Source organism: Nisaea sediminum, from assembly GCF_014904705.1.
Taxonomy (GTDB): Bacteria; Pseudomonadota; Alphaproteobacteria; order Thalassobaculales; family Thalassobaculaceae; genus Nisaea; species Nisaea sediminum.
Genome location: NZ_JACZCQ010000011.1, coordinates 57672 through 115342, shown reverse-complemented (window position 1 = coordinate 115342; position 57671 = coordinate 57672). Strand labels below are relative to the sequence as shown.

The window sequence follows — 57671 nt, the reverse complement described above, 5'->3', positions numbered from 1 at the left end:
GTCGATGTCATCACCTACGAGTTCGAGAATATTCCCGTCGACACGGTCGAGCGGCTTTCAAAGCTGGCTCCGGTGCGGCCGCGGCCGAGCGTTCTGGCGGTCTCTCAGCATCGGGTTGCGGAGAAGGACTTCGCGCGCGATGCGGGGGCGGGAACCGCGCCTTACCGTCACGTCACCAGCTTTGAGCAATTGCGCAAGGCGGTCGAGGAAATCGGCCGTCCGGCGGTTTTGAAGACCTGCCGTTTCGGATATGACGGCAAGGGTCAGGTGAAGATCGCGGCGGAGACGGACCTCGCGGAAGCCTGGGAATCGTTGAACACGGACGACGCGGTCCTCGAAGGATTCGTTTCCTTCGAGAAGGAGATTTCCGTCATCGTCGCGCGCGGTCTCGACGGAACCTCCCGCGCCTTTCCGGTGGCCGAGAACCATCATGTCGACCATATCCTCAGCACCAGCACGGTCCCAGCGGCGATCGCTCCGGAAACCGAAGCCGCGGCGCGCGCGGTCTCGGAAGCGCTTGCGGAGCGCCTTGATCTCGTTGGTCTGCTCGCAGTGGAGATGTTCGTGACCTCCGACGGCAAGGTCCTCGTCAACGAGGTTGCGCCCCGGCCGCACAATTCGGGCCACTGGACCCAGGACGGCTGCGCGACCAGCCAGTTCGAGCAATTCGTCCGTGCTGTGACCGGACTGCCTCTCGGTCCGGTCGATGTGCGCTTTCCGACGGTGATGCAGAACCTGATCGGCGATCAGGTCGAGCAGTGGAAGACGATCGTCGCGGAGCCGGACGCCAAACTGCATCTCTACGGCAAGGCTGAAGCGCGTCCGGGCCGCAAGATGGGACATGTGAACCGGATCAGGGTTTCCTGATCGGGAGCGCCCCGGTCTCGAGGAAATGACGGACCGCGGCCCCGACGCGCTGCGGCCGGTCGCTTGTCGCCGTCGAGTCCGACGGCCGCTTCACGGGATAATGGGTGGGGAACATCGGATCCCATCCATCGGCGAAATAGAAATAAGCCTTTCCGAGACCGATCACGGGAACGCCGGCCGAACAGGCCAGCGCCAGCGCAGCCGTGGACGGCGTCACGATCAGGTCCATGCAGGCCATCAGAGCGAAGACGCGATCGAGTTCCCTGGTTTGATTTAGGTCCGGAAAGTCGTGGATCACGACGCCGTATTTCGACCGGATGTCCGCGAGTTCCCCGGAAGCATCGCCATATTGCAGATTGACCAGGGTGAAATCCCCGGTCGGGATCTCCTGAATCAATTCGTCGATGGTATTGTAGTGGATCGCCCTGTGCGAGGTGATCAGCGTTCCGCTGCGCCAGCTGATTCCCAGATACGGGCCCGGTCCCAGCGCATTCAGGCGCTCGCGCCATGCGGCGGTATAGCCCGGGTCGGGCTGCAAATAGCACGGCGTCTCGTTCCAGCTTTCCGGAGTTGAACGGTAAATCGCAGGAAGGTCGCCGCTGAAAATCGAGTGAGTGAAGCCCCTTTCCGCCGCCAGCGTCGTGTAATCGTGCGTAGGCTTTCCCTGCGGACCCGGCCTGAGCTGTGTCGGGATCAGGTCGATGCTCGGATAGGTGCGCTTCAGAAGGGGGTGCAGCCTCGTATCCGTTTCCACCGTTACGGTCTTCACGTCGCGAAGCAGTTCTCTGAGAGGCGACAGAAACCTGAGATCGTCGCCGACCCCCTGTTCCGAGGCGACGAGCAAGTGGTCCGGGACAGTGGAACCCGGCGACCAACGCGGGGGGATCCCGACCCTGAGCGGGGCGACCTTCATCCCGAGACGGTTTGGCCAGTACCTCCAGCCGGTTTCAACGTCCTGCGTGCAGAAAGCGGAAAGCGATAGGTTGTAGCCGAGGTCGTCGAATGTCGGGTCTACACTTAATCCGTGGCGGGAGACGCGGACGGATTCATGGAAGCGGCCAAGCTGGTACGACGTGGTTCCGAGAGAGTTGTAAAACATCACCGTTGCCGGCGAGAGCAGGATGGCACGCCGGGCGGCCTCGGCCGCAGCCTCGTATCTGACGTCGCCGTAATAGGTCGCGGACAACTGGTTCCAGGCATTGGCCGACCCGGGGCTGAGTATTGTCGCGAGCTTCCTTGGAACGAGGCCCGGCCGGCCGGATATTTCGGAAATATCTCCGTCGCGGAAGTTCGCGTAGAACTCGAAACGCTGCGGATCAAGCAGGATGCCGCACTTGGTTGCCCGGTCCGCCAGCGCGGTTTCACCGAGGGAAAGATGTGCGGCACGCAAATGAAAATAGATTTCGGCATTTGCCGGTGCCCGGTCTCGTGCCCTGGAGAGAGCCTCGAGAGCTTTCGCCGGCTCGCCGATTGTCTGGTAGGCGCATCCGAGACGCAGCCACGCCTCGGCATTCTCGGGGATCAGTTCGACCGCCCGTAAAGCGCGGGTTACGGCGATGTCGGGACGCCCGGTTTCAAGCGCTACGATCGCGGCATTGAGAAAAGCCGTGCCGGCTGCCGGGTTTATGATTCCGGCTCTTTCATAAGCCGCGGCTGCCGGGCCCGTGCCGCCGGCTGCCCGTGCTGCGCTTCCGAAATGATCGTAGAACGATGCCGCATCCGGACGTTGCAGGATGGCTTTTGCTATCTGCGCCTGCCCCTTGCGTGCCGCTCCGGTCTGAAAAAGAAGCGTGCCATAGAGATGCTGAAGATCAGCAACGGGCCCCAAATAGCGGAACAATTGCTCATAGAGCGGTCGGGCGGCCGCCAGATTGCCCGCTTCATGGAGCGAGAGGGCCTCGGTGAACTGCCGCTGGAGCTCAGCGGGGGCAGGGCGGTCCGTGCCTGGCGTATTCACCATTTGAGGTATTTCCTCTCGACCCAGCCTGACAGCGGTCCGGACGGCCCGCGTGCCTCGGCGAATTACGACGCCTCATCATAGCAGAACGCCAAAATGCGGCCAAAATCCGTTCCGTGCGCGCGAATTCAGAACGTCAGCTCCGTCCGTAAAGCGCATCGAGCCGCTGCCAGTAAGCCTCGCGTATTTTGTGGCGCCGGATCTTCAGGGTCGGCGTCATCATCGCGTTCTCGGTCGTGAACGGGCCGTCGGCGAGCATGAAGCGGCGGACCTTCTCGATCTGGGATAGCCGGCCGTTCGCCCGCTCCATCGCGGCGGCGATCGCCTTGATGAAGTCCTCGTTGCCGGCAAGCTCCGCCAAGTCGGGTGGCGCGCCGTTGGCCTTCGCCCACTCCTCGATAAAGATCTGGTCGGGAACCAGGACGGCGACGAGATAGGGACGCTTGTCCCCGTAGGTCATCGCCTGGGCGATCTCGGGCTCGACCGTGATCTGGCCCTCGACGCGAGCCGGAGAAATGTTGTCGCCTCCGGAATTGACGATGATGTCTTTCTTCCGGTCGGTGATGACGATGTAACCGTCCTCGTCGATCTTCCCGATATCGCCGGTATGCAGCCAGCCGTCGACGATCGTCTTGGCGGTGGTCTCGGGATCGAGCCAATAGCCTTTCATCAGCAGCTCGCCGCGCACCAGGATCTCCCCGTCGGCGGCGATCTTGACCTCGACATCCTTGAGCGGCGGGCCGACCGTGTGGATCTTCACCAGCTTGCAGCGGTTGCAGCTCACCACCGGAGAGGCTTCGGTCTGGCCGTAGCCCTGCAGGATGCGGACACCGAGCGCGAGGAAGAAGGTACCGATATCCGGATTGAGGGCGCCACCGCCGGACACGAAGGCCTTGAGACGTCCGCCGAAGCGGGCCGAGACCTTCTTGCGCACGAGCGCGTCGAGCAAGAGATTCTCCGCTTTCTCCCCGAGCGAGAGGCTGGAGCGATCGCGGTACGCCTTGGTGCCGAGTTCGACGGCGCGGTGGAACAGCTTCGCGCTCAGCCCGCCCTTGGCATCGACGCCGCGCCGGATCCGGTCGTGCAGGACCTCGTAGAGCCGAGGCACCGCGGTCATGATCGTCGGTTTCGCTTCTCCGAGGTTCTGCGCGACCTTGTCCGGCCCCTCCGCATAGTAGATCTCCGCGCCGATGGAGATCGGGAAATGCAGGCCGCAGGCATGCTCATAGGAATGCGATAAGGGCAGTAGCGAGAGAAAGACCTCGTGCTTCAGGCCGAGCTCGGCGAGCAGGTCGTGCGCGCCCTCGCAGTTCGTCAGCAGCGAGCCGTGGGTCAGCATGACGCCTTTCGGGCGTCCCCCGGTGCCGGAGGTATAGATCAGGCTGCAGACCTCGTCGCGCTTCAGCTCCGCGGCCCAGTTCGCGGGATCGCCATCTATGCTTTCGCCGCGTTTGCAGAGTTCCTCCCACCCGACGACATTGACGCCGGCCTGGGTCGCGCCGCCGGTATTCTCTATCGAAACAACGGTCTCGCAGGCATCGGAGCTGCGGGCGGCCGGCATCAGCTTCTTGGAAAGCCGGTCGGTCGAGACGATCGCCGCCTTCGAACCGCTATGGTCCAGCACGAACAGAATGTCGTCGCTCGTCGCGGTGGTGTAGGCCGGGACCGCGATGGCGCCGACCGCCATGATCGCAAGATCGGCGATGACCCATTCGGGCCGGTTCTCGGAGAGCAGCAGGACCCGGTCGCCCTTCCCGATGCCGATGGCGCGCAGGCCCTTGGCGCAGCGCTGCACCTCGGCGCGGGTCTCGCCATAGGTGAGAGGCTCATATATCCCGTCGCGTTTCGCCCAGAGGAATGGGCGGTCCGACAGACGCGCGGACTGGTCGAAGAACAAAGTTGCGAGATTACGAACTGCCTTGTAGTCCATTAAATCAGGTCTCCTCCCTCCGCCCCGAATTGTCGCACGGGGCTGGAAACGACATGCCGGCGACCGACATGGATGAGCTGTTCGCTCTTCAGTTACTTGAATGGATACCGATATGGCCGAAGCCGCACAATCCGAACTTGGCGCTCTTCCCGAATGGGATCTCTCCGATCTCTATCCCGGCCCTGACTCCGACGCTCTGAAAAAAGATCTCGAGAAACTGGCGGCGGACGCGAAGGCTTTCAAGGCGCGTTATGCCGGAAAGATCTCCGGACTGGACGGCGGCGAACTGGGCGAGGCGGTGCAGGCCTACGAGCGCATGGACGAGGTCATGGGGCGGATCATGTCCTACGCCTATCTCGTCTATGCGGGCGACATGGGCAGCGCCGAGAACGGCCGCTTCTTCCAGTCCATGCAGGAGAAGGTCAACGCGGCCGGCACCGACTTGCTGTTCTTCACGCTGGAGATCAACCGGGTCGAGGAAGAGGACATCGCCGAACGGCTGAAAGCGCCGGAGCTCGCCTTCTACAAGCCGTGGTTGCGCGACGTCCGCGCCTTCCGCGAGTATCAGCTCTCCGACGAGATCGAAGAGAAGCTGCACGAGAAATCCGTGACCGGGAAGTCCGCCTGGGTCCGACTGTTCGACGAGACTTTCGCGCGCCTGCGCTTTCCGTTCGACGGCAAGCAGCTGACCTCGGCCGAAGTGCTCGACAAGCTGAGCCACAAGGACGGTGCGGTGCGCGAGAAGGCGGCGAAAAGCTTCGCCGGCGTGCTGAAGCAGAACATCGGGCTCTTCGCCCTGATCACCAACACGCTCGCCAAGGACAAGGCGATCGAGGACAAGTGGCGCGGCTACGAGAAGCCGATCTCCGCGCGCAACCTCGCCAACCAGGTCGAGGACGAGGTGGTGCAGGCGCTTTCCGACGCGGTGACGGGCAGCTATCACCGGCTGTCGCATCGCTATTACGCGCTGAAGGCGAAATGGTTTGGCGTAGAGGCGCTGAATTACTGGGATCGCAATGCGCCGCTACCTGACGATGATGACGCGACGATCCCGTGGGAGAAGGCGACCCGCACGGTGCTCGACGCCTACCGCTCGTTCTCGCCGGAGCTGGCCGATGTCGGGCAGCGTTTCTTCGACAATGCCTGGATCGACGCGCCGGTGCGTCCCGGCAAGGCGTCGGGCGCCTTCGCCCATCCGACGGTGCCGAGCGCGCATCCCTATCTCTTGCTGAACTACCAGGGCAAGACGCGGGACGTGATGACGCTGGCGCATGAGCTGGGGCACGGCGTGCACCAGGTGCTCGCCGGCAAACAGGGCCAGCTGCTCTCCGACACGCCGCTGACCCTCGCCGAGACCGCCTCCGTGTTCGGCGAGATGCTGACCTTCCGCGCGGTGCTGAAGAGCAAGACCGACCCGAAGCAGCGCCGCACCATGCTCGCGGGCAAGGTCGAGGACATGCTGAACACCGTGGTCCGGCAGATCGCGTTCCACCAGTTCGAGAGCAAGGTGCATGCGGCGCGCCAGGACGGCGAGCTGATGCCGGAGGATCTCGGCAATATCTGGATCGAGACCCAGACGGAGAGCCTCGGCCCGTCCATCCGGTTCGATGAGGATTACCGGACCTTCTGGTCCTACATCCCGCACTTCATCCACTCGCCGTTCTACGTCTATGCCTACGCCTTCGGCGATTGCCTGGTGAACTCGCTCTACGCGGTCTATCAGGACGCGGAGGAAGGCTTCGCGGAGAAGTATCTGGAGATGCTGTCCGCTGGCGGCACGATGCGGCACAAGGAGCTGCTCGCACCCTTCGGGCTCGACGCGAGCGACCCGGCCTTCTGGTCCAAGGGGCTGGACGTGATCGACGGCTTCATCACCGAGCTCGAGGCGATGGAGTGATGCGGACGCCCGAGGCGCTGCGGCACCGGCTGAACGGATTTCCGCGGATCCGTCTCGGGCATTTCCCGACACCGCTGGAGAAGATGAGGCGGCTGACCGCCCATCTTTCCGAGGCGACCGGGAAGGATGTTCCGGCGCTCTGGGTGAAGCGGGACGACTGCACCGGCCTTGCCACGGGCGGCAACAAAGTGCGCCAGCTCGAATATTCCTTTGGCGCGGCACAGGCCGCCGGCGCCGACACGGCGGTGATCACCGGCGCGGTCCAGTCGAACTACATGCGCACGGCGGCAGCCTTCGCGGCGAAGCTCGGGATGGAGTGCCATGTCCAGCTCGAGAACCGGGTCGAGGGGATGGGCGAGGAGTACCACAAGTCGGGCAATGTCCTGCTCGACCGGATCTTCGGCGCCCGGATGCACCATTTCCCCCTCGGCGAGGACGAGAAGGCGGCGGACGCCAATCTCGCGCGCATCGCTGAGCGGCTGAAAGGCGAGGGCAGGAAGCCATATCTCTTCACGCTCTCCCCCGACACCAAACCGACCGGCGCGCTCGGCTACATGCAGTGCGCCGTCGAACTGCTGGAGGAGGCCGAAACAAACGGGATTTCCTTCGACGCCGTGGTGGTGCCTACGGGCAGCGCGGCCACCCATGTCGGGACGCTGCTCGGTTTGCGGCTCGCGGGTTATGAGGGACCGGTACACGGCATCTGCGTGCGCCGCGACGCCGTGAGCCAGACCGAACGCGTGCGCTCCATCCTGCGCCTTGCCGAAGAGATGCTCTCCTGCGGCAAGGTCGTCGAGGACGGTGAGGTGATCTGCCGCGACGACTGGCTCGGTCCCGGCTACGGCAAGATGGTCGATAGCACCCGCGAGGCGATCGATCTTGCCGGCCGCCTCGAAGCCCTGATCGTCGACCCGACCTATACGGCGAAGAGCTTCGCTGGCCTGATCGGCCTCACCCGCGCCGGCACCTTCTCGGGAATGGGCAACGTGCTCTTCATCCATACCGGCGGATTGCCGGGGCTTTTCGCCTATCGCTCCGCGCTTTATTCCGATTGATTTAATTCTCTGCCCTGAAAGGTGGTGGGCGCATTTTTGTATGCGTGCAGTAATTGCATGTATGGAGGATTGGCTACATCATGCCGCGAGTATAAAAATTCTTTTGCGGAGTGATCTTATGGGGGAGCGGCCGGAGTATGTCATCCAAGGAGAACCTGCACGCTTGTTTCCGGTTCTTTCAGAGTCATCCAAAGAAGGGCGCACATTATCGATATTGCTAGCTTGCATCCAAAGTGTCGACGAGTTCGGGCGATCGCTCTTGGCAGATCTCGGCTTGAGGGTCGGTGTTCGCGCTAGACTTGAGACCTATACCGAAGTGGTTCTGAAAAACGGCAATGATAAAAAACTCCGCCCAGATGGGTTAATTGTCGTGCGAACTGGTCAAAAAGATTGGTCTGCATTAGTAGAGGCAAAGGTCGGTAATAATGAAATTTCAAAAGAACAATTGCTAAGCTACATAGAATTGGCAAAGTTGAATGGAATTGACGCTGTTATTACGGTATCAAATCAATTTGCGCCGTTGCCAAGTCATCATCCAGTTGATGTTAACGCATCGAGTTTGAAGAAGGTTCAGCTTTTCCATTGGTCATGGAAGTACATTGAAACAATCGGGACATTGTTGATCAATAGAGACGAGGTTGCTGACTCGGATCACGTCTATATCTTGAGCGAAATGATGCGATTTCTTGAGCACAAGAGTGCTGGAGTGCAGAGTTTCGATCAAATGCCAGCAGAGTGGTCGACCGTTTTAGATTTTGTACACTCAGGAGGTAGACTAAGTGCACGGTCAACCGACGTTCAAAGTGTAGTTGGCGCTTGGTATCAAGAAGTTCGAGATTTGTGTCTCATACTTTGTCGCCGACTCGAGGAAAACGTAGAGATACGCGTGTCCCGGGCTCATGCAAGTGATAGCGGCGAGAGGCTCAAGCATGACTGCGAGAAATTTGCGGAGACGCAGACCTTAACTGCAGAATTTTCCATTCCGAACGCAGCTAGTAATCTCAATTTGGTAGCAGATTTCGCAAAACGATCAATTTCGGCATCAATGCGAGTCGCGGCCCCATCGGATAAAAAAACGACCAAAGCACGGGTGAGCTGGTTGTTGCGCCAACTCAAGTCGTCAACACCAGACAATGTATATGTTCGTTTGATTTGGCCGGGGCGTGGTGCAAACACGCAACATTCATTGAAGGCTCTTTTGGACGATCAGGCTATTGCGGAAATGCCGGGTAAGGTCGCGACTTCGTTCGAAATCTTGTACGTGCGAGATTTGGCGGGGCAATTTAGTCGGCGCAAGGCGTTCATAGTTGAGCTTGAAAAGGCTGTTCCTGAATTCTACGCGCAAGTTGGCGAGAAGCTAAAAGCCTGGCAAGCCCCGGCTCCGAAATTGGTTGCTGAGAAGAACTCATCGCACACCGACGGCGGCGAGGAAGAAGAGATCCGCTTAAGTCCTGCCGGTGATTAGCGCTCGACATCTGCGGAAACAGCACCTCATGGGCGATGAGGTGCTTGATTCCGTTGCGGAATCCGATACTCTTTCCGCATCGCCTCACGGCGTCCTGTCCGCGGAAAGGGCTGCGCCCAAATCCGAGTGATCGTCATCTGATCGATTTCCTCGCCTGTCAGGCGGACACAGGCGGTAGATGACGAGGGAATCGTATGTCTAAATCCAATGCACCGGCATCTGCCGGTCCGCGCGAGTTTTTCGGCGGCCGGCTCAATCTCGAACAGCAGCGCAAGCGCGCGAAAGAGCTGCTCGAGCTCGTGCGCGACGGCGATCCGCAGGCCTGCGGGCGGGCGGAGTCCCATCACCCGAACGCCCTTGCCGATGATTTCAAGCTCTCAGACGCGCAACTCGTGATCGCGCGGGAAAACGGCTTTCTCAGCTGGCCGCGCATGAAGGCGCATATCGAGCGCCTGAGATTCGACCGGCTCCGCATCGAGGCGGGCAAGCCGGACCTGCCGGATACGCCCGAGACGACGCATATCCGTTGCGGCGAGGATATCCGACACAGCCTTGAGGTCGCGGGCTTCAAGGGACGTTTCCTCGAATTCTCCGATCCCTATTGCCAGGGGCCGGTGCCGCGTGTGCCGCTGGCCGAGTTCATTTCCCGGCGGGCGGATTTTATTTCCGGCGCGTATGGCCGCGAACAGGCGGAGAGCGAGGCAAAACTCAAGGCCGAATACGTGGCTGTGGAGAAATTGAACGAAGGCGCGCCGACCGTGCTCTGGTTTGAGCACGACCATTACGACCAGCTGATTCTGGCGCGTCTACTCGCGGCCTTCCACCGGACCGAAAAGCGGCCCGACCTGAGGATGATCTGTGTCGGTCAGGTGCCCGGCGTACAGGACTTCGTCGGCCTCGGCCAGCTTCACCCGGAAGTCCTGCTCTGGCTCTGGGAATACGAGCTGCATCCGGTGACGGAGGAGCAACTCGCCCTCGGCGCGCGAGTCTGGGACGCGGTAACGGATGCCAACCCGTCTGCGCTGGCGGAGATTGCCGCCGCAGGGACGCCGACGCTGCAACTGATGGCGCCGGCGCTCCGGCGTCATCTGGCCGAACTCCCGGCTCCGAAGAGCGGCCTCGGCCTGACGCAACGGATCACGCTGTCGATTCTGGACGACCTCGGAGACATGCCCGCGGGCCAGATCTTCCAGATCCTGATGGCGCGGCGCGAGCCGCTGCCGTTTCTCGGCGACCTGATGTTCTGGCACGTGCTGACCGAGCTCGCGAAGAGTACCGATCCGGTGATTCTGATGGATCCGGACAGTGCGGGACAGCCCTGGCCGAAGCGGGTCTTCTCGCTGCGCGATGCGGGACGGCGCGTGCTTGCGGGCGAGGAGGATTACATCTCGATCCAGCGCGGCGTGCGGTGGGTCGGCGGCGTCGAGATCCGCCCTGGGCGCTCAGCCTGGCGCTGGGACGAGGAAAAGGGCGAGGTACTGCGGGCCTGATACTGGCGGGCACGTGGCTCTTTCCTCCATCACCGCCGCGCGCTTGCGTGGGATATCTCCCATTTGCGGGAATGGCTTTTCGGTTTGATCGAAGTGATTGAAAAGGTAGATATTTTTGCTCGCGTGTCGTATTTTTGTATTCTCTCTGATGTAGCGTGTGGAGGGAGCTAATTGAATTCGATCTCAGGAATCAGGGTGCGCAGCGCGTTGTTACCCATCCTTGCAGCAGCGGTGCTCTGTGGATGTGTTACGACGCCTCCCGGCACCGAGAGCGAGGCAAGTGGAGAGGCCGGCACTGCGCACGTGATCTTCGGCAGAGAAGTCAGGGCGCAAGGCCTCGAGGCCTATCGAAGCCGGATGCAGGAAGAGAGCGTTTGGACTACGGAGATCGGTATTCGCCAGATCCAGAGTGGACCGGAACTGATTTTCCGGAAATACGATCCCGCCGAAGGCACTGTTCCGCGCGCTTGGCGATACGGAGACCGGGAACGGTCTCTTTCCGTCGACCTCAGGTTCGATGTTCTGGACAAACGGGCGGAAATTACTCCGGCGATGATGGTCATGTCTCTCGGGACGCTTGCCGGGGCCGCAGGAACCTTCAACGACTATAATTCTCCCGAAGCGAGGACTGACACGGGATATATAGTCTACGACCTGTACGAAATTCCGGCGGGCGACTGGGTCTTCGAGAGAATGATCTTGAAGACGATCATGTTCCCCGGCGCGCGCGGGAAAATCACGCGAAAACATCATCTCCAGTTCAAGAAGGGCGAGATTCCGGATAAGGCGCTCACTTTCCACGTGGCCCCTGGAGAAACGGTCTATCTTGGAGATGTGGTCGGCAAATTCTCGATCGAAGAGAAGAACGATCGCCGTCTCATCTATGCCGAAGACTACGAAACCAATCCAAAATACTCCGATAATTACTATTACGTAGCCAGCCCGTTCAAATACACCTTCGAATTTCACCCGGACAGAATGAAGGAAAGGCTGGCGGGCAAAGCGGATCTCTCGACGGTCCAGTACCGCTTTATTCGGAGGAAATAATCGTGGCGCAGAAACTGAACAGCGTCCGCTCTGTAGCTGTATTCCTGAAGATATGTGCGATTGCCGTGCTGGCATCGGGATGCGTCGGAACCGTCAACGGGGAGCCGCCGGAAGCGCATATCGTCGTCGGGCTCCGCGTCTATCCGGAACATCGGACGTCCGGCTTTACAGCTTTGGCAAAGAACCTCGAGGCGCGGGTTCAGGTAATGCGCGCCAAAGATACCGGACCGAAGAGATTCCGAAAACAGCTCTGGGTGGAATCCGAGGACGGATGGACCTACCACGTCGTTCCAGTCCAGGCCGGGCATTATTTTCTCGAGAACGTTCTTGTCCGCGGTGGCGGCGCACAGGGAACAGAGACAACGAGGCTCGCCAAATACATCAAACGAGATGGCGGCGGATATGACCTCCGGGCCCCTTATCTCTTTGAGGTCAAAAGCGGCACTGTTTCTTACATCGGGTCTTTCGACATTGATGCCTGGAATATCCCTGTCGAGATTGACGTAAAGCAGGATTTGGATGCGGCGCGCGCGGCTGCCCTTGCCGAAAATCTCGATGCGTCGGGTTTGGTGAGCGTGAAGTCCGTCTGGGTCAGCGCGAACAATTGAGCTGCGGCGGACCCGCGTGCTTGGAGCGCGGCGGCCTCCGCACTAGCATTGGCGTATGCTGCGCGAAGCTTTCACTTATCTCACAACTCCTTGCCCGCAGCCCTATCGGCGCATGGGGTTCCTTCGGGAATGTGTCGGGATCGAGAGCCGGTATCGGCGTAACCGGGACGCGTGGGCGTCGCATCTCGACCGGAGCCGGAACTTGATCCTCGCGGCGGCGGAACGATGCGAGACACGAGATACAGTGCTCATCTTCGGCGCCGGGCTGCTCTACGATATTCCGCTTGCCGATCTACTGGCCGAATTCAAGCGGGTCATCTTGGCGGATCTTCTCTTCATGGGGCCGGCCCGTCAGGTCGCACGCCAGGTTCCCAGGCTGAAACTCGCGACGTTGGACGTGACCAATTCCCTGGAAGCGCTTGCGGGCGGCACGACGGAGGTTTCGCTGCCGACGGCCTATCTCGACGATCCGTCGATTTCCCTCGTTGTTTCCGCGAACGTACTCTCCCAGCTCTCGATCGTGCCGAACGAATATCTGGAAGAGCGCTTCGGGCAAACCGAGGAGGCGAGCGAAGAGCTGGGGCGGAAGCTCGTCCGCGCGCATCTCGACTATCTCGCGTCCTTCGCCTGCCCGGCGGCGCTGATCACCGACGAGGCCCGCATCATCCGCGACCGGGCCGGCGCCGAGACAGCGACCATCTCCGCGCTGCATGACGTTTCGTTGCCGGAGGGTGGCGAGAGCTGGAACTGGGATATATGCCCGCTCGGCGAGATAGACCGGGAGCATTCGGTGACGCACCGGGTCCGGGGGTACGACGCGTTTCCCAAGAACCAGAAGTAAGATCAGCGTTTTCTTCGAGCCAGAACAAACGCGTCCCGCTCCGCATGATCAACGATGCCGGAGAAATCCTGCGTCCGTCCCATGGTTTGCATATAGGCCCGTCGCGTCTCGGCGTAGATCGTGAACAGGCGGCGCAGTTCGGCGATCGGTTCGGCATGGTCGTCGACGCGGATGTCCGCTTCCCGGTAGGGCTCGCTTCCCTGGATGATCAGGGCAGCGGATTGCTTGCCCCGCTTGTCGCCTCCGGCGGCCGCGCCGGCTTCGAGCGCCGTCAGCAGGCGGTCGCCGAACTCGAGGCTGGCGGAAGCCTCGTAACGTGCCAGCGTGTCGGCGACGACCGCCGGGCCGGCCAGCATGTTGCCGGCGACGGTGACGTTCTCGCCCGAGGCATGTCCGCACCAGTCGACGCAGGCGGCCCCGGTGTGGGTGAAGGTGTTGCCGCGCGCATCGACCCCGTGCACCTGCCGGATGTCCCGGCCCTCGTCATGGCCGAGCGTCATCCGGAGCGCTTCCCCGACCGGCAGACCTTTCGCCATCAGATCGATGCCGAGCGCGCCATGCATCGGGTTGGTGTGAGCCTGAGTAGAAATCGCGCCGGTTCCGGCCCGCGCCCAGGGGCAGATGGCGCCGACAGCGAAGGCGCAGGTGGAGATGGCGATGCCGAAGCGGCCTGTCTCCGGTTCCCGTGCGACGATAGACCACGTCATGACCTGTTCCCGTTTTCGCTGTTTCGGGCGAGAGTGCGCCCGGAACTGATATTGGTCAAATCCATACAGGTTTTACGCGATGCGCAACATCATCCTTCTCGCGGTCTCGCTCTTCGCTCTGCTCGGCTTCGCGCTCTGGGGGGTGTGGGAGCTCTGGTTCTCGGTCGACGGCGAGGTTGTGATGAGCATTCACGGCTTCATCGCGCTCGCCGCGGGCTCGGTTTTCACGCTGCTACTCGGCGGCGGGCTGATGTGGCTCGCCTTCTACAGCTCGAAGCATGGCTACGACGAGCGGGAGATCGATCCCGACGACGAGCTTTAGGCCGGGGCCTTGTACGGCATCGTCTCCACGGGCTCATGTTCGTCGGCGCAGCACTTCTCGTGATCTGACAGCACGCTGATCACCCTGCAATCGGCGACGGTCCCGTGCGAGCATGTCTCCACCATCCTCTCCAGCTCGCCTTCCAGAGCCTGAAGCCGGCCGATTCTGCGGCGCACTTCCGTCAGATGCCGCCGGCAGAGCGCGTCCGCCTCGGCGCAGGAGGCGGCAGGCCGGTCGGTCATGTCCAGCAGTTCGCGGATCGCATCGAGCGGGAAGCCGAAATCGCGCGCATGCTTGATGAATGCCAGCCGGTCGAGCTGGTCCTGACCGTAGATCCTCTGGTTGCCGGCGGTGCGCGCGGGCTCCGGGAGCAGGCCGATGCTCTCGTAGTAGCGGATGGTCTGCACCTTGGTGCCGGTGCGCTTCGCCAGATCGCCGATCGGATAAAACGGGATGGTACCGGACATGGCTGTGGATTTCCCTCTTGAACCTACAGTCGCTGTAGCTCCCATATTGGACCCATCGAAGGAAATGTCGAGGAGCGGACCGATGTCCGGCTGTTGCGGTCACGATCATGACGGGGTTGTTTTCGAAGGCATGTCGCCGGCCTACCGGCGCGCGCTCTGGGCGGTGATCCTGATCAACGGCGCCATGTTCTTCATCGAGATGGCGGCCGGGTTCGGTGCCGGCTCGATGGCGCTAAAGGCGGACGCGCTCGATTTCCTCGCCGACACCGCGACTTACGCGCTCAGTTTTTATGTCATCGGCAAGGCGGCGAAAGTGCGGGCCGGCGCGGCCCTCTTCAAGGGGGTGTCGCTTGCCTGCATGGGGCTCTGGGTGTTTGGCTCGACCGCCTACCAGGTGCTGGTGCTTGGTGTTCCGGAAGCGGCCATCATGACCACGATCGGGGTGATTGCCTTCGTCGCGAACATGGCGAGCGTAGGCCTGTTGTTCCGTTTCCGCGACGGGGATGCGAATGTCCGCTCGGTCTGGCTCTGCTCGCGCAACGACGCGATCGGCAATATCGCCGTCGTACTGGCCGCCGCCGGTGTCTGGCAGACCGGCACCGGCTGGCCGGATCTGATCGTCGCCGGGATCATGGCGGGGCTGTTCTGCTGGTCCTCGTTCCAGATCATCCGTCAGGGCGTCGGAGAGATGCGCGCGGTGGAAGCCTGACTGCTGGCCCGTGCTGCTTCTGCGCGATCAGACTATTTCCTCTTTACGAGCGCTTGCGGCCCCCAGGTTTCATTGACTCGGTGATGGTGCGATGCAAAACATATGGTCATAAGACGGTAAAGACGGGGCCAACCCCGCGCTCTCCGAGTAAAAATCAGAACAGGGGATAAAAAGATGATTGGTTGGACTCGACGCAGCCTTCTGGCTCTCGTCGCCATGGCCCTGCCATTGGCAGGCGCGCCGACGTTGGCAAGCGCTGAAAAAGTACTGCGGGTCATCCCGCACGCGGACCTCAAGAACCTCGATCCGATCTGGACGACGGCCTACATCACCCGCAACCATGCCTATCTCATCTATGACACGCTCTTTGCGATGGATGAGAACTTCAAACCGCAGCCGCAGATGGTCGACACCTGGGAGACCTCCTCGGACGGCAAGGTCTGGACCTTCAAGCTCCGCGACGGCCTCAAGTTCCACGATGGCGCAGCGGTGACCTCGACCGACGTGATTGCTTCCCTCAAGCGCTGGGGGGCACGCGACGGCATGGGCCAGAAGCTCATGGAGCAGATGGACGAGATGGTCGCGGTCGACGACAAGACCTTCCAGTTCAAGCTGAAGAGCGCCTACGGCCTTGTTCTGGAGTCGATCGGCAAGATCTCCTCCAACGTGCCGTTCATCATGCCGGCGCGCATCGCGGCGACCGACCCGTTCGAGCAGATCTCCGAGCATATCGGCTCCGGCCCGTTCAAGTTCGAGGCGGATCAGTGGGTCCCGGGCTCGACCGTGGTCTACACCAAGTTCGACGGTTACGTGCCGCGCAAGGAAGCGCCGTCCGCGGCCTCAGGCGGCAAGATCGCCAAGGTCGACAAGGTGATCTGGACCTACTTCCCGGACCAGACCACGGCGATGAACGCGCTGATCGCGGGCGAGATCGATTACTTCGAACAGCCCTCGACCGACCTGATGCCGCTGCTTTCCGCGGCGGAAGGCGTGACCGTCGAGGTCAATGACCCGCTCGGCAATATCGGCTTCGCGCGTTTCAACCACCTGTTGCCGCCGTTCGACAAGGTCGAGATCCGGCAGGCCGCGCTCATGGCCATGAAGCAGGAAGACTATCTGGCGGGCGCGATCGGCGATCCGCAGTTCTGGAAGACCTGCTACTCGGTTTATCCGTGCGGCACGCCGCTCGCCTCCGAGGTCGCTGCCGACAGCATCAAGACGGGCGATACCGAGAAGGCTGCCGCTGCGCTCAAGGCCGCGGGCTATGACGGCACGCCGGTCGTGATCATGCATCCGACCGACATCCCCGTGCTTTCCGCCTTCACCCTGATCACCGGCGAAAAGCTGCGCAAGGCCGGCTTCAACGTCGACATGCAGGCGATGGACTGGTCCACGCTGACCTCCCGCCGGGCCAAGCGCGACCCGGTGTCCGAGGGCGGCTGGAATATCTTCCACACCTGGTGGATCGGAGCCGACGTGATCGACCCCATGGCGATTGCCTTCTCCGGCGATCCGGCCAAGGGCTGGTTCGGCTGGCCGACCGACGAGGAGCTGGAAAAGGCGCGCGCCGCCTTCGCCAATGCCACGAGTCAGGAAGCGAAGATCGCCGCCGGCCACAAGGTGCAGGAGCGCCTCTGGAAGATCGGTGCGTCCGGTCAGCTCGGTCAGTTCTTCGTTCCGGTTGCCTACCGGAACAACGTGAAGGGCCTGATCAAGTCGCCGGTTCAGTTCTTCTGGAACCTGTCGGTCGACTGACATCCCATCTGAAGGAGCCGCCCGGGCCTGGTCCCGGGCGGTGCCTCTGCAATGCCTCCGCGAGGCCGCCTTTCCGGGCGGATCTCGCGTGATGGCTTTGAGGAGTGAGCATTTCCATGCTGACCTATGTGCTGAAGCGCGTGCTCTCGACCATCCCGGTGATGGCGATCGTCGCGGTCCTCGTCTTCATGCTGCTGCGCCTCGCGCCGGGAGACCCGGCGGCGGTGATCGCCGGAGACTACGCGACGGCCGAGGATGTGGAGCGGATCCGCACCCAGCTCGGCCTCAACGATCCGATCCCCGTGCAGCTCTGGCACTGGATGATGCAACTCGCCTCAGGCGACCTCGGCACGGCCATCTTTTCGAAGAAGCCCGTGGTCGAGCTGATCGGACAGCGCATCGAGCCGACGCTGTTGCTGTCGCTTTGCACGATCCTGTTCGCCGTCGCCGTCGCGGTGCCGCTCGGGACCATCGCGGCCTGGAAGTCGGGCTCGCTCGTAGACCGCGTGGTCATGCTGTTTTCCGTCGGGGGCTTTTCCGTTCCCGTCTTCGTCCTCGCCTATTGCCTGATCTATGTACTGGCGATGTGGCTGAAGATATTACCGGTGCAGGGCTATAAATCGCCCTTCGACCACGGGTTGCTGACCTTTCTCCGGCACATGGTGCTTCCGGTGATGGCGCTCTCCGTCATCTTCATCGCCCTCATCGCGCGCATGACCCGCGCCTCCGTCATGGAGGTTCTGGAAGAGGATTATGTCCGGACCGCCCGCGCGAAGGGCCAGTCGGAATGGAAGATCCTGATCCATCACGCGCTGCGCAATGCGGCGGTGCCGATCGTCACCGTGATCGGTGTCGGCATCGCGTTGCTGATCGGCGGCGTGGTGGTCACCGAGTCGGTCTTCAACATCCCGGGCCTCGGGCGCCTCGTGCTCGACGCCGTGCTGGCCCGTGACTATCCGGTGATCCAGGGGCTGATCCTGTTCTTCAGCTTCATCTATATCCTGATCAACCTGCTGATCGACCTGTCCTACACGCTCTTCGACCCGAGGATCCGTTACTGATGGCCGCCGCAGAGACACCCGAGCTCTCCGCCGAAGCGGACCTCACCGAAAAGGCCCAGCCCTCGACCCTGAGGCTGGTGCTGCGCAACAAGGCGGTCTTCTGGGGCGGTTTGCTGCTGCTGGCGATGGTTGCGATCGCGATCATCGGTCCGTTCTTCACTGTCACGCCGACAGAGCAGAACGTGATGAGCCGGCTCAAGGCGCCGTCCTCGGCCTTCTGGTTCGGGACCGACTTTCTCGGCCGTGACGTCTTCTCGCGCGTGGTTCACGGCGGACGGATCTCGCTCGTCGTCGGGATCTCGGTTGCTGTGATCGCCACGGCGATCGGGATGGTGACAGGCATGGTCGCGGGCTATATCCGCTGGCTCGATGCGCCGGTCATGCGGGTGATGGACGGTCTGATGGCGATCCCGGCGATCCTGCTCGCGATCGCGATGATCGCGATCTCGGGGGCGACGCTGACCACGGTCATCATAGCCATCACCATCCCCGAAGTGCCACGGGTCGTGCGCCTCGTCCGCTCGGTGGTGCTCACCGTACGCGAGGAGCCCTATGTGGAGGCCGCCATCGCGGCGGGGACGCGGCTGCCCTTCATCCTGATCCGCCATATCCTGCCGAACACCATCGCGCCGATGATCGTGCAGGCGACCTATATCTGCGGGGCGGCGATGCTGACGGAATCGATCCTCGGTTTCCTCGGCGCCGGCATCCCGCCGGAAATCCCGAGCTGGGGCAACATCATGTCTGAGGGCCGGACCTACTTCCAGCTCACCCCCTGGATCATTTTCTATCCCGGCGTCGCGCTGGCGCTGACCGTGCTCGCCGTCAACATCGTCGGCGACGGGCTGCGCGACACGCTCGACCCCCGTATTGCCAGGAAGATGCGCGCATGACCGGCTCCACTCCCGTTCTGGAAATCCGCAATCTCTCGGTGGCGCTGCCAAAGGGCGCGGACCGTCCCTTCGCGGTGGAGGACATCTCCTTCACCGTCGGGGCGAAGGAGATCGTCTGCGTGGTCGGCGAGTCCGGCTCCGGCAAGTCCGTCACCGCCTTCACCACGATGGGGCTCAATCCGAAGGAGGTGAAGGCCGTCAAGGGCGAGATCATTCTTCAGGGAGAGGATCTGCTGAAGAAGTCCGTCGCCGAGATGCGCCGCCTCCGCGGCGAGAAGATGGCGATGATCTTCCAGGAGCCGATGACGGCGCTGAACCCGGTGATCAAGGTCGGCGAGCAGATCCGCGAGATGCTTGAGATCCATACCGACCTTTCTCCGGCCGAACAGAAGGCTCGCGTGCTCGAGGTGATGGAGGATGTCTCCCTGCCTGATCACGTGAAGATGTATGACAGCTATCCGCACCAGCTTTCGGGCGGGCAGCGCCAGCGCATCATGATCGCCATGGCGCTCGCGCTGGAGCCGGGCCTGCTGATCGCGGACGAGCCGACGACGGCGCTCGACGTCACCACGCAGGCGCAGATCCTCGAGCTGATCAAGGATATCCAGCAGCGCCACGGCACCGGCGTGCTCTTCATCACGCACGATTTCGGCGTGGTGGCGGAGATCGCCGACCGCATCGTGGTGATGCAGAAGGGCAAGGTGGTCGAGCAGGGCACGCGTGACGAGATCCTGCTGCGCCCGCAGCACCCCTATACCAAGATGCTGATCGCCTCGGTCCCCTCGATGGAGCCGAGCCACCGGGCCGAGATCGACAAGACGGCGCCGGCGCTGATCGCACAGAAGGTCAACAAGACTTATGGCGGCGTCGGCCTGTTCCGGAAATCGCGTGAGGTGCATGCGAACAAGGATGTGAATCTGGTCGTTCACCGGCGCGAAACCCTTGGCGTGGTCGGCGAGTCCGGTTCCGGAAAGTCCACGCTGGCGCGCTGCATCGTCCGTCTGCAGGACCCGACGTCCGGCCATATCGAGGTCGAGGGCGCCGATATCGCGACGATCTCCGAAAGCGCGATGCGGCCGCACCGGCGCGACATCCAGATCGTCTTCCAGGACCCCTACCGCTCGCTCAACCCGCGCCGCACGGTCGGTCAGTCGATCGTCGAGGGGCCGATGAATTTCGGTGTCTCCGCGGCGGAAGCGGAAGCGCGGGCGAAGGAGCTGATGGAGATCGTCGGGCTCAGCGCCGAGGCGCTCGACCGCTTTCCGCACCAGTTCTCCGGCGGCCAGCGCCAGCGCATCTGCATCGCGCGCGCGCTCGCCATGCAGCCGAAGGTGTTGATCGCGGACGAGGCGGTCTCGGCGCTCGACGTATCGGTGCAGGCGCAGGTGCTCGATCTGCTTGACGATGTGCGCGAGCGCTACGACCTCGCGATGCTCTTCATCACCCACGATCTCCGGGTCGCGGCGCAGATCTGCGACCGCATCATGGTGATGCAGAACGGCGTCGTGGTGGAGGAGGGCGAGACCGCGAAGGTCTATGCCAACCCGCAGCACGAATATACCCGCACGCTGCTCGCCGCCGCGCCGGGCCGGGACGTGGCCTTCGCGAAGTAGGCGGTTCCGGACGGCTCAACTTTTTACGATCGACAACAGGCCGGCCGACGCGATCAGGACCATGCCCGCGATCGTCGTCGGATCCGGGATCTCGGCGAAAAATATGTAGCCGAGCAGAGCGGCGAAGATCAGGTAGCTGTAGTCGAAACTCGCGACGACGGCGGGCGTGGCGTGCTGGTAGGCCGCAGCGAGGCCGATCCCGATCCCAACCATCAGGACCGTCAGCATACCGATCAGCTGCCAGTCGGCAGCCGCCATAGCCGTCCAGCCGGGCAGAGGGAACGGTGAATTGTCACCCATGCCCGAGATGGTCTCGCCGACGGCGAGCAGCAGAGCGCCGGCAAGCAGCAGGGTCAGGTTGAGGGCGATCGCAAGCGAGACGGGGGCGTGCTTCCGGCAGGCCCCCCGCGCGAGGATTGCTCCAAGCGCGTAGCAGAAACCGGAGAGCACGGGCACAAGTGCGGCCGGACTGAAGGCGGCGTCTCCGGGCCGTAACAGGACGAGGACCCCGAGAAACCCGGTACCAACGGCGATCCAGCCCCGAAGTCGGACAGGCTCCTTCAGCATCAGCGCGGCGAGCAGGGTTATGAAGAGTGGGCCGGTATAGAAGCCAGCGGCCAGGGTCGCGAGCGGCAGGACCAGCAGGACGGAATAGAGCGAGAGATACATGAGCGTCAGGCAGAGCCCGCGCAGCAGCGGTCCGGCACCGAACGCAGTGCGCCAGACCGCGAGCCTCCCGCCCCGCGCGGCGAGGGTGAGGAGCGGCAGGACAAGCGCCGAGCGCAGAAGGAAGATCTGGCCGAGCGGCAGATCTGCGCTCATCAGCCGGATCACGGCGTCTTGCAGCGCCATGAGGGCGACGGCTCCGGTGATCAGGAGCGCGCCGGAGAGGTTCCGGTTCGCGTCGGAGAGGCTCGTCGATACGGGTTTCATGGCGTGGCTCCTTCTACTCACGCCTTGTTATCAATTCTCTCTATTGTTCGAGTAGATTTGTCGGTTTCAGTATTTTCATGAGATAAATTAAAGAATGGCGGATGTCTCAGGTGGAATAGAGGTCTTTCTCGAGATCGTGCGGAGCGGCTCTCTGAACGCTGCGGCCCGCACGCTCGGCGTCGGTGCGCCGGCGGTCAGCCACCGGCTTAAGGCGCTCGAACGGGAAATCGGTGTCGAGCTCATCGCCCGCACCACGCGATCGCTCGATCTGACGGCGGCGGGGCGCGTACTGCTGGACGGCGCGGGGCCAGCCTTTGAGGAAGTCGCCGCTGCGATCGAAAAGGCGCGTGCCGCGGGGCAGGCGACGAGCGGAGTGTTGCGCCTCACCGTACCCTGGAGCGCCTATCGGATCGTCATTGCCCCGGTGCTCGCCGATTTCCAGGCGGCCTATCCGGAGATCAGGCTGGAAATCTCCTTCGAGGAGGGGCTGGTCGATATCGTGCGCGAGGGCTTTCATGCCGGCTTCCGGTTGGGCGACCGGCTGGCAACCGGGATGGTCGCGACTCGCCTGACGCCGCCGCTGCGCGCAGCCTATTCCGCTTCACCCGCCTATCTGGCGGCGTACGGCCGCCCGCAACATCCGGGCGATCTGCTGGCGCATAAATGCATCCGCTACCGGTTCGTCAGCACAAGGCGGGTGGCGGACTGGCTGTTCTCGGTCGGCGGGCGGACCGTGACGGTGGATCCGCCGGCGCATCTGCTGTTCGACGATTTCCGCGCGGTGATCGAGGCGGCGCGGGACGGCCGCGGGATCGGCTGGTCGCTCCGCCGGGTGGTCGAGGAGGAGCTTGCCGACGGGCGGCTCGAGACGGTGCTCGATCCCTGCACGATCGAGCATCCGCCTTTCTATATCTTCTACCCGGAGCAGCACCGCCGCCTGGAACTGCTGCGGCTCTTCATCGAGTTCCTGAGGGAGCGCGGGGCCGGGTTGTGATCCGACCTTATTCTTTCGGTCGTCATTCCCGCGGACGCGGGGTCCCAGGGATCGTAAAGCCGTGTCCGTCTTCCCTGGGTTCCTACTTGCGTTGGGATGACAACATTTCTTGATACCGCTATTTAGCCGATCGGGCCCTTGCTCTGGCGGATCTTGTAGGTGCCTTCACCCATCGCGATGAGCACGCCCTCTGGATTATAGACCTCGCAGGTGGCGAAGAAGACCGACTTGCCGCCGCCGCGGCGCTTGCCGTAGGCGACGATGGTGCCCTCCTTGGCCTGACCGAGATAGCTGGTGGTGAGCGAGAGCGTGAGGGCGCGTTTCTTGTCGCTGCCTTTCGGCACCCAGACGCCACAATAGCCGCCGACCGCGTCGATCATCGTCGCCAGCACGCCGCCATGCAGGATGCCGCTGCGGTTCAGGTGCTTCTCGGTGAGGTCGAGCTCCATCTTGGCATAGCCGTCGGTCCATTCGGTGAGCCGGAAGCCGATATCGGCATTGAAGCCGTACATGGTCTCGAGAGAGGGCGGCGTGTCGGAGGAGGGCGCGTCGGCCGATTGACTCATGAGCGGGGACATCCTAGAACAAATCAGGAACATTCAGGTGATTGGATGGGCGATCCTAAGCACAGGGACGAAACGGGGCAACGGGCCGATTTGGCATCTCTGCGTGCGCGGGTCCGGGCCATTGAGCGCGGCGGCGCGGAGGCGGAGCGGGGCGCGCGCTTTTCGCTCGGCCATGCCGCGCTGGACGGTCATCTGGGCGGCGGGCTTTCCGCGGGGCGTGTGCATGAGCTTGTCGGCGAGGCCCGCAGCGAGTTGCGCGACGGCAGCGTCTTTGGTTTTGCCGCGGCCTTGCTGGTCCGTCTGCTCGCCTCTCCGGTGGCCCGCCGGGGCGGGGAGATCCTCTGGTGCGCGCGGGAGGCGAACATGTTCGGCGGCGCGCCCTACGGCTGGGGGTTGAAAGCCCTCGGCCTCGATCCGGAGCGGGTGCTGTTCGTCCGCGCGCGGGACGAGACCGACCGGCTCTGGGCGATGGAGGAGGGGCTCCGCTGCGGCGGGCTCGCCGCCGTCGTCGCGGAACTGGGGCCCGCGCGTCCGGGAGAGGCCGGAAGGGTGGCGGAGCGGCGCCTGCAGCTCGCCGCCGAGGCCAGCGGGGTCTCCGGCTTCCTGCTTCGTCCGCTTGCGAGCACGGTCACGACCGGGGCGGCGGAGAGCCGCTGGCGCATCGCCGCCGCACCCTCGGGCGGGAGTCTCGATCCTGTCTGGTCGGTCTCGCTCGAACGTCTGCGCGGCGGCCGGTCCGGCGCCTGGCAGCTGCTCTGGGCTATGTCGGACGGCCGATTCCGTGAAGCCGAAGAGTTCGTTTCGGTGCCGGAAGAGGTGCCGGAAGCGAGGCCCGCGGCGGGACGAAGCGCTGCCGCGTAACCCCATATGTACATTTACCTTCATCTGCCGTAACTATTGATTCTGTGTTGAAAAATGCTGTGTGGCTGTTTCTTGTCCGGGATGTGGCAAAGATCATCGCCAGCAGTTTTCTCGGCGGCGATGGTGTAGACTGTCACCGAGGCAAATGGAGGCCGGGGAATGAGTGCTGTCGCCGAGGCAGCGATCGGGCAGGAGAGGCGGCGGCACGGACGCTGGTCCGTGAGCGGCGCCTATGCCGCCGTGCAGGGCCGTAAGATTCCGCTCATCGATATTTCCATCGGCGGCTTTTTCGCCCGTTTGCCGGATGAAGGCGGGCATGTGAGCTCGCCGCTGGAGGGCACGATATACTGGCGCGGCACACGCGAGACGATCGAGTTTTCCTTCGGCGCGGATGTCGTGCGACGGCCGGACGAGGGAGGCCGTTTCGCCGCCCAGTTCCATTCGCTCGAGGGCGAGTCCATCGATACCCTGCTGCGCTTTCTCAGCGCCATCGAGGCCGAGCGGCGCGAGCGGATCGAGCGCCAGCAGCGCGGTGCCCAGCGCCGGGTCCTGCTGCGCAAGCTGGCGCTCTGGGGCGTCGTCGGGGTCAGTCTGGTCGCCGCGCTCTGGCTGGTCTGGCAATTCGGCCTGAGCGGCGCCTGAAACATCCGTCATTTCAGAAGCTTAAACGCACGTTTCATCACCGTGTTGACAATAAGAACAAAACGAGAACAATATGCTCTCGCTCATAGCGGGAGACGATCATGGCACGGCGATTCCTCTATCTCTACATTCCGGATTTTTCCTTCGACTGGCGCCGCCGGGATGCGGCCGGAAATACTGTCGCAGTGGCGGACGACGCCCGGCCCGCGGTCCTGACCCGGCGCCTCGTCGGCACGGAAACCGTCGCGGCGGTCAATCAGGCGGCGGCGCTCCAGGGGATCGCGGTCGGCCGGCCGCTGGCCGATGCCCGCGCCATGATCCCGGATCTGTCGGTAACGGAGGCGGACCCGGCTGCGGACCGCAAACAGCTGGAACGGCTGGCCGCCTGGTGTCAGCGCTATACGCCGATGGTCGCGGTCGACAGCACCGCCGCGCCTTTCGCGGGCGACGGTGGCAGTGCGGGCCTTACGCTCGATATCACTGGATGTGTCCATCTCTTCCGCCGCCAGGGGGCGGCGGATCTCGCAACGGAGGAGCAGGCGCTCGGGCGCGACTGCCTTGCAGCCCTGAACCGGCTCGGCTTCAGTGCCCGGCTCGCGGTGGCGGACGCCCCTCTCGCCGCCCGGGCTGTCGCCCGCTTCTCCGCCCCCCTCCTGACCCTGGTGCCGGAAGGCAGGCTCCGGCTGGCGCTCGGGGCGCTGCCGGTGGCGGCGCTCGGGCTCTCGCCGGCAACGGTCGAGGCGCTCGACCGGGTCGGGCTGCGCCGTATCGCGCAGCTGCTCGACCAGCCGCGGGCCCCGCTCGCCAGCCGGTTCGGCGTGGGGCTGATCGAGGCGCTCGACCGGGCGCTCGGGGAGCGGGCAACGGCGCTCGACATGAAACTGCCGGAGGAGCCGTTCCAGGAGCGCATCGCCTTCGCCGAACCGATTGCCCTGCGCGAGGATCTGGAAGGCGCCGCGCGGCAGACGCTCGGCGCGCTCTGCCGCCGTCTGGAACGCGAACAGGCCGGCGCCCGGCGGGTGCGTCTGCGTTTCTTCCGGGTTGACGGGGAGGTGCTGCAGGTCAGCGCCGGGACCAGCCGGGCCTGCCGTGAGGCGGACACGTTGTTCCGCCTGCTGGTGCAGCATTTCGACAAGCTCGATCCGGGCTTCGGCATCGACATGATGCTGGCGGAGATGCTCGAGGGCGACCGTGCGGAAGGCGTGCAGGCCGCGCTCGGCAGCACCGAGATGCGGGACCGGGACGCGGTCACCGATCTCGGCGACCGATTGGCGAACCGGCTCGGTGTCGACGCGGTGCATCGTCTGCAGCCGGTCGAGAGCCATCTGCCCGAACGGGCGGAGAAGCGGAGCGCGGGGCGGCCGGGCCGCAAGGCGCTGACCTGGACCAATGTGCGTCCCCCGGCGCCGGAACGGGCGGCCCGCCCGGTGCGCCTGATGCGGCGCCCGGAACCGGTCGAGGCGACGGCCCTGCTGCCGGATCATCCCCCGGCCCGTTTCCGCTGGCGCGGTGCGGACTACCGGGTCGCCCATGCCGCGGGTCCGGAACGTCTGGCGCCGGAATGGTGGCGCGACGGCAGCGACGATGCCTCGATGTCGACCCGGGACTATTTCCGCGTCGAGGACGGGGACGGCCGCCGGTTCTGGCTCTATCGGGACGGGCTCGCCGAACGGGGCGAGGCGCCAAGCTGGTTCCTGCACGGGATCTTCTCCTGATCCGGACCGTCCGGAGATCCGCGATGGCGCCATGCAGGGCTATGCCGAGCTTCAGGTCACGAGCAATTTCAGTTTCCTCCGGGGCGCCTCGCATCCGGAGGAGCTGGTTGAGATGGCGGCACGGCTCGGCCATGCCGCCGTCGCCATCGCCGACCGCAACAGCCTCGCCGGGGTCGTCCGGGCGCATATCGCGGCAAAGAGCCATGGCATAAAACTCCTTGTCGGCGCCCGGCTGGTGCTGGAGGAGGGCGGGGAGCTGCTCGCCTTCCCGCACGACCGCCTGGCCTATGCCCGGCTGTCCCGCCTGCTCAGCCTCGGCAAGCGCCGGGCGGAGAAGGGCGACTGCCTGCTCTGCCGCGCCGATGTCACGGACTACGCCGAAGGACATGATCTGGTTCTGATCCCGCCAAGGGATCTGGCCGCTATCCGTCCGGAAGATCTCCACTTCTGGGGAACCCGTTTCCCCGGCCGCGTCTCGCTCGCGGCCACGCTGCTCTATCATGGCGGCGACGCGGCACGGCTCCGTCGTCTTGCGGCGCATGCCGCAGCGGCGGATCTCCCGCTGGTCGCGACCAACGACGCGCATTACCACCTGCCGGAGCGCCGCCCGCTGCAGGACGTGCTGACCTGTATCCGCGAGCATTGCACGGTGGACGAGGCCGGCTGGCGGCTCGATGCCAATGCGGAACGCTATCTGAAGCCAGCGGGGGAGATGGCGCGGCTCTTCCGCGACTGTCCGGAGGCGATCGCCCGCAGCCTGGAGATCGCCAGGCGCTGCAACTTCTCTCTCGACGAGCTTGCCTATGAATATCCGGACGAGATCTCGCCCGACGGCCGCCCTGTGCAGGAGGAGCTGGAGCTGCGCACCTTCGAGGGCGCGGAGGAGCGCTATCCGGACGGTGTCCCGCCGAAAGTCGCGGCCCAACTCCGCCACGAGCTCGGCCTGATCGCGCGACTGAACTACGCGCCCTACTTCCTCACCGTCTACGACATGGTCCGCTTCGCCCGCAGCCAGGACATCCTCTGCCAGGGGCGAGGTTCCGCAGCCAATTCCGCCGTCTGCTACTGCCTCGGCATCACCGCGGTCGATCCCTCGCGCGCCGATCTGCTGTTCGAGCGCTTCGTCAGCGAGGAGCGGGGCGAGCCGCCCGATATCGACGTCGATTTCGAGCATGAGCGGCGCGAGGAGGTGATCCAGTACATCTACCGGAAATACGGCCGCGAGCGGGCCGGGCTGGCGGCGACCGTGATCAGCTACCGTTCGCGCAGCGCGCTCCGCGATGTCGGCAAGGCGATGGGGCTGTCCGAGGACGTGATCGGTCTGCTCTCCTCCCAGGTCTGGGGCCGGCACGGCGACGCGGTGGCGGACGAGCGGATCCGCGAGGTCGGGCTCGATCCGTCGGACCGGCGGCTTGCCATGACCATGAACCTCACCCGCCAGCTCATGGGCTTTCCCCGCCATCTCTCCCAGCATGTTGGCGGTTTCGTCATCACCCGGGGACGGCTCGACGAGCTGGTGCCGATCGAGAACGCGGCGATGCAGGACCGCACTGTCATTGAATGGGACAAGGACGATCTCGACGCGCTCGGCATGCTGAAGGTCGATGTGCTGGCGCTCGGCATGCTGACTTGCATGAAGAAGGCCTTCGAGCTGCTGCAGCGGCATTACGGTCTCGCGCACGACCTCGCCACGGTCCCGCCGGAGGATCCCGGCGTCTATGATATGCTCTGCCGGGGAGACAGTCTCGGCGTCTTCCAGGTCGAGAGCCGGGCGCAGATGGCCATGCTGCCGCGTCTCCGCCCCCGCTGCTTCTACGATCTCGTCGTCGAGGTGGCGATCGTGCGTCCCGGCCCGATCCAGGGTGACATGGTGCATCCCTATCTCCGCCGCCGCGACGGTATCGAGCCGGTCGAGTTCCCCTCGGAGGAACTGCGCGGGGTGCTCGGCAAGACCCTCGGCGTCCCGCTCTTCCAGGAGCAGGCGATGAAGATCGCCATCGTCGCCGCCGGCTTCACTCCGTCGGAGGCTGACCGGCTGCGCCGCGCCATGGCGACCTTCAAGAAGACCGGGCAGATCGGCCAGTTCCGGGACAAGATGATCGAGGGCATGGTCGCGCGCGGCTACGAGCGCGACTTCGCCGAGCGCTGCTTCCGCCAGATCGAGGGTTTCGGCAATTACGGCTTTCCGGAGAGCCATGCCGCGAGCTTCGCGCTCCTCGTCTATGTCTCGAGCTGGTTCAAGCGACGCTATCCGGCGGTCTTCGCCGCCGCCCTCCTGAACTCCCAGCCGATGGGCTTCTATGCCCCGGCGCAGATCGTGCGTGACGCGCGCGAGCACGGTGTCACCGTGCTGCCGCCGGACGTGAACCGGAGTGGCTGGGACTGCGATCTCGAGCCGGACGGCAGGGGCGGGCAGGCGGTCCGCCTCGGGCTCCGGCAGATCAAGGGCATGCGCGCGGAGGAGGCGGAGCTGATCGTCGCCTGCCGGGGGCAGGGCTATAGCGATCCGGGCGCGCTCTGGCGCCGTGCCGGGATCACGCCGGCGGTGCTGGAGGTGCTGGCGCGCGGCGATGCCTTCGCCTCCATGGGGCTTGCTCGCCGCGAGGTGTTCTGGGCGGTCCGCGGACTCGCTCGCGCGGTCACCGGTCCGGTCCGAGCGGAGCGGGACCGTGACGGCCTGCCACTGTTCCTCGCCGCCGAGGCGCGGGAACAGAAGCCTTTCACGCCGCGGGAGGCGGCGGTACTGCTGCCTCCCGCCCCGCTGGGCGAGCAGGTGGTGGAGGATTACGCCGCGCTCCATCTTTCCCTGAAGGCCCATCCTGTCGCCCTGCTGCGGCCGAGCCTCGATGGCGACGGCTGCATTCGCTGCGAGGAACTCGACCGTACCCGCGACGGGCGCCGGGTGCGGCTCGGCGGCCTCGTGCTGGTGCGCCAGCGACCGGGGACGGCGAAGGGCGTGATCTTCATTACATTGGAGGATGAGAGCGGGGTCGCCAACCTGATCGTCTGGCCGGACAAGTTCGAGGCCTTCCGGCGGATCGTGCTCGGCGCCAAGTTCCTCGGTGTTACCGGCCTGGTGCAGCGCGAGGGGCGGGTGATCCATGTCGTGGTCGAGACGCTGGAGGACCTGACCTGGCGTCTCGGCTGGCTGACCGACGGGACGGTCGACGAGGCGGGCTTCAAGGGCGCGATCGCCAATGCCGACGAGGTCGCGCGCGGGCAGGAGGATTATCGCCAGAAGCCGCCGCGCCCGAAACTGCCCCCCGCGCCGAAACCCAATCCGGAGCAGATCAAGCCGTCCCGGCCCCTCCATACCCATCCCCGCAACATGAAACCGGACCTGCGTGTGGTCAGCCGGGATTTCCATTGAGCACGCTTGCCGCTCCCGGCGCAGCGGTGCAACTTTTGCCTGACCGGATGGAGCGTTATCGGGAACGGTTCCCGGAAGATGCCGGTTTCTGTGGCTGGGGGCGATCGACGCCTTTGAAAGGCCATGCCCTGGGCCTTCTCCGACACGTATCGGTTCTGGCAGATCAAGTCCTGGAACGGGAGCCCGCGAGGGCATCGAGCAGCCGGTTCATCGCGGTCTCGTACTCCGGGCGGGAATGGCCATGAGCGATCGCGAGTGCCGCCCGGTCGAACGCAGCGGAGAGCATGTCCGCAAGGGCTTCCGTATTGCCGTCGGCGGCTTCTCCGAAAAGCGCCGCCAACCCGTCCAGCAATGATCGGCCGCCGGTTTCCCTGTCGATGCGGGACATTTCTTCCGGTCCGAGCACGGCGGGGCCGTCGAGCAGCAACAGACGCGCGCGCCCGGGAAGGGCCATGGCATCGAAATAGGCCTTCGAGCCTGCCTTCAAAGCAGCCAGTGGCGACGTTGCCCGGGTTCCGGACCGTTCGATCTCCGCGGAGACCGTCTCCGCCTCCCGCTCGATGACGGCGCGGAACAGGTCCTCCTTGTCCCGGAAGTGATGATAAAGCGCCCCCCTGGTGACGTTCGCCGCCTTCACGATCTCCGGCGTGCCCGTCCCGGCATAGCCATGCGCGATGAAGAGAGCCCGTCCCGCCGAAAGCAGAGCCGCACGGGTTTCCTCCGTCCGCTCGCGATTGGAGCGCCGTCCGGTTTTATCTTGCATACATACAGCCTGTATGTTTATTTAATTTGCATACACAGTGTATGTAGAATTTCGTCGGAGACAAAGCCATGAAATGCTCGCAGTTCTACCCGGTGATCCTTGCCGGCGATGTCGTGGAGACCGCGCGGTTCTACAGGGAGAATTTTCGCTTCAGGGCTGCGTTCGAGAGCGACTGGTATGTTCACCTTCAGTCTTCGGAGGACGAGGGCGTGAACATCGCCGTCCTGCAGGGGGACCACGAAACCATTCCCGAAAGCGGCCGCGGCCGCACGTCCGGTCTGATCCTGAATTTCGAGGTTGACGACGTCGATGCCGAATATGCCCGGGCCAGGGCGGCGGAACTGCCGGTTCTCCTGTCGCTCCGCGACGAGCCGTTCGGGCAGCGCCATTTCATCACGCGCGATCCGAACGGCGTGCTCATCGATGTGATCACCCCGATCCCGCCGTGCCCGGAATTCCTCGCGCAGTACGCGCCGGACGCCGTTCCGTCCTAGAGCGCCGGGACCAGCAGGCCGATTCCGGAAGCGCCCAGCATCCAGAGCAGGATTCTCTTGAACTGGGCGTCGTTGATCCGCCGGTAGAGCGCGAAGCCGATGCCGGTGCCGACGATCATGGCGGGTGCCGACGCGCCGAGCAGGGTCAGGATATTCTCCGGCAGCCGGTCCTGGGCGATGTAGAGCGTCAGGCTGGCGCTGTGCATCGCGCCGTTGAAGAGCTGGAAGGTACCCCGCTGGCGATCCTTCGGCCATTTCATCAGGCTGCACCAGATCGTCGGAAGCACGCCGGAGAGGCCGGAAAACCCGCCCATCACCCCGCCGCCGAAACCGACCAGCGCGTCGACCACCCGGTATCTGCCGGTGATCGCCGGCATTCGCCCGGAAATGATGAAGGCGGCGCAATAGAGGATCAGCGTCGCGCCGACGAAGATCCGGAACGGCCCGGGATCGGCATAGGGCAGGAGCGCGACGCCGCCCGGCACGCCGATCAGGCCGCCGACGAGAAAGATCCAGACCGAGCGGAAATCGATCGCCCGCCAGATCGCGCCGATGGTGCCGAGCACGATCAGCAGCGAGCAGATGATCACCATCGGCGCCGCCTCCGCCGGGCTCAGCACATGGGCCCAGATCCCGAGCGAGGTAATGCCGAAGGCGAATCCCGCGAGACCGGTCGCGAGTGCGCCGGCGAAGGCGCCGAGGGCGACGATGGCGTAGTAGGCGAGTTCGTGTTCCACGGTCAGGGGCGCTCCAAAGGCATGCCGGAACGGGGACGGGACAGTCCTTGTAGGACGCAGTTGGCGGACCTGCCAGCATTGCGTTCATAGGCTGGTGGAAGGGCGGGCCGGATAGGTCGCGGAGCGGCATGAGAACCGTCCGCTAAACGGGTGCTGCCGCTTGCTTTGGTTCTGCTACGCTGTAGAGCGCCGGTCGACAGGAACCGGTGTCGAGTTGGCCCATCATCAAAGAGGCTTGCGATGAACGAACAGGCAGCGACGGCAGGGCATGGCAACCGTCCCTGGGAGGACATGAACAGCGGCGTCATCCTGGCGCCGATCGCCGAGAGCGATCTCGGCCACGCGGCGATCACGCCGAGCGGCAGCTTCGAGGCCGGCTCCTACGCCTCCTTCACGCTGGTTTATACGGCAGGGACCTTCGGGATCGACGATTCCGGCAGCCTCCGCGTCTGCTTCCGCTTCGCCTCCGACCAGGGCAATCCGCAGTTCGACGATCCGAAGGGCGCGAACTACTGCACGGTGGAGGCCTCGAACGGCGCGGTGCTACAGGTCCGCTGGGACCCGAAGGCGAACGTCCGGCCATGGGACCGCACGCTCTGGATCAAGGTGGTGAAGGGCTTCCTCGAGGAAGGTGATACCATCACCATCCGCTTCGGCGTGACCGACCATGGTGGGCCGGGAATGCGGTTGCAGACCTTCTGCGAGACGAGTTTCGAATTCCGTGTCCTGGTCGACCCGATCGCGACCTTCAATTTCCAGACCCTTCCGGTGCAGCCGGAGATCGCGATTGTGCCCGGCAAGCCGGAAAGCTATTCCGCCGCCCTGCCGACCCTGCGCCGCCCCGGCGAACGCTTCGAGTTGAAGCTCAAGGGTAACGACAGGTGGGGAAATCCGTCGGACCGCTGCTCCGGCACCTTCCATCTCGAGGCGGAGGGCGACATCGAGGGGCTGCCGGCGACGGTCGAGATGGCCGAGGGGAGCTTCTCCACGAAGGTTTCCGGTCTCCGCGTGAGGTCGCCGGGCCGGGTGTCGGTCACGGTGAAGAACGCGCTTGGCCAGATCGTAGCAAAGACCAACCCGCTGATCGTCGAGCAGACCGATCTTGTCCACTACTGGGCCGACCTGCACGGTCAGTCGGAGGAGACTATCGGCACCGGCAGCGCGCGGGACTATTTCGCCTTCGCCCGCGACAAGGCCTGGGTCGATGCCTGCGGGCACCAGGGCAACGATTTCCAGATCACCGACGAATTCTGGGCCGAGCTGAACCGGATCACTGCCGAGTTCGACGAGCCGGGACGGTTCGTTGCCATGCCGGGCTACGAATGGTCCGGCAACACCGCGCTCGGCGGCGACCGCAACGTCTTCTTTCCGAACGAGGGGCGGACCATCCGGCGTTCGTCGCATGCGCTGATCGAGGACCGGAGCACCGCCCATACAGACTGCACCACCGCCGGAAAGCTTTTCGAGGCCTTCGCCGAACATGGTGAGCATGACGTGGTCTGCTACGCCCATTGCGGCGGGCGCTATGCGGATATTGCGGTTGCCCATGACGGACGCTTCGAGAAGTCGGTCGAGGTGCATTCCTCCTGGGGCACCTTCGAGTGGCTGCTGGAGGACGCTTTCCGGCTCGGTTACCGGGTCGGCGTGGTGTGCAACTCGGACGGCCACAAGGGACGCCCGGGCGCGAGCTATCCCGGCGCGGGAAAGTTCGGCGCCATCGGCGGATTGACCTGTTTCAGCACCGCGGAGCTCAGCCGGGCGGCGCTGCTCGATTGCATGCGCAAGCGTCGGCATTACGGCACGACCGGCGGCGACGGCGGGCGCATGGTGATCCGCCTCAAGGGCTGGTTCGAGGGAGAGGGTGCTGTCTACCATGACGATCCCAAGATCATGGACAGCGCCCCGAGCCTCGCCCACGAGGCGTTGATGGGCGATATCGTCCATCTGCCGAAAGGCGGGATGGAGCTATCCGTCTCTGTCGACACCAACTCTCCGATCATCCGGGTCGATATCTTCAACGGTCTCGAACTGGTCGAGACCGTGCGGCCATACCTGGAGTCGGATCTCGGATCGCGCATTCGCGTGCATTGGGAAGGCGCGGAGTATCGCGGCCGGTTCCGCGAGGTGATCTGGGACGGGAACGCGAGTGTCTCCGGCAATGCCGTTGAAAGCGTGACGCCGGTGAATTTCTTCAATCGCGACAAGAGCTTCGATCGGGTCAGCGAATCGGAACTCGCCTGGAAAGCGCTCACTACAGGCAATTTCGGTGGAGCGGACATCCGGTTGAGAGAGCGGAAGGCCGGCAGTCTCAGGATCGACACGCCACTCGTGAAGACGGAAATGCTGGTCTCGGGAATCGGGTTTGAGGATAGAATCTTCGACGCTTCGGGCGAGCTGCCGCGCTTCCTGAAGCTGACCCGCCTGCCGGACGTGAACCCGCATACCTCCTTCGCCTTCAGCCGGAAGATCGAGCTGAAGCCCGAGGGCGATAACCCGATCTACATCCGGGTCGAGCAGGAGGACGGCACCCGGGCCTGGACGAGCCCGATCTACGTCTATCGCTAGTACGTGCCTTGCCGGAAGCGGCGGCCTTGACCACACTGATCCGATGAACACGAAAGACCGGATCATAGAGGCCGCTGACGAATTGTTCTATTCGGGCAGCATTCGCGAAACCAGCGTCGACCGGATCGCGGAGCGGGCCGGAGTAACCAAGAAGACGCTCTATTACCATTTCCGCTCCAAGGACGATCTTGTGGCGGCCTATCTGGAGGCACGGGATCGCCCGACACGCGAGCGCTATCTCGCCTGGGCCGGGACATCGGGGCCGATGGCGGACCGGGTCGTCAGGATGTTCACCGCCCTGTCTGAACACGCACGCCGCGAAGACTGGCGGGGCTGCGGCTTTCTCCGGGCTGCGGTGGAGCTGGCGGACAGTCAGGGGCATCCGGCGCTCGAAGTGGCCCGGCGGCACAAGGCCGGGTTCGAAGCATGGCTGGCGGAGGAGCTCGAGCAAGACGGCTATGGCTCGGCGCACGAACTGGCGCGATTGCTCATGATATTGCTCGACGGCGCCATCGCCCGGATGCTGGTGAATCGGGATCCGGCCTATGCGATGGAGGCGGGGCAGGCGGCGCGGAGCCTTCTGCTCTCACGGAACGACAGCATGTCGGCTATGTATACTGACTAGTGAGTGTACGTACCTTTTGTAGGGTGATCCTCTTCTTCCGATTTCAAATTTCGTGAGAAGTTCATCATGCATCGGTCCGTTACGACTGCTTCCTCCCCGTGGACTCCGGTCCTTGTCGGAACGCTCATCGCCGCCAGCGCGATCCTTTCCACATCGATGGGCATCCGTCAGAGCCTCGGGCTTTTTCTCGACCCGGTCGCGCGGGCGACGGGGATCTCCGTCGCCTCCTTCGGACTGGCAATGGCAGTGCAAAATCTCGTCTGGGGCATTTTCCAGCCGACGATGGGAGCGCTCTCGGATCGCTACGGCGGACATATGGTGGTGACCATCGGCGCGGCGAGCTTCGCCGGCGGGCTGTGGCTGATGACGCTCGGTGGGGCGCTCGGCCTATATGTCGGCGGCGGTCTGCTGATCGGCATCGCGATCGCAGCGACGTCCCACGGGGTTCTGGTCGGCGTGATCTCGCGCCTCGCCGCTCCTGGTGTACGCGCAATCTCGATCTCGGTCCTCGCCGCCGCCGGGTCGCTGGGCACTCTGGTACTCGCTCCGGCATCTCAGGCCATGCTGGATCGGATGCCATGGAATACCGTGCTTCTGGTTCTGGCCGCGCTGTCCGCCGGCATGGTTGTGCTGGCGCTCGTTCTGAGAGGACGGCGGCGCGGCCAGCCGGCGGCGCATTCGGAACGGCCGAATGCCCTGAAAGCGATTCGCGAGGCGTTGCGTCATCGCGGCTATGTCGCGATGACGGTCGCGTTCTTCGCCTGCGGTTTCCAGCTGATCTTCGTTGCGACGCATCTGCCGAAATTTGTCGCCATCTGCGGCCTTTCGCCCTCCGTCAGCGCGAACACGATCGCTCTCATCGGTGTCTGCAACGCGGTCGGGACCCTTCTCGTCGGATATCTCGGTGAGCGGTTCGGCAACCGGCTTGTTCTCAGCCTGATCTACGTCTTCCGGACAATCGCGATCGCGAGTTATGCCTTCATGCCCGTCTCTGTCGTCAGCACGCTTCTCTTCGGTGCTGCGATGGGGTTGCTTTGGCTGAGCGTCATCCCGCCCGTAAGCGGTTTGCTGAACAACATGTTCGGCGCGACGAATTTCGGCGCCCTTTTCGGCGTCATGTTCCTCAGCCACCAGATCGGAGCCTTTCTTGGAGCTTATCTCGGGGGACTGACCTTCGATCTGACCGGGGATTACCTCATCGCCTGGAGTGCGATGATCGTCGTCGGCCTGCTCGCCGCCCTGATCCAGATCTCGATGGATGACAGGCCGGCCGGGACTCTCGCCCCGGCCTGAAGGCGCAACTCCGCGTCAGAACTTCTCCTCGCCCCGCTTCCTCTGCGGGTCGGGGAAGTCCCGGTAGAGCGTGAAGCGCACGTTCTGGACCTTGGAGTTCACCGCGTGATGGAAGCTCTCCACCGGCTCGCTCCGGCTGGAGACATGAGTGAAGGCCGCGTCGAGCTGGGCGAGGTCGCGGGTCTCCAGCCACATATGGAACTCGGTTCCGTCCGCGGGGCCGAGGCCGAGCTTTCGGCGGGTGATGCGGGACCCCTCGATCAGACCCTGATCTTTCAGATAGGCGAAATAGCCCTGGACGGACTCGGCGAAGTCCATGTCCTTAACGCCAGGCTTCAGGTCACAGTAGATGTGGTAGAAATCCATCGGTCACGTTCCCTCGATTGACCGTCAAAACGAAAACGGGCCGCCCGAAGGCGGCCCGCTCGAAGATCGCATGTGCACGCGCTCTCAGCTCATCGCCTTCTGCAGGTTCTCGTCCAGCTTGGACAGGAACTGCTGGGTGGTGAGCCAGGGCTGGTCCGGGCTGATCAGCAGCGCCAGATCCTTGGTCATGTCGCCCGCCTCGACGGTATCGACGCAGACCTTCTCCAGGGTCTCGGCGAACTTCAGCACTTCCGGCGTGTCGTCGAACTTGGCCCGGTAGGCGAGGCCGCGGGTCCAGGCGAAGATCGACGCGATCGGGTTGGTCGAGGTTTCCTTACCCTGCTGGTGCTGGCGGTAGTGACGGGTCACGGTGCCGTGGGCGGCTTCCGCCTCGACCGTCTTTCCGTCCGGCGTCATCAGCACGGAGGTCATCAGGCCGAGCGAGCCGAAGCCCTGGGCCACGGTATCGGACTGCACGTCGCCGTCGTAGTTCTTGCAGGCCCAGACAAAGCCGCCGGACCACTTCATCGCGGCCGCGACCATGTCGTCGATCAGGCGGTGTTCGTAGATGATGCCCTTGGCCTTGAACTTGTCCGCGAACTCCTCCTCGAAGACTTCCTGGAACAGGTCCTTGAAGCGGCCGTCATAGGCCTTGAGGATGGTGTTCTTGGTCGAGAGATAGACCGGCCAGCCGAGATCGAGGCCGTAGTTCATGCAGGCCCGGGCGAAACCGCGGATGGAATCGTCGAGGTTGTACATGGACATGGCGACACCGCCGCCCGGGAAGTCGAACACCTCGTGGGTGATCGCTGGGCTGCCGTCGGCCGGCTGGAAGGTCATGGTCAGTTTGCCCGGGCCCTTCACCACCATGTCGGTGGCGCGGTACTGGTCGCCGAAGGCATGGCGGCCGATGACGATCGGCTGGGTCCAGCCCGGAACCAGGCGCGGGACGTTGTCGCAGATGATCGGCTGACGGAACACGGTGCCGCCAAGGATGTTGCGGATCGTGCCGTTCGGCGAGCGCCACATCTTCTTCAGGCCGAATTCCTCGACCCGGGCCTCGTCCGGCGTGATGGTCGCGCACTTGACGCCGACGCCGTATTTCTTGATCGCATTCGCGGAGTCGATGGTGATCTGGTCATCCGTCTCGTCGCGCTTTTCCATGCCGAGGTCGTAGTATTTGAGATCGACATCGAGGTACGGGAGGATGAGCTTTTCCTTGATCATCTTCCAGATGATCCGCGTCATCTCGTCGCCGTCGAGCTCGACGATAGGATTCTTGACCTTGATCTTGGCCATCTTCCTGGCTCCTTTGTGGATGGAATCTTGTGAGCAGCGGGCGGCAAAATATCAGGTGGGCGCGGCAATGCAAGATGCGCGCGCGGCACTGACCTCGTGACGTTGCGGACGAATAATCAAAATCAGGCCGTCAGACCCATTTGGATTCGACCTTGCCGTGGGTGACCGGCGCTTCCGTGACGAACGGGAACACGCCCTCGAGCGTATCCGCGACCTGGATGAAGTTGCGGTTTTCCGGCTTGGCGAAATTCGTGGCGACGAAATGGTCGACGAGCGCGACCAGCGGATCCCAGAAGCCGTTCACATTGGCGAGGACCACCGGCTTCTTCGACAGGCCGAGCTGGGTCCAGGTGATCACCTCGAAGGTCTCGTCCATGGTCCCGAGGCCCCCCGGAAGGATTACGAACGCGTCGGCCTTCTCGTACATGATCCTTTTGCGGTCATGCATGTTGTCGGTGATGATCAGTTCGTTCAGGCCCTGATGCCCGACCTCGTAATCCTCGAGGAACTTCGGGATCACACCGGTCACGGCGGCGCCGGCCGCCAGCGCGGCATCGGCCGTCAGGCCCATGAGACCGACACGCCCGCCGCCATAGACGAGGTTGTAGCCGCGCTCGCCGATCAGGGTGCCGAACTTGGTCGCGGCATCGCGGTAGGCCTGGTCGACCTTGCCGGAGGAACCGCAGAATACGCAGATGGATTTTTTCTCGCTCATGCGCTCGTCTATCCCACCCCGCCCGGGTCCGGTCAAGCGGCTAAAAAGGGCGGTTCCGCCTGCATTGCGCGCGGGTTTGTAAGGGTTTATTGTCGACCGAGCGCGTATTGGAGCCCCGAGAACATGCTGAGTAAGCCATACATCATTGGCGCCGCCGGAGTCCTGGTGTTGGCTATGGCTGGCGGGCTGTTCTACCTGACATCGGAAGAAGATGTCAGGCCGGTTCCTGTCGAGACAGCGGCGGCACCGAAAGCAGCTCCCGCACCGGCCCCTGCTCCCAGTACCGAGGCGCCCGCTCCCGCTACTGTGGAAGCACCGGTCGCTGCTGCCGAAAGCGGTGACGACAAGCCCGATCTCTCGCAGCCGAGTTTCGACGTCGTCCGCGTCGATCCGGAAGGCAACACGGTCATCGCCGGCAAAGCGTTGCCGAATGCGACAGTCCGGATCATGGACGGCGACAAGCGGATCGGCGAGGTCAAGGCGGACGACAAGGGTGACTGGGTCTTCCTGCCGGAAGAGAAGCTGCCCTCCGGGAGCAGCGTCCTGACGCTCGAGACGCCGGGCGAAGGCGACAAGGAAGCGACGAAGTCCGGCAATGCCGTCGTCGTCGTGATCCCGGAGAAGGGCAAGGACATCGCCGGCCGGGACAATACGGAGACGCAGAAGCCGCTCGCGATGGTCGTGCCGCGCGAGCAGGCTCCGAGCAAGCCGACGAAGATCCTGCAGGCGCCCGCTCCGGCGGCCGAAGCGCCGGCGAAAGTCGCCAATGCCGATCCGGCGCCCAAGCCGGCTGCGCAGTCCTTCCCGGAGAAGAGCGCGACTGAGGGTGCGGGCGCCAAACCCGGCGTCTCGCTTGATGTGATCGACTATGACGAAAAGGGCGCAGTGGTCTTCAGCGGCAAGACGTCGGCGGACTCGGATGTCCAGGTCTATGTCGACAACGAGCTCGCGGCGCGTGGCAAGTCCGACTCTGCCGGCAACTGGTCGGTCAAGCCGGAGCGGAGTATCGAAGCTGGAACCCACCAGGTCCGCGTCGATCAGGTCTCCGAGGGCGGACAGGTTCTGGCGCGGATCGAGCTGCCTTTCGTGCGTGCGGTCCCGTTCACGGGATTGCCTCAGGATTCCGTTGTCATTATACAGCCCGGCAACAATCTCTGGCGGATCGCGAGCCGGGTCTACGGCTCCGGTTTCCGCTATACCGAGATCTATCAGGCGAACAGCGACCAGATCCGCGATCCGGACCTGATCTATCCGGGCCAGGTCTTCGGTCTGCCGGCCCTGAACTAAGCCGCCTTCAACTCATTCGGACGGACAAGCTATGTTGAATCAGCAGGACGACGGCGTTCTGAAAGGCGTTCTGGTCCCCGTTGCGCGCGAGGGGTATCCCTTTATCGCCGCCTTCGCGGTCCTGACGCTGCTGCTCTATGCGGTCTGGGAGCCGCTCGGCTTCGTCGGCGTGATGCTGACGCTCTGGTGCGTCTATTTCTTCCGCAACCCGGACCGGGTGACGCCGGTGCGCGAGGGGCTGGTGATCACACCCGCCGACGGCGTGGTGCAGATGATCGTCGACGCGCCGCCGCCGAAGCAGCTCGAGATGGGCGACAAGCCGATGTGCCGGGTCTCCGTCTTCATGAACGTCTTCGACTGCCACGTGAACCGGATCCCGGTCGACGGCGAGGTCGCAAAGCTCGCCTATGTCCCGGGCAAGTTCGTCAATGCCGCCTTCGACAAGGCGAGCGAGGAGAACGAGCGCCAGCTGGTCGCGGTCGAGATGAAGGACGGACGCAAGGTCGCCTTCGTGCAGATCGCCGGTTTGGTTGCCCGCCGCATCATCTGTTACCTTCAGGAAGGCCAGCCGGTGCGCGCCGGCGAGCGTTTCGGCTTGATCCGCTTCGGCAGCCGGGTGGACGTCTACCTGCCGGAAGGCGTCAATCCGCTGGTGACGGTCGGACAGCGCGCGGTGGCCGGCGAAACGGTGATCGCCGACCTCAATGCGACGGAGGCGGCACGCAGGGGCGAGGTCCGCTGAGCAATCTGCGGACACGGCAACGGGAAACGGACACGAGACGATGATCAGGGCCAAACGGCGCCGGCTTCCGGTGATTTCGATCAGCAAGCTGATCCCGAACATGATCACGGTCATGGCGCTCTGCGCCGGCCTCTCGGGCGTCCGCTTCGCGCTCAACGAGCAATGGACGCTGGCGGTCGGCGCGATCGCGGTCGCGGCGATCCTGGATACGCTCGACGGCAGCATGGCGCGTCTGCTGAAAGGCCAGAGCAAGTTCGGCGCCGAGTTGGACTCTCTAGGTGACTTCATCAGCTTCGGCGTTTCGCCGGCGCTGATCCTCTTCCTATGGTCGACCCACGATCTGAAGAGCTTCGGCTGGATGGCGGCGCTGTTCTTCTCGACCTGCATGGCGCTCAGGCTCGCGCGCTTCAACACCAAGACGGACGACCCGACCCTGCCGCCCTTCACCTACCGCTTCTTCACCGGCGTGCCGGCGCCGGCCGCGGCCGGCCTTGGCCTGCTGCCGCTGATCCTCAGTTTCGAGGCGGATTTCACCTTCCTGCACCAGCCGCATTTCCTCGCCATCTGGCAGGTCGTCGTCGGTCTGCTCATGGTCTCGCAGATTCCGACCTACAGCTTCAAGGGCGCCCGCGTCCCGCAGAAGCTGGTATTGCCGCTGCTGATCGTCTTCGGCCTCTGCGTCGCCTGGCTGGTCAGTGCACCCTGGCAGTTCTTCGCCGCGCTGCTGTTCGCATATCTGGTCTCGCTGCCCTTCAGCTACCGGTCGTACCTGCGGCTGCAGCGGACAGTGGATGTGGAGGACGACGACCGAGCCGACGAGGTGCCAAGCGGTCCGGATGCGAATGTGACCCCGATAGGGAAGGCGAAAGGCGACAATTGACCGGCGGAAATTGCCGCCTGCCTAATCTTGTCGCATGAGATTCGTTGGGGCGGTGTTGACTATGCTCCAGCCATTGTGCGGTTCATCACCCTTGCCCCATGCGAAGGTTCCGCTGAGTGAGTTCGCGTCTTGTATGCGATAGGTCGCAATTCGCGACCACCCAGTCTCAGTCTTCCATTTGAGCGTCAGTTCGCCGCGGTCGTTTAGTTTTCCATGCCAATCGTAAACATTCGGCTCGGCAATTCTCCATGCCGGATAGACGCCATGGGAGTATTTCGTCCGTACAGCGTAGTCTTCACCGTTCTCTTTCGCGTCAATACGGTAAATGATGAGGCGTTGGCAGAGCGCCACTTCGCCCCGCGAATACCATGCCCCTTTGAAATGCCCCAACCACTGCGCAACCTCCGGCGGGGCTTTGTCGAACGACTGGATTTCGACATCCGGGATCGGAGCATCCGATGCTTCCATGCAGTCTTTTGCAGATGCCGGACTCGTAGACGTTCCACCGACGAGAAACGCAAAAAGAACCACCCGATGAAGTGAACTCATCGTTATCCCCCGGTTTCTGTAAGAAATCAGTCCAATACTGACTTCGATCTTGACCCATACAGGAGCAAAACTCAATTTTTCATAGATAAATTCATATAAATTATTATTTAAAAGGGAGTTAGCGGGTAGCTACGGGAGAACTTGCCGCATCTTCCGGTCGCTTGGTCTGATGGACCGGTGCTAGTCGCGCCGTGCCAGATAGACCGTCTGCGTGAAGGGGCGGTCCTGCAGCGGGTTGTGGAATGTCACGGGTTCCGCCGAGGCCTCCGAGAACACGCCTGAAAGCCGCTCGGTGAAAGCGGGATCGGTCCTGTCGTCTGACCAGAGGCCAAAGATGCCGCCGGGCTTCAGATGGGTGGCCAGCGCCCTCAAACCGTCCGATCCGTAGAAGCTTGCGCTGCGCGCGTCGAGCAGCGCTTCCGGCGAATGGTCTATGTCGAGCAGGATGGCGTCAAACTTGCGACCGGGTGTTTCGGGATCGAAGCCGGTCTCACTGGCCGCACCGGCGAAGAAATCCGCCTCGACCAGGCGGCAGCGCGGGTCATCCGCCAAGGCGGTGCCCATTGGCACGAGGCCGGTGCGGTGCCAGTCGATGACCGCTTCCAGATAGTCGACCACGACGAGCGCTCCGACCCTGTCGTGCGCAAGAACGGCTTCGGCCGTGTAGCCAAGTCCGAGGCCGCCGACCAGAACCTCCAGGCCAACACCGTCGAGTGCTGCAATCCCGAGGTTGGCGAGAGCGATCTCAGATGCCGTGAACAGGCTCGACATCAGGTGTTCGTCGCCGAGCATGATCTCGAAGACATCGACATCGAGCCTGAGCTCGCGCCGACGGCGGAGGCTGACGGGGCCGATCGGTGTGGGGCGGTAGTCCAGTTCCTCGAAAAATGCGCTCATGCGGGATCTCCTCGTGCCGTCATCCCGGCGAAGGCCGGGATCCACTCTCGGAAACAACATCTGCTGCAGTGGATCCCGATTTTCATCGGGATGACGCATGGGAACACGGATTATCCCGCCGCCTTGGCCTTGTCGCCGTCCCCGAGTTTCTGCGCCAGCGATGCCTCCAGGAACAGATCGATATCGCCGTCGAGCACGGCTCCCGTCGCCGAGGTCTCCACGCTGGTGCGGAGGTCCTTCACCATCTGGTAGGGCTGCAGGACGTAGGAACGGATCTGGTGGCCCCAGCCGATATCGGACTTGGTGGCCTCGACCGCGTTCGCCTCTTCCTCTCGGCGCTGCAGCTCCGCCTCGTAGAGGCGGGCGCGGAGCATGTCCATCGCGGTCGCGCGGTTGCGGTGCTGCGAGCGGTCGTTCTGGCACTGCACGACGATGTTGGTCGGGATGTGGGTAATGCGGACCGCGCTGTCCGTCCGGTTGACGTGCTGACCGCCGGCGCCCGAGGCGCGGTAGGTGTCGACGCGCAGGTCTTTTTCCTCGATCACGATGTCGATGCTGTCGTCGATCACCGGATAGACCCAGACGCTGGAGAAGCTGGTATGACGGCGCGCGGCGCTGTCATAGGGCGAGATCCGCACCAGGCGGTGGACGCCGCTCTCGGTCTTCAGCCAGCCATAGGCGTTGTGGCCGTTGACCTTGATCGTCGCGGATTTGATACCGGCTTCTTCGCCGGCGCTCTCTTCCAGCCAGTCGACCTTGTAGCCGTGCGCGTCGCACCAGCGGGTGTACATGCGCAGCAGCATCGAGGCCCAGTCCTGCGCCTCCGTGCCGCCGGCACCGGCATGAACTTCGAGATAGCAGTCGAAACCGTCGGCCTCGCCGGAGAGCAGGCTTTCGATCTGGCGCTTCTCGCAGATCTCCTTCAGCGCGAAGAGGGACTTCTCGGCCTCGTCGACGACACCCTGATCCTCTTCCATCTCGCCGAGCTCGATTAGTTCCAGCGCGTCTGCGAGGTCTTGTTCGAGCTGCTTGACGTCGTTCAGACTCTTCTCGAGCTGGGTGCGCTCGCGCATCAGTTTCTGCGCGCGCTCTGCATCGTCCCAGAGGCTCTGGTCCTCGACGAGGGCGTTCAGCTCGGAAAGGCGGACATGGGCGGCATCCCAGTCAAAGATGCCTCCTCAGCAGCTCGATCGACTGCTTGATCTCTTCGGCGGTCGCGGTGATCTCGGCACGCATTGCCGACGCACTCCCTCGATGGGTTGGAAAATCCGTGGGCGCTCTTAATAAAGCCCGGAGCCGCGTCCCGCAACCGGCGCGGTGTTGCCGGGGCCCTGGGCGTCCCAGCCGGCCGCGTCGCCGCCGAACACGATCTCGCTCTCGCCGGTCGGCTCGGTGCCGGCCTTGAAGGCTTCGACCATGACGTCCCTGTCGCCCGGTTGGGCCAGCGCGCCGGTCGCGACATTGATCCGGACGTTGCGGACGCCCGGCGGGATCCGGAACGGGATCGACGGCTTGTCGACCAGCGCCTCCTCCATGAATTTCTTGAAGACCGGGGCGGCGACATTGGAGCCGGTGTCGCGCGGGCCGAGGGTCTTCGGCTGGTCGAACCCGACGAAGGCGCCGACCGCGAGATCGGGCGTGAACCCGACAAACCAGGTGTCGATATTGTCGTTGGTCGTTCCGGTCTTGCCGGCGAGCGGCTTGCCGATGGTCGATATCCGCCGGCCGGTGCCGCGCTGGACCACGCCCTCGAGCATGCTGACCATCTGATAGGCGGAGGCCGGGTCGGCGACCTGCTCGCGGGTGTCCGGAATGGTCGGCGCGGGCTCGCCGCGCCAGCGCGCGGCGACGCAGCCGGCGCACTCGCGGGTATCGTGGTGGTAGATCGTCCGGCCGTTACGGTCCTGAACACGGTCGATCAGGCTCGGCACCACGCGCTTGCCGCCATTGACCAGCATCGAATAGGCGGTGGTCATCTTCAGCAGGGTGGTCTCGCCGGCGCCGAGCGCCATGGAGAGGTGTTTCGGCATGTTGTCGTCGATGCCGAAACGGCGGGCATAGTCGGTGATCAGATCCATGCCGATGGTCTGGGCCAGCCGCACGGTCATCAGGTTGCGCGATTTCTCGATGCCGAGGCGCATCGGGCTCGGACCGTAGAATTCCTTCGTGTAGTTGGCCGGCTTCCACTTGCCGAGGCCGGGGCCCTGATCGATTACGAAAGGCGCGTCGAGGATGCGGGTGGCTGGGGTGAAGCCGTTCTCGAGCGCCGCGAGATAGACGAAGGGCTTGAAGGAGGAGCCCGGCTGCCGGTTGGCCTGGGTCGCCCGGTTGAACTGGCTCTCCTTGAAGCTCCAGCCGCCGGAGAGGGCCAGAACGCGCCCGGTATGGGGATCCATCGCGACAATACCGCCGTCGACATTCGGGATCTGTCTCAGGGTGAAGGTTCCGTCCGGGTAGGGGGTGCCGTCGTCGTCCTTCTCGATCGGCTCGACGAAGATCACGTCACCCGGCTGAAGCACATCGGACGCTTTCCTGACGCTCGGGCCGAGGCGCTGCTCTTCCCGCCAGGGACGGGCCCAGGTCAGTTCGGCAAGTGGAATCTCGCCGAACGAGCCGTCCGGGAAGCCGACCTGCACGCGTTTGTCCTCGACGATCAGCGCGAGCGCCTTTTGCCACTCCGCCGGCGCGGTCGGGGGAACGGCGAAAGCGTCGAGCGCATCGCCCCAGCCGGCAACGATGTCGATCTTGCCGAGCGCGCCGCGCCAGCCGTGCCGCCGGTCGTAATGCATCAACCCCCACTGCAGGGCTTCGTCGGCGATGCGCTGCAGTTTCGGGTCGAGCGTTGTCCGCACCGAAAGACCGCCTTCGTAAAGTCCATCCTCGCCGAAACGGTCGACGAGCCAGCGCCGGACTTCCTCGGCGAAGTAATCCGCTTCGGCAACCTCGGTGACGGAGCGCTCATGGATCGTCAGCGGTTCGGCCTTCGCCCGCTCGGCATCCGCGACGCTGATGAAGCCGTTCTCCGCCATCTGTCCGATCACCCAGTTGCGGCGGACGAGGGCGGCATCGTGCTGACGCACCGGATGATAGTTGTTCGGCGCTTTCGGGAGGGCGGCGAGATAGGCGCTCTCCGCGATCGTCAGTTCGTCCAGGCTCTTGTCGAAATAGTTCAGCGCGGCGGCTGCCACACCGTAGGAGCGCAGGCCGAGATAGATCTCGTTCAGATAAAGTTCGAGGATCCGGTCCTTGCTGATCGCCCGCTCGATGCGGAGCGCCAGGATCGCTTCCTTCGCCTTCCGCTCGATCGAGACCTCGTTGGTCAGAAGGAAATTCTTCGCCACCTGCTGGGTGATCGTGGAGGCGCCGCGCGGCCGGCGGTTCTGCGCAAGGTTGCGAACGTTGTCGATCATCGCCTTGGCGAGGCCGAAGAAGTCGATCCCCGGATGGCTGTAGAAATTCTTGTCCTCGGCGGAGAGGAACGCCTTGATCACGCGCCGGGGCATTGCCTCGATCGGCACGAAGACCCGGCGCTGACGGGCATATTCGCTGAGCAGGCGGCCGTCGCCGGCATGCACGCGGGTCATCACCGGAGGCTCGTAATCCGCCAGCTGCTTGTAGTCCGGCAGCCCGCGTCCGAAATGGTGCAGGCCCCAGAGCACGCCGCCGACCGCGACAAGGCCGCCGAGCAGAACGGTCGAGAAAAGGATCAGTACCCAGCGCATGAGTGAGGTCAGAGTCTCCGGTTGAGCCGCTATGGGGCGGCGGGACGCGCGTACATTATCACGATCAATGTGTCATGATTGTGCGCGATGTCATGTAGATGGTGCCCATCATAAAGCCCGAACACGCGATCTTGTTCAATTGGCGCGGGCGGCCGACTGAACAAGATCGAAATAGTCGTCGATGGCCCGCCGTAAAGCGGCGGCGACGCGTGTCAGATGCGCGTTCGAGCGCAACAGCTTCTCGTCGTGATTGTTCGAGAGAAAGCCGAGTTCGATCAGAACCGACGGGATGTCGGGCGCCTTCAGCACGGCGAATCCGGCGAACCGGTGGGCCGTCTTCAGCAGTTTGACCTCGCCGCGCATCTCGCGCACCAGCATGCCTGCGAAGCGGGCCGAATGGTTCATCGTCTCGCGCTGGGCGAGATCGATCAGGATGCTGGTGACTTCCGGCGTCTCTGTGCCGAAATCCATGCCGGCGATGATGTCCGACTTGTTCTCGTTCTTCGCCAGGAGGTCCGCTTCCTTGTCCGAGGCGTTTTCCGACAGGGTATAGACGGAGGCGCCCCGAAGATTTCGGTTCGGGATGGAATCCGCGTGCAGCGAGAGGAACAGGTCGGCGCCTTCGCGGCGGGCGACGGCGATACGTTCGCGCAGTTGCAGGAAGACGTCGCGGTCGCGCGTCAGAATCACCTCGTAGCGTCCGGTCCGCTCCAGCTCGCTCTTCAGCACGCGAGCGGCGTTCAGCACGATTTCCTTCTCGTAGATGCCGGAAACGCCGATGGCGCCGGGATCGACGCCGCCATGGCCCGCATCGATGGCGACGATGATCTTCTCGTTCACCGAGCGCGGCGGCCGTGTCAGCAGCGGCGGCACGGCAGGCTCCGGCGCCATGAGTCGCGGTTGTCTCTTCGCCTGGAATGCGGCGACCGACTTCTGAGACTCCTCAAGGAAGGCGGCCCGGGTCGTCGGCTTCAGATCGATCACGATCCTGGGTCCGTAGCCCTCTTTGGCCGGCAGCCTGAAGGCGGAGGCGACGGAGAACGGCTTCGCCGTGTCGATCACCAGCCGCGAGGTTCCGGGGCGAAACAGGCCGAACCGGAACCCTTTGATCTCCGCCGGACGGCGTGAATCGGGATTTGCGCCAGGCTCGAAATCGACTTCCGGCAGATCGATCACCACGCGATAGGGGTCGGCGAGGCTGAAGACGGTGAAATCCAGATCCTGCGAGAGATCCATCACGAAGCGGATCTTGTCCGGATGCTGGCCGATTCGGATGTCCCGTACCGCTCCGTCGACGGCCATAGCGTGCTGCGGCGCCGCAAGGGCACCGAGCAGGAGCGTCAGAAGGATGAACAGGCGTTGTATCACGAGCTACACCCGGTTGACGCGTCGCTGCCGCGGAGCGTCGATGCCGCAATTCCCACTATTTTTAGCGGCGGATGATCGAGATTGCAATAATATCCCAGTGTATCAGACAATTGCAGCATGGTTTTTGAGCGTCACATGAATTTTGCCGTGCCTGCAGGAAATGATTGTTCCGAAAATACAAAGTGACTATGTTACGCGTGTGCTGGACCGTTGCGGTCAGCGCGGATTTCCGCCTCAAACACTTCGGAAACGCGGCGATGAGGCTCCCCTTTTGGCGCGGGATTGCGCCTTATTCTACACAACGGGACCTGTTCCGACCGTGACCCACACTCGCTCAAATCTGTCCGTTCCTTCTCGGTGCCGCGTTGCGGCATTGCCGGGTGACGGCGGGCGCGAGGATGACGGACTGGGCCGGACGGTCGGGATCTCGACCACCGAACGGAAACGCGATGCCGGAGCCTCACTTGCTCCCCAGCACGTTTCGCCCTCACAGAACATGCCCGCGAACGCGGCGCCGATATCGGTCGGGAGAGTGAATCTCGCGATGCGGCGCGCGACCCGCGTGGCCCAGGAGTCACCTTTTAATGTCAAAACGCATGTTGATCGATGCCACCCAAGAGGAAGAGACCCGGGTGGTCCTTCTCAGTGGCAATCGTGTCGAAGACTTCGACTTCGAGACGGAGTCCCGCAAGCAGCTTAAGGGAAACATCTATCTCGCCCGGGTTACCCGGGTAGAGCCTTCGCTGCAGGCAGCCTTCGTTGAATACGGTGGAAACCGTCACGGTTTTCTGGCCTTCAGCGAAATCCATCCCGATTATTACCGGATCCCGGTAGAGGACCGTGAAGCCCTGCTTGCCGAGGAGCGGGAGGGTGGCGCGCCTGCCGAGGATCCGTCCGAAGAGAGTGCGGTCGAGGTTCCGGACATGCCGGTCGACGCAGCCGGCGACGACGATGACGAAGACGCTCCGCCGGCACCGCCGCCGGAAAGCGTCGGCGGCGACGATACCGACGATGCCGAGGACGACCGTCCGCGCAAGAACCTCTCCCGGCGCTACAAGATCCAGGAAGTCGTGACCCGGCGTCAGATCATGCTGGTTCAGGTCGTCAAGGAGGAGCGAGGCAACAAGGGTGCGGCCCTCACGACATATCTCTCGCTCGCCGGCCGCTATTGCGTGCTGATGCCGAACACGGCGCGGGGCGGAGGGGTGTCCCGTAAGATCACCAATATCGCCGACCGCAAGCGCCTGAAGCAGGTGGTCGAGGGGCTGGACGTGCCGGAAGGCATGGCGGTCATCGTTCGCACGGCTGGCAGCCAGCGGACCAAGACCGAGATCAAGCGCGATTACGAATATCTGCTCCGGCTCTGGAGCCAGATCCGCGAGAAGACGCTGACCTCGTCGGCCCCGTGCCTGATCCACGAGGAAGCGAACCTGATCAAGCGTTCGATCCGTGATCTCTATACGAGCGACATCGGCGAAGTGCTGGTCGAGGGCGAGGACGGCTATCGGATCGCCAAGGACTTCATGCGCACGCTGGTGCCGAGCCATGCCAAGCGGGTGCAGCCCTACAAGGAACAGACGGTTCCGCTGTTCCACCGTTACCAGATCGAAGGCCAGCTCGACGCGATCCACAATCCGGTCGTGCAGCTGAAGTCCGGCGGCTATCTGGTGATGAACCAGACCGAGGCGCTGGTCGCCATCGACGTCAACTCGGGCCGCGCCACGCGCGAGCGGAATATCGAGGAAACGGCGCTCAAGACCAACCTCGAGGCCGCCGACGAGGTCGCCCGCCAGCTCCGGCTGCGCGATATGGCGGGCCTGGTCGTCATCGACTTCATCGACATGGACGAGTCGCGCAACCAGCACGCCGTCGAACGTCGCATGAAAGAGGCGATGAAGAATGACCGGGCGCGCATCCAGCTCGGCCGGATCAGTCATTTCGGTCTGATGGAATTGTCGCGTCAGCGGCTGCGTCCGAGCGTGTTCGAGGCCTCGACCCAGGTTTGCTCGCAGTGCAGCGGAAGCGGCCGCGTCCGATCGACGGACTCGACGGCGCTGCATGTCCTGCGCGCGATCGAGGAAGAGGGCATCAAGCAGAAATCGAACGAGATCGCGGTCTTCGTGCCGTCCGAGGTCGGTTTCTACATTCTGAACAAGAAGCGGGACGCGCTGGCGGCGATCGAGCAGCGCTACGGCTTCCGGGTCTTCCTCGAGGCCGACGAAAGTCTGATTCCGCCGGACATGCGGATCGAGCGGATGATCCCGAAACCGGCCAGCGAAAAGCTCGACCTCGCGGCGCCGATCACGGCCGCACCGGTTGTCCACGATGACGAGGACGAGGACGAGGTCTCCGAGGAGCGGGACGACGAGCGTCGTTCCAAGCGTTCCCGCCGCCGCCGCCGCCGTGGCGGTGACAAGCGCGCCTCGGAGCAGCAGGACCAGGGTGACAGCGTCTCCGAGGAAGCCGAGGCCGGTGAAGACGCCGCGGCTGAGGCCGCTGGCGGTGAGAACGCTCCCGCAGGCGGCGAGGACGAAGACGGCGCCAAGAAGCGCCGCCGGCGCGGCAAGCGCGGCGGACGGCGTCGCTCGCGGCGCGGCAATGGCGAGGAAGGTGCGACTGCGCAGGATAATGCGGACGGCGCCGAGCAGCCGGCCGATCAGGCTGCGGCAACCGACGATGACTCCGGTGAAAGCGCGGCGCCTGCGGAAGAGACAGTGACCGCCGAGGCGGCTCCGGCTCCGGAAGAGCAGCCTGAAGAGACCCAGGCGGAAGAAACGAAGCCCAAGCGCAAGCCGCGGACCCGTCGCAAGAAGGCGGCCGAGGCCGATGCTGAAGCTCCGGCCACCGAAGAGGCGGGCGCCGCTACCGACAGTGCGGAAACGAAGGAAGAGGAGCCTGCTCCGAAACCGCGCCGCCGCAGCCGTGCGAAGAAGACCGAACCCAAGGCCGAACCGGAAACCGCCACCACCGAGCCTGCGGCTCCGTCCGAGGAGGCTGCGCCGGAAGCCGCAGTGGCCGCCGAAAGCGCGCCGCAACCGGTATCGTCCGGCAGCGGTGCGGACAAGGTCGAGGAGCCGGCCCCGGTCAGCCCCGCGGAAAGCGCGGGCGCGACTGTGGTCAATGTCGACGACAAGCCGAGCGAGGACAAACCGCGCCGTGGCGGCTGGTGGAACCGGCTGATTCCGTCCTGAGGGACCAAGCGATGTTTTGAGAGAGCGGGGCGGCGTGAGCCGCCCCGTTTCGTTTGGAAGCCTACTTTCGTGCGGCTGCCCGCGCGAGGGCGCAGAACTGCTCTACGGAAAGCGTTTCCGGCCGCGCCGTCGGATCGATCGCGGCGGCTTCGAGGAACTCGGCCCCGCCGAAACTCTTCAGCGAGGCGCGCAGCATCTTGCGGCGCTGGGAGAAGGCGGCGGCGGTGATTTTTTCCAGCACGTCCGGATCGGCTTCGGCAAGCGGGACGGCGCGGGGGCGGAGCTGGATCACCTGGGAGGTGACCTTCGGCGGCGGCGTGAAGGCACGCGGCGGGATGTCGAAGAGCGGGAAGATCTCCGCCCGCCAGCGGGCCGCGATGCTGAGCCGGCCGTAGTGCTCGGTTCCGGGTGAGGCCGCGATCCGCTCGGCCACTTCCTTCTGGAACATCAGTGTGAAGCTCTCGAATGCCTCGGCCCGCTTCAGCCAGGACAGCAGCATCGGCGTGCCGACATTGTAGGGCAGGTTCGCGACCACGCGCCGGGGGGCTTCCCCGAGGCTCGCGAGATCGACATCGAGCGCGTCAGCCTCGATGATCTCCAGCCGGCCGTCCGCCGCCTCCACAAGGTCCTGAATGGCCTCGATCGCCCGGCGGTCGCGTTCGATGGCGATCACCTTGCGGGCGCCTTCCAGCAGCAGGGCGCGGGTCAGGCCGCCGGGGCCCGGCCCGACCTCGATACAGGTTCCGTTGGCGAGGTTGCCCGCCGATCGGGCGATGCGCCGTGTCAGGTTCAGATCGAACAGGAAGTTCTGGCCGAGGGACTTCTTGGCCGAGAGCTGGTAGCGGGCGATCACGTCGCGCAGCGGCGGAAGAGCCTCGATCGCCTGGATCACCGGATCGGTCATGCGCGGGCCCGCGCCTCTGCCATCTCGCCGGCCATGGTGAGGGCGGCGATCAGACTGTCCGCATGGGCCTTTCCGGTTCCGGCGAGCTCGAGCGCGGTTCCATGATCCGGCGAGGTCCGGATGAAGGGCAAGCCGAGGGTCACGTTCACGCCCCCCCAGAAATCGACGGTCTTGATCGGGATCAGCGCCTGGTCGTGATACATGCAGATCGCCGCGTCGTAGGTCTTGCGGGCTTCCGCGTGGAACATGGTGTCGGCGGAAAGCGGGCCGACCGCTTCGATGCCCTCGGCGCGGAGCGCGGCAACGGCGGGGGCGACGACGTCCCGGTCCTCGGTGCCGATGGTGCCGTCTTCGCCGGCATGCGGGTTGAGGCCGGCGATGGCGAGCCGCGGACGCTCGCAGCCGAAGTCCCGCTTCAGGGCCTCCGCGGTGATCCGGGCCTTCGTGACGATCATCTCGGTCGTCAGCACGTCCGGCACCCGCTTCAGAGGTATGTGGATGGTGACCGGCACGACCCGAAGCTCCGGGGCGGCCAGCATCATCACAGGGGTGATCTCGGGGCCCGCAAGGGCGGCGAGGAACTCGGTATGGCCGGGATAGCGGAACCCCGCCTCGTACAGCACGCTTTTCTGGATCGGCAGGGTCACGACCGCACCGGCGCGCCCTTCCGTGGTCATCCCGACTGCGCGTTCGATCGCGTCAATCACCGCAGGGCCGTTTGCCGGATCGAGCCGGCCGGCTTCGGGCGGAGCGGCATAGGAAATCGGCAGGACCGGAAGGCCGTTGTCGAACGCCGCACGGGCTGCTTCGGGGGCACTGATCTCGATGATTGGTGTGCCGGTGCCGAGCCGGATTGCGAGAGCAGCCAGACGGTCCGGCTCTTCCAGCAGGAAGAACGGCGGAAGCCGCTCATGCGCCGTGGCCCATGCCTTGAGAGCGATCTCGGCTCCCGCTCCGGCAGGCTCTCCCGGCGTGAGGACGAGGGGCGCGGCGGCGCTGTCGGACATCTCTCTCACGCCTCAGATACGTGTATCTATGAAGGCATCCCGGCGGATATCCCGCAGATAGCGCTGAGCGAAGGTCTCGAACTTGATCGCACGCAGCCGCTCGGCGATCTCGTCGCGTCCGGGAAGGTCGCTCTCGGGCTCGACCTTCTTGCAGACCATGATGGTGCTGAATCCGGAAGGCAGGCGGATCGGTTTCGTCAGTTCGCCCTCGTTCAGGCCGGTCACGGCTTCTTGCAGCTGCGGGGACAGCTCGCCGATCTTGAGGGTACCGAGGTCGGTTCCGGCCGGAGAGTTCAGCTCCGATGCGAGAACATCCATGTCCTCACAGCTCTGCGCCGTTTCCGACACGGCCGAGGCGATGCTTTTCTGGCTGCTTTCGGCATCCGCTCCGGCGTTGGGCGGCACCGGGAGAAAGACCTGCTTCAGGGTGACTTCGGATTTCAGCGGATCGGGACCGCTGAGGATCTGCCGGTCGCTCAGCTGGATGATCTGATAGCCGAAGATTGTCTTGATCGGATCGCTGATGTCGCCCGGCTGCATGCGGTCAACCAGTTCGGCGACTTCGGGACTGAGCTGCTCCTTGGTCGTCCAGCCGATATCGCCGCCGGTCGCCGCGGTCGCCCCCTGGGAAAATTCGCGCGCAATGGCATCGAACTGGGCGCCGGAACGCAGCTGCTGGACCAGACGCTTTGCGATTTCCTGCTCGTCCACAGCCGGATCGTCCGTGTCGATCACGATTTCCCTGAGGCGGTATTGTGGTGCGCCCTTGTTTCGCTCCAGCCGGTCCAGCGCATCGTCGATCTCGTCGATCGTCACCTCGACGGTGCTCTGGAAGCGGCGGCGGACGAGTTTCGCCCACGCGATATCGGCGCGGATCTGGCGGACCACGGTTTCCAGCGGGATGCCTTCCTTCTCGAGCTCGCGGTCGAAGCTCCCCGGCTGCATCTTGTTGCGCTGCTCCATGCTCCGCTTCGCACGATTGAGGTCGTCATCGGTGACTTCTATCGAGAGCCGTTCGGCTTCCTGGAGTTTCAGCTGCTCGTCGATGAGCCCGCGCAGAACCTGTGGCCAGACGCGCTGGTAGGTCTGCTGGTTGCGCGGCAGATTCGAGGACAGGATCACCATACGCACGCGGGCGTCGAGATCGCGCACCGTGATGACGTCGTCATTGACGATGGCCGCGATGCGAAGAGCGTTCTGCGCGGCCGCGCGGTGGGACGTTCCGGTCGACCAGATCGTCATGATGCACAGGGCCAATACGACCCGCAGCAAGGCCGGGAAGTGCAGTTTGATGGAACTCAATCGAGATCTCGCCATAAGCCTAGATATATGCCTTGAAAGCTTCGCCCGCTAGTTGCTCGCAAATCCGCCGAGATGCTTGAAGGCGATCTGCAGCATGACCCGTTGCTCCGGTTCAATGTCGTCATCTTCGAGCTCGCTTCTTTCATAGACGAGGCCGAAAGTGAAGCATTCATCGGAATAGACCAGCCCTGTCGACGCGATCAGCGTGCGGTTTGCGTCGTCGGAGAAATCCTGAACGACCCTCCCGTTGACGCTCCAGAACTCGTTCAGGTTGACGCTTCCCGAGAGATCGAGCTGTTCCCGTTCGAGGAATGATGTCGCTCCGGCGATGTTGTCCGAGTTCGTCTGATCGTCGAGCAGCACGTAATCGGCGATAAGCGAAAAGCGCGGGTGGTAGTAGCGCATCCCGATTTCGCTGCGCCGGGGGCTGAAATCGTCCTTGTCGAGCCGGAAACGGAAGAGGAAATCGAGGTTGTCCTTCGGGCTGACGCTGACGCGTCCGACATAGTCCGAGAGATCGTCCTCCAATCCGGACCCTTTCTCGAAGGGACCGTCCCCGTAGAACCGGAAGCTCTGTCCGAAAAGCAGGCTGGAGGACCCGCCGCCGTTCCCATAGACCCCGGTCTTGAAACCGTAGTCGACACGGCTGCCGCTGGTCACCCGATCGCTGCCGGTAAAACGGTTCATTCGGAACAGGTTGGTATCGTCGAAGAGGAAGGACTGGCTGTCCTCGTTGGAAATCTCGTCCGGGTTGCCCCAGTCCGGGGCAAGGACCAGGTTCACGATCGGCTCGACCGTCTGATGGTAATTCTCTCCCGCGCGCGCGAACGGATAGCGCCAGTTCAGGCCAAGTTGGGGAAAGACCCGGCCGGTGTCTCCGTTGTTGCCGCTCTCCAGGCCGTCGCTGTGGAAGTAGTCGGTATCGAGCGTTGCGGTGAGTGTATAGATGTCGCCGGCGGGAGCGGTGTAGGGCAGGGACCAGCCGCTTCGTACCGCGATTTTCTTGCTGTCGGCCCCGGTCTGGCGGGTCAGCGACATGACCGACGAGTCGAGCTGGAAGCGGCCCCCGGCGCGGTCCGGCTCGCCAACGAAGCTGTACTCCATCAACGGCGCGACCGTCGGTGATTTATCCCGGGAATCTCCGGGATTCAGCCCCTGGAACTTCAGGGCCTCGACCGAAGCGTAGTTGCGGTTGCGGAAGCCTTCCGTGAAGGCCCGGGTCGTCAGCACTTCCCGGCTGTCGAGACGGTAGCGGCGCAAGTAGGTTCGCGCGCTCGCCTGCTCGAAATCCAATCCGCCGCGCCAGGTGCGGTCGAAATCGAACCGGGCTTCCAGGTCGATGCTGCCTTCGAAATCCTTGTCGCCGGTTTCGCGGTCGTTCTCGCGCTGGTCGAGCACGCCGGCGGTGCCCTGGAAGTCGATCTTGCCCTGCGTGAAGTGCTGCCGGTAGCGGCCCTTGAGGATACCGCCGTCGGAGGAATACACGATCGGCATGACCTCGAGGTCGCGGGACTCGTCGATGACCTGGTAATAGGGCTGGCCGTAGATGACGCCGAGCTCGTCGGAATATCCTATCGTCGGCGCGAGGAAACCGCTGCGCCGGTCGACGGTCGGGTCCGGGTGGGAGAGGTAGGGCGTGTAGAGAACCGGGATCCCGAACATCTCCAGCGTCGCGTCATTGTAGATGATGTCCTTGGCCTTCTCGTCATGGACGATCTTGCGGGCCTTCAGCTGCCAGAGCGGCGGACGGCTCGGATCTTCCTTGCAGCTTTCGCAGGGTGTGAAGACGGCGCGGGACAGGATCTTCCGGTTGTCCTCGGTCCGCACGCCACGATTTGCCGCGAGGCGCGAGCCGTCGGTCATGCGCAGGCGGAGATTGTCGATGAAACCGGTTTTCAACTCGTTATGGAGTTCGACATAGTCGCTGAAGATCACTTCGCCGGTGGGTTCCAGCAGAGAAATATTGCCTGCGGCGATGACGGTATCTTCGCGCTGATTATAGGTCACGCTGTCGGCCAGCAGCGTGCGCTCGCCCTGGGACAGTTCCACGGAGCCGCGGGCGGTGATCGTGCCCAGGGTCTCGTCGTGTACCAGCTGGTCCGCGACCATCAGGACCGGCTCGTCGTTGATCCCGCGTTCCTGGGCGTCGGAGGGACCGGCGGTGATCAACAGGCAGACAATTGCCGCCGCCAGGGCTATCAGGCCTTTCCTGGCTGTCCCCGCTTGCCGGCCTTCTGCCCGCATCCATGAATTGCGACCTGATTTCATCGGTTAGCCATCCTCAAGATGCAGCAGGCTGGCACATCCGAGCAGTGCCGTAACGGTCGCCGGTGTCCAGGCGGCGAGTACCTCTGGAATACGGGCCGAGAGGCCGAGCGCGAAGACGAGGTCGGACGTGAAATAGAGGAAGAATCCCGAGAACAGGCCGGCGCTGACCCAGACCAGAGTTCCACCGCGCCGCGTGAGCCGGAGGGAGAAGGTGGCCGCGATCAGGACCATCGCGCAGAGCAGCAGCGGAGAGGCCAGCAGCGCGTGCCAGTAGAGTCTGTGCCGGACTGCCGAGAATCCTGCGCTTTCCAGAATGGCGATGAATTTCGGCAGCTCCCAGAAGGACATGGTCTCGGGCGGCGAGAAACTGTCCTGAATGTTGTCGAGGGTGAGGGCCGTGGGCAAACGATAGATCGCTCGGACTTCGGGAATTGCGTTCTTTGTCGTGAGCACGGCGTTCTGCATCTCCCAGAAGCCGGACCGCAACATGGCCTCCTCGGCGTCGACGCGGGCTTCGAAGCGGTCCTCGCCGAGGAAGAAGAGGACGGTGAGACCCGAGAGGCTCGCGCCGTCGGCCGCAACGCCGGTGGCGTGCAGCACGAAGTGACCGGTGCTCGTCTGCTCCCGGAGCCAGAGCCCGCCGTCGGTCAGCGCAAGGAAATTGCCCTTGTCGCGCAACACGCGGTTTTCCAGGGCTTCGTATTTCGCCGTCATCACCGAGGCGACGGGGTTGAAGACCGCGATCTTGAAGATGCCGACGAGGAAGGCGATGGTCAGGGCTGGCAGCAGGAACTGCCAGACAGAGACACCGGCGGCGCGGGCCACGACCAGTTCGTTCGTCCGGGTCATGCGGGTGAAGGCCAGCATGGCACCGAACAGGGTCGCGAAAGGCAGGATGGTCTGGCCCATCTGCGGTGCTTTCAATGCCGCCA

The 57671-nt window shown here is 63.9% G+C and carries 48 protein-coding genes (2 of these 48 cut by a window edge); 27 read left to right on the top strand and 21 right to left on the bottom strand.

The features are described from left to right. A protein-coding gene (locus tag IG122_RS20745; protein WP_193188218.1) for a 5-(carboxyamino)imidazole ribonucleotide synthase crosses the window boundary here: on the top strand, positions 1–867 show its 3' portion. Its footprint begins 207 nt before the window's first position; only the last 867 of its 1074 coding nucleotides appear in the window; its start codon lies off the left edge, out of view; it ends in the stop codon at positions 865–867. Here IG122_RS20745 and IG122_RS20740 read toward each other — a convergent pair. Both IG122_RS20740 and IG122_RS20735 read right to left on the bottom strand, forming a co-directional pair. Continuing rightward, on the bottom strand, positions 854–2827 hold the full coding sequence (locus IG122_RS20740) for a tetratricopeptide repeat protein (protein WP_193188216.1): 1974 nt from the start codon (positions 2825–2827) through the stop codon (positions 854–856). The two genes, IG122_RS20745 and IG122_RS20740, sit on opposite strands and share 14 nt — an antisense overlap. A gap of 133 nt (positions 2828–2960) precedes the next feature. After that, entirely contained in the window at positions 2961–4754 is a 1794-nt protein-coding gene (locus IG122_RS20735) for an AMP-dependent synthetase/ligase (RefSeq protein ID WP_193188214.1), read from the bottom strand. A 112-nt stretch (positions 4755–4866) separates the two neighbouring features. Here IG122_RS20735 and IG122_RS20730 point away from each other — a divergent pair, with 112 nt between their 5' ends. The 7 genes from IG122_RS20730 (at position 4867) to IG122_RS20700 (ending at position 13157) form a co-directional block, all read left to right on the top strand. After that, complete coding sequence (locus IG122_RS20730) at positions 4867–6651, top strand: M3 family oligoendopeptidase (RefSeq protein ID WP_193188212.1); 1785 nt, start codon at positions 4867–4869, stop codon at positions 6649–6651. Further along, positions 6651–7706, top strand: coding sequence for a D-cysteine desulfhydrase family protein (locus IG122_RS20725; RefSeq protein ID WP_193188210.1), 1056 nt, complete (start codon positions 6651–6653; stop codon positions 7704–7706). The genes IG122_RS20730 and IG122_RS20725 overlap by 1 nt, the downstream gene beginning before the upstream one ends. Positions 7707–7824: 118 nt before the next feature. After that, positions 7825–9171 (top strand): hypothetical protein, encoded by a 1347-nt coding sequence (locus IG122_RS20720; protein WP_193188208.1) that lies wholly within the window; start codon positions 7825–7827, stop codon positions 9169–9171. A 194-nt stretch (positions 9172–9365) separates the two neighbouring features. Beyond that, the gene (locus tag IG122_RS20715; protein ID WP_193188206.1) at positions 9366–10661 is read left to right on the top strand and encodes a DUF1835 domain-containing protein; all 1296 of its coding nucleotides are present in this window, start codon (positions 9366–9368) and stop codon (positions 10659–10661) included. Positions 10662–10832: 171 nt separating this feature from the next. Then, on the top strand, positions 10833–11708 hold the full coding sequence (locus tag IG122_RS20710) for a cupin domain-containing protein (protein ID WP_193188204.1): 876 nt from the start codon (positions 10833–10835) through the stop codon (positions 11706–11708). 2 nt (positions 11709–11710) lie between these two features. Next, a complete protein-coding gene (locus IG122_RS20705) occupies positions 11711–12316 on the top strand; it encodes a hypothetical protein (protein ID WP_193188202.1) in 606 nt (201 codons plus the stop codon). A 202-nt stretch (positions 12317–12518) separates the two neighbouring features. Beyond that, positions 12519–13157 carry a hypothetical protein gene (locus IG122_RS20700; RefSeq protein WP_193188200.1) on the top strand — a complete coding sequence of 213 codons (639 nt, stop codon included), beginning with the start codon at positions 12519–12521 and terminating at the stop codon, positions 13155–13157. Between the two features lie 2 nt (positions 13158–13159). On the opposite strand, the gene IG122_RS20695 is transcribed toward IG122_RS20700, so the two are convergent. Beyond that, positions 13160–13864, bottom strand: coding sequence for a DUF1028 domain-containing protein (locus IG122_RS20695; RefSeq protein ID WP_193188198.1), 705 nt, complete (start codon positions 13862–13864; stop codon positions 13160–13162). 79 nt (positions 13865–13943) lie between these two features. On the opposite strand from IG122_RS20695, the gene IG122_RS20690 reads away from it, so the two are divergent. Then, on the top strand, positions 13944–14186 hold the full coding sequence (locus IG122_RS20690) for a hypothetical protein (RefSeq protein ID WP_193188196.1): 243 nt from the start codon (positions 13944–13946) through the stop codon (positions 14184–14186). Here IG122_RS20690 and IG122_RS20685 read toward each other — a convergent pair. Then, positions 14183–14653, bottom strand: coding sequence for a MerR family transcriptional regulator (locus IG122_RS20685; protein WP_193188194.1), 471 nt, complete (start codon positions 14651–14653; stop codon positions 14183–14185). The genes IG122_RS20690 and IG122_RS20685 overlap by 4 nt on opposite strands. 82 nt (positions 14654–14735) lie before the next feature. On the opposite strand from IG122_RS20685, the gene IG122_RS20680 reads away from it, so the two are divergent. From IG122_RS20680 to IG122_RS20660, 5 genes are all read left to right on the top strand, one after another. Then, entirely contained in the window at positions 14736–15362 is a 627-nt protein-coding gene (locus IG122_RS20680; RefSeq protein ID WP_193188192.1) for a cation transporter, read from the top strand. A 174-nt stretch (positions 15363–15536) separates the two neighbouring features. Next, positions 15537–17117 (top strand): ABC transporter substrate-binding protein, encoded by a 1581-nt coding sequence (locus IG122_RS20675; protein ID WP_193188190.1) that lies wholly within the window; start codon positions 15537–15539, stop codon positions 17115–17117. Positions 17118–17233: 116 nt separating this feature from the next. Next, positions 17234–18178, top strand: coding sequence for an ABC transporter permease (locus IG122_RS20670; protein WP_193188188.1), 945 nt, complete (start codon positions 17234–17236; stop codon positions 18176–18178). Beyond that, positions 18178–19071 carry an ABC transporter permease gene (locus tag IG122_RS20665; RefSeq protein ID WP_193188187.1) on the top strand — a complete coding sequence of 298 codons (894 nt, stop codon included), beginning with the start codon at positions 18178–18180 and terminating at the stop codon, positions 19069–19071. Before IG122_RS20670 ends, IG122_RS20665 begins: the two co-directional genes overlap by 1 nt. Further along, positions 19068–20684, top strand: a complete 1617-nt coding sequence (locus IG122_RS20660) for an ABC transporter ATP-binding protein (RefSeq protein WP_193188185.1) — start codon at positions 19068–19070, stop codon at positions 20682–20684. Before IG122_RS20665 ends, IG122_RS20660 begins: the two co-directional genes overlap by 4 nt. Positions 20685–20699: 15 nt before the next feature. Here the strand turns inward: IG122_RS20660 and IG122_RS20655 are convergent, their stop codons facing one another. Then, positions 20700–21617 (bottom strand): DMT family transporter, encoded by a 918-nt coding sequence (locus IG122_RS20655; RefSeq protein WP_193188183.1) that lies wholly within the window; start codon positions 21615–21617, stop codon positions 20700–20702. A 94-nt stretch (positions 21618–21711) separates the two neighbouring features. Here IG122_RS20655 and IG122_RS20650 point away from each other — a divergent pair, with 94 nt between their 5' ends. After that, positions 21712–22611: a LysR family transcriptional regulator gene (locus IG122_RS20650; protein WP_193188181.1), complete on the top strand. Its 900-nt coding sequence runs from the start codon at positions 21712–21714 to the stop codon at positions 22609–22611. Between the two features lie 122 nt (positions 22612–22733). On the opposite strand, the gene IG122_RS20645 is transcribed toward IG122_RS20650, so the two are convergent. Further along, positions 22734–23177, bottom strand: a complete 444-nt coding sequence (locus tag IG122_RS20645; protein ID WP_226893810.1) for a PaaI family thioesterase — start codon at positions 23175–23177, stop codon at positions 22734–22736. A gap of 45 nt (positions 23178–23222) precedes the next feature. On the opposite strand from IG122_RS20645, the gene IG122_RS20640 reads away from it, so the two are divergent. The 4 genes from IG122_RS20640 to IG122_RS20625 all read left to right on the top strand — a co-directional run bounded on the left by IG122_RS20640 (position 23223) and on the right by IG122_RS20625 (position 29765). Further along, positions 23223–24038, top strand: a complete 816-nt coding sequence (locus IG122_RS20640) for an ImuA family protein (RefSeq protein ID WP_193188179.1) — start codon at positions 23223–23225, stop codon at positions 24036–24038. A gap of 159 nt (positions 24039–24197) precedes the next feature. After that, entirely contained in the window at positions 24198–24680 is a 483-nt protein-coding gene (locus IG122_RS20635) for a PilZ domain-containing protein (protein WP_193188177.1), read from the top strand. Between the two features lie 101 nt (positions 24681–24781). Further along, entirely contained in the window at positions 24782–26395 is a 1614-nt protein-coding gene (locus IG122_RS20630; RefSeq protein WP_193188175.1) for a DUF6504 family protein, read from the top strand. Between the two features lie 31 nt (positions 26396–26426). After that, positions 26427–29765: an error-prone DNA polymerase gene (locus IG122_RS20625; protein ID WP_193188174.1), complete on the top strand. Its 3339-nt coding sequence runs from the start codon at positions 26427–26429 to the stop codon at positions 29763–29765. 163 nt (positions 29766–29928) lie between these two features. Here the strand turns inward: IG122_RS20625 and IG122_RS24345 are convergent, their stop codons facing one another. Beyond that, complete coding sequence (locus tag IG122_RS24345; protein ID WP_193188172.1) at positions 29929–30528, bottom strand: TetR/AcrR family transcriptional regulator; 600 nt, start codon at positions 30526–30528, stop codon at positions 29929–29931. A gap of 68 nt (positions 30529–30596) precedes the next feature. On the opposite strand from IG122_RS24345, the gene IG122_RS20615 reads away from it, so the two are divergent. Beyond that, positions 30597–31022 (top strand): VOC family protein, encoded by a 426-nt coding sequence (locus IG122_RS20615; protein ID WP_193188170.1) that lies wholly within the window; start codon positions 30597–30599, stop codon positions 31020–31022. Here the strand turns inward: IG122_RS20615 and IG122_RS20610 are convergent. Further along, on the bottom strand, positions 31019–31759 hold the full coding sequence (locus IG122_RS20610; RefSeq protein ID WP_193188168.1) for a sulfite exporter TauE/SafE family protein: 741 nt from the start codon (positions 31757–31759) through the stop codon (positions 31019–31021). The two genes, IG122_RS20615 and IG122_RS20610, sit on opposite strands and share 4 nt — an antisense overlap. Positions 31760–31999: 240 nt before the next feature. Here IG122_RS20610 and IG122_RS20605 point away from each other — a divergent pair, with 240 nt between their 5' ends. The 3 genes from IG122_RS20605 to IG122_RS20595 all read left to right on the top strand — a co-directional run bounded on the left by IG122_RS20605 (position 32000) and on the right by IG122_RS20595 (position 36242). Next, positions 32000–34324 carry a DUF3604 domain-containing protein gene (locus IG122_RS20605; protein WP_193188166.1) on the top strand — a complete coding sequence of 775 codons (2325 nt, stop codon included), beginning with the start codon at positions 32000–32002 and terminating at the stop codon, positions 34322–34324. A gap of 43 nt (positions 34325–34367) precedes the next feature. Further along, entirely contained in the window at positions 34368–34949 is a 582-nt protein-coding gene (locus IG122_RS20600) for a TetR/AcrR family transcriptional regulator (RefSeq protein ID WP_193188164.1), read from the top strand. Positions 34950–35015: 66 nt separating this feature from the next. Further along, positions 35016–36242 (top strand): MFS transporter, encoded by a 1227-nt coding sequence (locus tag IG122_RS20595; RefSeq protein WP_193188162.1) that lies wholly within the window; start codon positions 35016–35018, stop codon positions 36240–36242. 15 nt (positions 36243–36257) lie between these two features. On the opposite strand, the gene IG122_RS20590 is transcribed toward IG122_RS20595, so the two are convergent. The 3 genes from IG122_RS20590 to IG122_RS20580 form a co-directional block, all read right to left on the bottom strand. Next, positions 36258–36608 (bottom strand): DUF6614 family protein, encoded by a 351-nt coding sequence (locus IG122_RS20590; RefSeq protein WP_193188160.1) that lies wholly within the window; start codon positions 36606–36608, stop codon positions 36258–36260. 84 nt (positions 36609–36692) lie between these two features. Further along, a complete protein-coding gene (locus tag IG122_RS20585) occupies positions 36693–37907 on the bottom strand; it encodes an NADP-dependent isocitrate dehydrogenase (protein WP_193188158.1) in 1215 nt (404 codons plus the stop codon). Between the two features lie 130 nt (positions 37908–38037). Then, positions 38038–38622, bottom strand: a complete 585-nt coding sequence (locus tag IG122_RS20580; protein ID WP_193188156.1) for an LOG family protein — start codon at positions 38620–38622, stop codon at positions 38038–38040. 123 nt (positions 38623–38745) lie between these two features. On the opposite strand from IG122_RS20580, the gene IG122_RS20575 reads away from it, so the two are divergent. From IG122_RS20575 to IG122_RS20565, 3 genes are read left to right on the top strand one after another with little or no spacing between them, the layout of a single operon-like run. Then, complete coding sequence (locus tag IG122_RS20575) at positions 38746–39909, top strand: LysM peptidoglycan-binding domain-containing protein (protein ID WP_193188153.1); 1164 nt, start codon at positions 38746–38748, stop codon at positions 39907–39909. Between the two features lie 31 nt (positions 39910–39940). Further along, a complete protein-coding gene (locus IG122_RS20570; protein WP_193188151.1) occupies positions 39941–40651 on the top strand; it encodes a phosphatidylserine decarboxylase in 711 nt (236 codons plus the stop codon). A gap of 40 nt (positions 40652–40691) precedes the next feature. After that, a complete protein-coding gene (locus IG122_RS20565) occupies positions 40692–41531 on the top strand; it encodes a CDP-alcohol phosphatidyltransferase family protein (RefSeq protein ID WP_193188149.1) in 840 nt (279 codons plus the stop codon). A gap of 21 nt (positions 41532–41552) precedes the next feature. On the opposite strand, the gene IG122_RS20560 is transcribed toward IG122_RS20565, so the two are convergent. The 5 genes from IG122_RS20560 to IG122_RS20540 form a co-directional block, all read right to left on the bottom strand. Further along, positions 41553–42080, bottom strand: coding sequence for a hypothetical protein (locus tag IG122_RS20560; protein WP_193188148.1), 528 nt, complete (start codon positions 42078–42080; stop codon positions 41553–41555). A 180-nt stretch (positions 42081–42260) separates the two neighbouring features. After that, the gene (locus IG122_RS20555) at positions 42261–42977 is read right to left on the bottom strand and encodes a spermine/spermidine synthase domain-containing protein (protein WP_193188146.1); all 717 of its coding nucleotides are present in this window, start codon (positions 42975–42977) and stop codon (positions 42261–42263) included. A 110-nt stretch (positions 42978–43087) separates the two neighbouring features. Next, positions 43088–44213 (bottom strand): peptide chain release factor 2 gene (prfB, locus tag IG122_RS20550; RefSeq protein ID WP_193188144.1). Its coding sequence is split into 2 segments (ribosomal slippage): positions 43088–44143 and positions 44145–44213, totalling 1125 coding nucleotides; the frame shifts between segments, so codons are not numbered across the junction. Between the two features lie 44 nt (positions 44214–44257). Further along, the gene (locus IG122_RS20545; protein ID WP_193188142.1) at positions 44258–46699 is read right to left on the bottom strand and encodes a penicillin-binding protein 1A; all 2442 of its coding nucleotides are present in this window, start codon (positions 46697–46699) and stop codon (positions 44258–44260) included. Positions 46700–46834: 135 nt separating this feature from the next. Beyond that, positions 46835–48067, bottom strand: a complete 1233-nt coding sequence (locus IG122_RS20540) for an N-acetylmuramoyl-L-alanine amidase (RefSeq protein ID WP_193188140.1) — start codon at positions 48065–48067, stop codon at positions 46835–46837. A gap of 584 nt (positions 48068–48651) precedes the next feature. Between IG122_RS20540 and IG122_RS20535 the strand changes: the two genes are divergently transcribed. After that, a complete protein-coding gene (locus tag IG122_RS20535) occupies positions 48652–51258 on the top strand; it encodes an Rne/Rng family ribonuclease (protein WP_193188138.1) in 2607 nt (868 codons plus the stop codon). Positions 51259–51319: 61 nt separating this feature from the next. On the opposite strand, the gene rsmA is transcribed toward IG122_RS20535, so the two are convergent. The 5 genes in view from rsmA to lptG are tightly spaced (at most 48 nt apart) and all read right to left on the bottom strand, a layout consistent with a single transcriptional unit that may run on beyond the window. Continuing rightward, complete coding sequence (gene rsmA, locus IG122_RS20530) at positions 51320–52162, bottom strand: 16S rRNA (adenine(1518)-N(6)/adenine(1519)-N(6))-dimethyltransferase RsmA (RefSeq protein WP_193188136.1); 843 nt, start codon at positions 52160–52162, stop codon at positions 51320–51322. Next, positions 52159–53169, bottom strand: coding sequence for a 4-hydroxythreonine-4-phosphate dehydrogenase PdxA (gene pdxA / locus IG122_RS20525; RefSeq protein ID WP_193188134.1), 1011 nt, complete (start codon positions 53167–53169; stop codon positions 52159–52161). The genes rsmA and pdxA overlap by 4 nt, the downstream gene beginning before the upstream one ends. A 12-nt stretch (positions 53170–53181) precedes the next feature. Then, positions 53182–54471: a peptidylprolyl isomerase gene (locus IG122_RS20520; RefSeq protein WP_193188132.1), complete on the bottom strand. Its 1290-nt coding sequence runs from the start codon at positions 54469–54471 to the stop codon at positions 53182–53184. A gap of 48 nt (positions 54472–54519) precedes the next feature. Beyond that, the gene (locus IG122_RS20515; RefSeq protein ID WP_193188130.1) at positions 54520–56739 is read right to left on the bottom strand and encodes an LPS-assembly protein LptD; all 2220 of its coding nucleotides are present in this window, start codon (positions 56737–56739) and stop codon (positions 54520–54522) included. A 3-nt stretch (positions 56740–56742) separates the two neighbouring features. Beyond that, positions 56743–57671: the 3' portion of an LPS export ABC transporter permease LptG gene (gene lptG / locus IG122_RS20510; RefSeq protein WP_193188128.1), read on the bottom strand. It continues 166 nt past the right edge of the window; the window shows 929 of its 1095 coding nt (coding positions 167–1095); its start codon lies off the right edge, out of view; its stop codon occupies positions 56743–56745.

Coding starts and splice junctions, on each gene's coding strand:
- IG122_RS20740 (WP_193188216.1), bottom strand. CDS start 2,827: ATGGTGAATACGCCAGGCACGGACCGCCCTGCCCCCGCTGAGCTCCAG.
- IG122_RS20735 (WP_193188214.1), bottom strand. CDS start 4,754: ATGGACTACAAGGCAGTTCGTAATCTCGCAACTTTGTTCTTCGACCAG.
- IG122_RS20730 (WP_193188212.1), top strand. CDS start 4,867: ATGGCCGAAGCCGCACAATCCGAACTTGGCGCTCTTCCCGAATGGGAT.
- IG122_RS20725 (WP_193188210.1), top strand. CDS start 6,651: ATGCGGACGCCCGAGGCGCTGCGGCACCGGCTGAACGGATTTCCGCGG.
- IG122_RS20720 (WP_193188208.1), top strand. CDS start 7,825: ATGGGGGAGCGGCCGGAGTATGTCATCCAAGGAGAACCTGCACGCTTG.
- IG122_RS20715 (WP_193188206.1), top strand. CDS start 9,366: ATGTCTAAATCCAATGCACCGGCATCTGCCGGTCCGCGCGAGTTTTTC.
- IG122_RS20695 (WP_193188198.1), bottom strand. CDS start 13,864: ATGACGTGGTCTATCGTCGCACGGGAACCGGAGACAGGCCGCTTCGGC.
- IG122_RS20690 (WP_193188196.1), top strand. CDS start 13,944: ATGCGCAACATCATCCTTCTCGCGGTCTCGCTCTTCGCTCTGCTCGGC.
- IG122_RS20685 (WP_193188194.1), bottom strand. CDS start 14,653: ATGTCCGGTACCATCCCGTTTTATCCGATCGGCGATCTGGCGAAGCGC.
- IG122_RS20680 (WP_193188192.1), top strand. CDS start 14,736: ATGTCCGGCTGTTGCGGTCACGATCATGACGGGGTTGTTTTCGAAGGC.
- IG122_RS20675 (WP_193188190.1), top strand. CDS start 15,537: ATGATTGGTTGGACTCGACGCAGCCTTCTGGCTCTCGTCGCCATGGCC.
- IG122_RS20670 (WP_193188188.1), top strand. CDS start 17,234: ATGCTGACCTATGTGCTGAAGCGCGTGCTCTCGACCATCCCGGTGATG.
- IG122_RS20665 (WP_193188187.1), top strand. CDS start 18,178: ATGGCCGCCGCAGAGACACCCGAGCTCTCCGCCGAAGCGGACCTCACC.
- IG122_RS20660 (WP_193188185.1), top strand. CDS start 19,068: ATGACCGGCTCCACTCCCGTTCTGGAAATCCGCAATCTCTCGGTGGCG.
- IG122_RS20655 (WP_193188183.1), bottom strand. CDS start 21,617: ATGAAACCCGTATCGACGAGCCTCTCCGACGCGAACCGGAACCTCTCC.
- IG122_RS20650 (WP_193188181.1), top strand. CDS start 21,712: ATGGCGGATGTCTCAGGTGGAATAGAGGTCTTTCTCGAGATCGTGCGG.
- IG122_RS20645 (WP_226893810.1), bottom strand. CDS start 23,177: ATGAGTCAATCGGCCGACGCGCCCTCCTCCGACACGCCGCCCTCTCTC.
- IG122_RS20640 (WP_193188179.1), top strand. CDS start 23,223: ATGGGCGATCCTAAGCACAGGGACGAAACGGGGCAACGGGCCGATTTG.
- IG122_RS20635 (WP_193188177.1), top strand. CDS start 24,198: ATGAGTGCTGTCGCCGAGGCAGCGATCGGGCAGGAGAGGCGGCGGCAC.
- IG122_RS20630 (WP_193188175.1), top strand. CDS start 24,782: ATGGCACGGCGATTCCTCTATCTCTACATTCCGGATTTTTCCTTCGAC.
- IG122_RS20625 (WP_193188174.1), top strand. CDS start 26,427: ATGCAGGGCTATGCCGAGCTTCAGGTCACGAGCAATTTCAGTTTCCTC.
- IG122_RS24345 (WP_193188172.1), bottom strand. CDS start 30,528: ATGCAAGATAAAACCGGACGGCGCTCCAATCGCGAGCGGACGGAGGAA.
- IG122_RS20615 (WP_193188170.1), top strand. CDS start 30,597: ATGAAATGCTCGCAGTTCTACCCGGTGATCCTTGCCGGCGATGTCGTG.
- IG122_RS20605 (WP_193188166.1), top strand. CDS start 32,000: ATGAACGAACAGGCAGCGACGGCAGGGCATGGCAACCGTCCCTGGGAG.
- IG122_RS20600 (WP_193188164.1), top strand. CDS start 34,368: ATGAACACGAAAGACCGGATCATAGAGGCCGCTGACGAATTGTTCTAT.
- IG122_RS20595 (WP_193188162.1), top strand. CDS start 35,016: ATGCATCGGTCCGTTACGACTGCTTCCTCCCCGTGGACTCCGGTCCTT.
- IG122_RS20590 (WP_193188160.1), bottom strand. CDS start 36,608: ATGGATTTCTACCACATCTACTGTGACCTGAAGCCTGGCGTTAAGGAC.
- IG122_RS20585 (WP_193188158.1), bottom strand. CDS start 37,907: ATGGCCAAGATCAAGGTCAAGAATCCTATCGTCGAGCTCGACGGCGAC.
- IG122_RS20580 (WP_193188156.1), bottom strand. CDS start 38,622: ATGAGCGAGAAAAAATCCATCTGCGTATTCTGCGGTTCCTCCGGCAAG.
- IG122_RS20575 (WP_193188153.1), top strand. CDS start 38,746: ATGCTGAGTAAGCCATACATCATTGGCGCCGCCGGAGTCCTGGTGTTG.
- IG122_RS20570 (WP_193188151.1), top strand. CDS start 39,941: ATGTTGAATCAGCAGGACGACGGCGTTCTGAAAGGCGTTCTGGTCCCC.
- IG122_RS20565 (WP_193188149.1), top strand. CDS start 40,692: ATGATCAGGGCCAAACGGCGCCGGCTTCCGGTGATTTCGATCAGCAAG.
- IG122_RS20560 (WP_193188148.1), bottom strand. CDS start 42,080: ATGAGTTCACTTCATCGGGTGGTTCTTTTTGCGTTTCTCGTCGGTGGA.
- IG122_RS20555 (WP_193188146.1), bottom strand. CDS start 42,977: ATGAGCGCATTTTTCGAGGAACTGGACTACCGCCCCACACCGATCGGC.
- IG122_RS20545 (WP_193188142.1), bottom strand. CDS start 46,699: ATGCGCTGGGTACTGATCCTTTTCTCGACCGTTCTGCTCGGCGGCCTT.
- IG122_RS20535 (WP_193188138.1), top strand. CDS start 48,652: ATGTCAAAACGCATGTTGATCGATGCCACCCAAGAGGAAGAGACCCGG.
- rsmA (WP_193188136.1), bottom strand. CDS start 52,162: ATGACCGATCCGGTGATCCAGGCGATCGAGGCTCTTCCGCCGCTGCGC.
- pdxA (WP_193188134.1), bottom strand. CDS start 53,169: ATGTCCGACAGCGCCGCCGCGCCCCTCGTCCTCACGCCGGGAGAGCCT.
- IG122_RS20515 (WP_193188130.1), bottom strand. CDS start 56,739: ATGAAATCAGGTCGCAATTCATGGATGCGGGCAGAAGGCCGGCAAGCG.